The following is a 57,671-nucleotide window of genomic DNA, read 5'->3' on the forward strand; positions in this document are numbered from 1 at the left end:
GTTAGGTTTTGATGATACAGGAGTAGCTTTAATGCTAACAGTTTTTGCTCTTCAAGATAGTTTTGGTACTGCCTGTAATGTAACAGGAGATGGAGCTTTAACAATGATATTAAATGGGTTATATGCACATACAATTAAAGAATAAACAAAAAGAGCTGTTATTTACAGCTCTTTTTAATTTAATCATTGTATAAGCTAGTTAATGCTTCATTTATTTCGTTCCAATCAAATTCGTTACAGTAGAAAGTCATATCATCTGCATATGCTTTATAGATATCTTCAGGAGTAGTGTTTTCTAGTTCGAGAGCTTTTAATTCGTCTGAAGTTAAACTGTTTAAATCTTCCATTCCTTCATCGGCATCTATTTTAAATAATAGAAGACCTGTAGCTTTTTCACTGTGTATGAATTCTAAATTTCCATTTTCTAAATTTAATTGAGCTATTGTTGGTGTTCCGTAAGAATCATGTGCAGCAGTGTCCTTTATAATATCATAATAAGATAAAGATTTTACGATGTTTATTATCTTTTCTTTGTTTAAAAATGTCATAAATAAAACTCCTTTTAAATTGATATAAACTATAATTAGACTTTAATATAAAAACAAATAAAAGTCAATATGATTTTAAAAAGTACAGCATGCAAAAAACAAGGAATTTGTCAATAATAAAATATCCTGAAATATATTTTGAGTATTTATTAATCTAAATTTGATTTTTTTTTAATATTTTATTGCATTTTTCTCTAAATTGTCGTAGAATAAGTCTAGATAAAGAAAACTTGAGGGATGGTGAAAATGGAAAAGCTTAATATTCATATATTTTCAGATTCTTTTGGAGAATCTGGTGAACAAGTTGTAAGATGTGCTTTGAGTCAATTTGAACTAGAAAGTTCTAATTATAATTTAATAAAGCATAGACATGTTTCCGATTTAAAAGCTTTAAATAGAGAATTTGGGAAAATAAAAGAGTATTCTAATGTCTTTATGCTATTCACGTTGGTTAATTTAGAGGTTGTAGAAAAAGCTAAAGAATTTTGTGATTCTAAAGGAATTCAATATTCAGATTTATTAAATCCTCTTTTAAATTCTCTTAAAATACAAATAGGAAAAGATCCTAAAAGAGAGTCTGGTAAGTTTAGAGTTTTAGATGAAGAATATTTTAATCGTGTGGATGCTATTGAGTTTGCTGTTAAGTTTGATGATGGTAAAGATAGTAGAATGCTTCATGATGCAGATTTGATACTTATTGGAATATCAAGAACTTCAAAAACTCCTTTAAGTATTTATTTAGCGAATAAAGTTCATATAAAAGTTCTTAATATACCTTTGGTTCCAGAAGTGGAACCTCCAAAAGAATTATATGAAATTTCAAAAAAAAGGATAATAGGATTAACTAATTCTGTTGAAATGTTAAATAAAATAAGAAAAGAAAGAATAAAATGTATTGGAGTAAAAAATGGTTCTACTTATTCTTCTCTAGGTAGAATAATAGAAGAATTAGAATATGCTGAAAAGATTATGAAAAAGATAGGGTGTCCTATAATTGATGTTTCAGAAAAAGCTATAGAAGAGACAGCTCAAGTTATAGTTGAAATAATGAAGGAACAAGGTGTGCTTTAAAATTTAATTTTATAATAAGCTTTAGGAGGCTAATACAAATGAAAAAATTTATTTATTTTTTTAACGAAGGAAACAAGACAATGAGGGATTTGTTAGGTGGTAAAGGAGCTAATTTAGCAGAAATGACTAATATAGGTCTTCCAGTACCTGGAGGATTTACAATTTCAACAGATGCATGTTCTGAATTTTATAATCAAGATCAAAAAATTTGGACGGAGTTAAAAGAAGAAATATTGTTAAATATAAAAAAATTAGAAAATGAAACAGGAAAAACATTTGGTTATGGAGAAAATCCTTTATTAGTTTCAGTTCGTTCTGGAGCAGCAGTATCAATGCCAGGAATGATGGATACAGTTTTAAATTTAGGACTTAATGATAAAACAGTTGAAGCGCTTAGCGAAATGATAAATAATGAAAGAGCAGCTTGGGATTCTTATAGAAGATTTATTCAAATGTTTGGAGATGTTGTAAAAGAGGTTCCTAAATATAAGTTTGATATTATTATGGATAAAGTAAAAGAAGAAAAAAATATTATTACGGATTTGGAATTGACAACAGAAGATTTGAAAGACGTTGTAAAAAGATATAAAGATTTATATATTAGAGAAATAGGTGAAGAATTTCCTACAGAACCACTAGAACAATTATTAGATGCCGTTAGAGCAGTATTTAGTTCATGGAATAATTCAAGAGCAATAATTTATAGAGAGTTAAATGAAATAAAAGGAATAAAAGGGACTGCTGTAAATGTTCAAGCAATGGTATTTGGTAATATGGGAGATACTTCAGGAACAGGAGTCGCATTTACAAGAAATCCAGCTACGGGAACAAAAGAAATATTTGGAGAATACTTGATGAATGCTCAAGGAGAAGATGTAGTTGCAGGAATAAGAACTCCTCAAAAAATAGAAACATTGAAAGAAATAATGCCTGAAATATATGAGGAATTTTTAAATATTTGTAAAATATTAGAAAAGCACTATAAAGATATGCAAGATATGGAATTTACAATAGAAAGAGGAAAATTTTATATGTTGCAAACTAGAAATGGTAAAAGAACTTCAAAAGCGAGTATAAATATTGCAGTTGATATGGTTGAAGAAGGGTTGATAACTAAAGAAGAGGCTATTTTAAGAATTGATCCTAAGAATGTTGAACAATTATTACATAAAAATTTTTCTGAAGAAGGATTGAGAAATGCTAAATTAGTAGCTGAAGGTCTTGCTGCTTCTCCAGGAGCTGCATCAGGAAAAGTATGTTTTGATTGTGAATGTTTAAAAAAAGTTAAAAAGGGTATATTAGTAAGAATAGAAACCTCTCCAGAAGATATAGAAGGGATGAATATCGCAGAAGGAATTTTGACAATTCGTGGAGGGATGACATCTCATGCTGCTGTTGTTGCTAGAGGAATGGGGAAATGTTGCGTAAGTGGTTGTAGTGAAATTACTATAAATGAAGAAAAAAAAGAATTAGAGACAAGAGGATTAGTTATAAAAGAAGGAGATATTATTTCTATTGATGGTTCATCAGGAAAAGTTTATTTAGGAGATATTGAAAAAACAGATATAGAATTATCAGGTGCTTTTGAAAAATTTATTTCTTGGGTTGATGAAATAAGAAGACTACAAATTAGAATGAATGCAGATACTCCTAAAGATTGTGCTACAGGAATAAAATTTGGAGCAGAGGGAATAGGACTTTGTAGGACAGAACATATGTTTTTTGCTGAAGAAAAAATATGGTCAGTTAGAGAAATGATAGTTTCAAATACTTCTAAGGAAAGAAAGGTAGCTATTGATAAAATTTATCCTTTCCAAAAGAAAGATTTCTTTGAAATTTTTGAAATTATGGAAGGAAAACCAGTTACAGTTAGATTAATAGATCCTCCTTTACATGAATTTTTACCAAAAACAGAAGAAGAAATGAAAAAATTATCAAAATTGATGAATATAGAATTAGAAGAAATAAAAGAAAGATTAGAATCTCTTCATGAAGTAAACCCTATGTTAGGACATAGAGGATGTAGATTAGGAATAACTTATCCAGAATTGTATGAAATGCAGGCAAAAGCCATTATAGATTCAGCTTTAGAAGTTAAATCAAATGGAATAGAAGTAAATCCTGAGATAATGATACCTTTAGTAGGTTCAGATAAAGAATTAGGATATTTAAGAGAAAGAATAGAAAAGGTTATTGAGAATATTTTTAAAGAAAAGGGACAAAGATTAGATTATAAATTAGGAACCATGATAGAAGTTCCAAGAGCTTGTATTACAGCTGATGAGATAGCTAAAAAAGCAGATTTCTTTAGTTTTGGAACTAATGATTTAACTCAGATAACTTTCGGTTTTTCAAGAGATGATGCGGGTAAATTTATTAAAGAGTATGTTGAAAAAGGAATATTTGAGAAAGATCCATTTGTAAGTCTTGATCAAGAAGGTGTCGGAGAATTAATGAAATTGGCTATAAAAAAAGCCAGAACTATTAAAGAAAATATAAAACTTGGAATTTGTGGAGAACATGGTGGAGAGCCAAGTAGTGTAGAGTTTTGTAATAAAATAGGTCTTGATTATGTGTCTTGCTCTCCTTATAGAGTTTTAATTGCTAAAATAGCAGCAGCTCAAGGAGTTGTTAGAAAATAAAAAGGTTAGGTATATTGAATTAAAATAAATAAAGAATAGCGAGGAGGTGTCCTCGCTATTCTTTATTTATTTTAATCATATTTTATTTTAAATGTAGCACTACCTTTATAAATTCCTTGGTTGTTATTTTCACTAGTAATACTTCCTCTAACTATAATATCTCTAGAACCATTAGCGTTTATAAATTTAGCCATTTCTTCTGGAGAATTTAATTTAACTACCATTTTTTTATTTGTTTCTGTTTTTATTTCCGCTTCAGCAGGAAAAATAAATTGAATAGGAGCATTATATTTATCTGTTATAGTTATAATTTGGTCTTTTTCTACGGTCATATTAGATAAAAGTTGTTTAAATTCAAGAGGTTTAGTTTGCTTTATATTGAAAATAGGAACAATTTTAGCATGAACTTCTACTTGGGAAGTTATAACAGGTTTTGTGTTAATTATTTCAATAGTATTTCTTGCTAATAGGTTAGTAGAAATTGTTAATAAAATAAAAATATAAAATTTTTTCATAGTCCTCCCTTTAAAATATTAATCATATTTAACAGAAATATCAAAAGTTCCAGCATAATCTCCAATAACTGTAGTATCTGCAGCATGAAGGACACCTTTTATATTTATTTTAGCTTGACCATTTTCATCTAAAATTATTTTTTCAGTTTTTTCTGAAGAAAGGTTTAAAATCATAGTTTTTTCTCCATCTCTCATTGGAACTGTTTTAGGAATTTTAACAGTAACAGTATTTTGAGATCCAACGGAGCCATTAATATTTACATTTGTAAAAGCAACAGCATCTGATGCAAGAGGAATATCATTAAATTCCATTCCATTATTAACAATTGTTAAATTAGCAATAATATTTGCATTAATGTTTAAAGTATTAATAACGGAAGTTTTAGTATCTATATTTTTTGCAAAAATCAAGCTAGAAAATATAAAAAACATTATTTTTTTCATATTAAAATTCCTCCTTAAGTAATATAAATATATAATAACATAATTATATATTTATATAGAGAGTTTGTCAATATTAATGAAAATAAAAAGGGTACAAAATATGTACCCTTTTTATTTTCGTTAATATGATTAATTATATTTAACAGAAATAGTCACAGAACCAGTATGTTCCCCAGCTTTAGTAGTTTCTCCTTCAGCTATATTTCCAGAAATAGTTTGAGTCAAATTACCATCTGCATCTAAAGTTTGAGCCACATCATTATGTTCAGACGTTAAAGTAACAGTAGCAGTAGAACCACTAACTCCAACTCTTTCAATGGTAGTAGAGTCAGGAACAGTAACTATAACATTATTTCCTGGAGCTCCTTCAACAAGCATACTACCATCAGTTGTAGAATCAGCTTGTTTACCTATGATAATATCTCCAAATTCCATAGATTGTGATTCTTTAATTGACAAAGGAGCAAGAACGTTAGCATTTATTTTCAAATCTCCTTTTACCTCAGTACCTACTTCAACTTCATTTGCTGCTAGAGTAAGAGCTGACAAGCTTAAAAATATTAATAACAAAGTCTTTTTCATAATTAAACCTCCTGATTTTAAATAAATAGTGAGTAAAAACTATAAAAATATTGTTGTATAATTTTTTGTTTAAAGTAATTTTAACTTAATTCTTATATACTTAATTTTAGTATATAAAAAGATATTTGTCAAATCTCAAGAAAAGGAAGTTGTTTTTTTTAAAAAAGAAAGAGGTGTATATTATACACCTCTTTCAAGATAATCTTTTACTAGTTTCTAAATTTAAAATTTTAGTTATACATAACAGAAACAGTAACAGTACCAGTATGGACACCAGTTTTAGTGGTTTGACCTTTATCAATAACCCCATTGATAACTTCAGTTAAATGTCCCTCATCATCCAATGTTTGTGCGATACCATTTTTTAAAGAAGTTAAATTAACTGTAGCAGTGGAATTATCAACACCAACTCTTGAAATAGTCGTTGTATCAGGAAAAGAAATAGTAACACTGTTTCCAGCAGCTCCTGTAACTGTCATTTTACCAGGTGTAGTAGAAGTAGCTTTTTCTCCTAAAACAATGTCTCCAAAATCCATAGCCTGTTCTTCTGCAATTGATAAAGGTGCGATAACATTAGCATTAATATTTAAATCTCCACTAACATTTTCTCCTACTTTAACTTCTGCTGCCATCGACATAACTGATAATCCTAAAAATAGTCCTAATAATGTTTTTTTCATTTTACAATCCTCCTAATTTTTTATAAAAAATTCTTAATAGTTAGTAAGAATTGCAACTGGCTATCGTATTACACCAGGAACATTATAGCCAATAATTTAGGTATAAACCTAAAGCAACTGGCTGTCATATTACCTAAGTAACTTAGACCCTATAGCTTTGTGTCATCACTTTTCAATGATTTTACCGATTATCTTCTGTTCTCATTATATAATGTAATTTAATCTTTGTCAATCAAAGAATAGTAAGGTTTTAGAAGCCATTTCTACTATATTTTAAATATTTTTCATTTCTTTTTCTGATATAGTCATTTGATAGAGCATAATTAATTTCTTCTAAAAGTTCTTCCTTATCTTCAGGAAGATTTCCTCTAAGATTTAAGTAGTTAGAAGCATGGTTTGATCTAAAAATAATTTTTTCATTTTTAGGGATATTTATATTCTCAATAATCATCTTAATTTCTTCCATTATTTGATCTCCAGAAGCTTCTATAAATTCTCCTTTTTTACATCTAATATCGATATCTGTTTCAGGGTGGACAACTAAACAAAGGATCCCTAAATATTCTGGAATGATTTTACTTATAACTTTTCCAGTATTAATAGCATGGTTAGTACTATCCTGATTACCTAAAATTCCAGCAATTACAGTTACGGAAAGTTGGAATCCTAATTTTTTCATTTTTAAGGAAGCTTCTGTAATCTCTTCAGCAGTAGCTCCTTTTTTAATTTCTTTTAAAGTTTCATTATCTCCACTTTCAAGCCCTATATAAACGAGAGAAACGCCGAGTTCTCTAATTTGTTTTAATTCTTCTTCTGTTTTTAAAAGTATAGATCTAGGACTAGCATATAGAGAAATTCTTTTAACTTCTGGAAATTTTAAATTTATATATTTTAAAATTTTAACAAGACTTTCAGTTTTCATAATAAGAGCGTCTCCATCAGCTAAAAAGATTTTATCAATATAACTAATTTGTTTTCTAAAAAAATCAATTTCAGCTTTTATTTGATCAAAAGGTTTAATTATAAATTGTTTACCTTTGTACATGTTACAAAAAGTACATTTATTATGGGAACATCCTAAAGTAATTTGGATTATTAAACTATAAGCTTCACTAGGTGGTCTATAAAGTGGATAATTATACACGTCATCAATCATTTTAAATCTCCTTTTAAATTTATTTTATTTTAAAGATATCATAACATTTTTTTTTAAAAATTTAAAGAAAATAAAATAAAGTGTTATACTATAAAAAAAACAAAATAAGGAAGGTGTAAAATGTTTAGTACTAATTATAAAGTGAGAATAGATGATATAAATTATGGCGGTCATATGGGAAATGAAAGAGCTTTGGTAATATTTCAACAAACAAGAATGGAATGGCTAAATTATTTAGAGCTAGATGAAATTAATATTGGAGAAGGAAAAGGAACTATTCAATTAGAATCTCATGTTTACTATTTAAAAGAAGTAATTTTAGGAGAAGAGTTATTATGTTTTATTAAAGAAGTAAAATTAGGTAAAATTGATTTTGAAATATTTTACGAAATAAAAGATAAAAAAGAAGAAATAGTATTAAAAGGTTCTACTAAAATGATGGCATTTGATTATGAAAGAAAAAGAGTGAGTAGAATTCCTAAAAGTTTTAAAGAAAAAATCAACAAAAACTAGAAAGTAGTCGTCTAAAATCTTGGATTTTAAAATCATATAAATTAAATATATTTTAGGAGGCATAAAATTGGAGAATAAAGAAGCAATACTACTGTTAAGAAATGAAATAGGTAAAAAAGTTATAGGACAGAAAGGTATGATAGATAAAGTTTTAATTGGAATTTTAACAGAAAGTCATATTTTACTAGAGGGGTTACCAGGCCTAGCTAAGTCTTTGACGGTAAATACTATTTCTAAGACTTTAGGCTTGAAATTTTCAAGAATACAATTTACACCAGACTTATTGCCTAGTGATATTATTGGAACAGAAATCTACAATGAAAAGACAGGAGAATTTTATACTAAAAAAGGCCCATTGTTTGCTAATATAATTTTAGCTGATGAAATAAATAGAGCTCCTGCTAAGGTTCAAGCTGCTCTTTTAGAAGCGATGCAAGAAAAACAAGTAACAATTTCAAATGAAACTTTTAAATTAGAAAAACCTTTTGTTGTTTTAGCTACACAAAATCCAATAGAACAGGACGGGACATATCCTTTACCAGAAGCTCAACAAGATAGATTTTTAATGAAGGTTAAGGTGGAATATCCATCTAAAAATGAAGAGATGGCATTTTTAAATTTGATAACAGAAGATAAAGATTTTGATAATATAGAATTAAAAGAAATATTAACAAAAGAAAAATTAAAAGACTTGAAAGAACAAGTGAAAAAAATTCATATTGATGAAAAGTTAAAAGAATATATTTTAAATCTTGTTTTTAAAACAAGAGAAAAATCAGAATATATTTTATGTGGAGCATCTCCTAGAGCAAGTATAGCTCTTGTAAAGGCTGCTAAGGCTAATGCTTTTTTAGAAGGAAGAGATTTTGTAATGCCAGGAGATATTAAAAAAGTTATATATGATGTACTTCGTCATAGAATATTATTATCTTATGAAGCAGAAGCTGATGAGAAAACAGTTGAAGAAATAATTATGGGAATAATAGAATCAGTTGATCTTCCATAGAAAATTTAAGAACTAAAAATATTAGTTTAAAAGGAGGGGAAGATGACTAGAAAAGAACTTTTAAAAAAAATAAAAAAAATAGATGTAAAAACATCTGCTTTAGCAGAAGATTTATTTATAGGGAAATATCATTCTTGTTTTAAAGGTAACGGGATGGAATTTTCAGATATAAGAAAATATGAACTAGGGGATGATATAAAAAGAATAGATTGGAAAACAAGTGCAAGGCAAAGAAAAACTTATGTTAAGGAATATCAAGAAGAAAGAGAGCTTTCTATGTATTTATTAATAGATATATCTTTTTCAAATAGTTTCACTTCTAAGAAAGATTTGATAACGCAACTTATAGCAACTTTAGTTTTTAGTGCAGATAAAAATAATGATAGATTTGGAGCTATATTTTTTAGTGATAAAATTGAAAAAGTTATAAAGCTAGGAAAAGGGAAAAATCATGCTTTATCAATAATAGAGGAAATATTGAAAATAGAACCTAGTAGTAAGGGAACAAATATAATACAAGTTTTAAATTATTTTAATAAAATCCAAAAAAGAAGAGGAATAGTTTTTTTGATTTCTGATTTTTTAGATGATGATTATGAGAAAGTGATGAGAATAACTTCAAAAAAACATGATTTAATTTCAGTAAGGGTTTTAGATGAAAAATTAAAATTACTTCCTAAGGGAGTAGTATTTAATTTGAAAGATTCAGAAACAGATGAAATAATTACAGTAGGAAACTTTAAAAAAGATATTTTTCTTGAAGATAAGAAGATAAGAAATGTTTTAGATATTTATACAAACGAAGATTACATAAAGGCTTTAGTCAAATTTTTTAAAAAAAGAAATGGTAGGGGTAGACTATGATAAGTAGAAAGAAAAATATATTTATAATTTTTATATTTATTTTTAGTTTAGCTTTTTCAAAGGAAATATATGTAGGAGATAAAATAAGTTTAAATATAAAAAATAGTAATATAAATGAAATAAAAGAAGCGTTTAAAGATTATCATGTAGATAAAATAGAAAAAGATAAAGAAGGATATAATATATTTTTTAGAACATTTAAAGTAGGAGATAATATTATAAATATTGGAAATAATAAAATAATTTTAAAAATTAAAAGTTCATTAGGTAAGGAAGATAAAAATATTTATATGGATTTATCTGATAAAAGTAATAAAGAAGTAAAAAATCTTAAATTTCCAATTTTCACACTATTGAGTGGAATTATAGGGATTTTTCTTTTTATTTTCTCAATTTTAAAAATTATAAAGAGAAAAAAAATAATAAGAGAAATATCCTATGAAGAAATTTTTCAAAGAAAAATAAATAAACTAAGTTTAGATAAATTTCATTTTGAAATAAGCATAGCTTTGAGAGAATACATAGATAGTAAATATAATAGTAATTTTTTAGCAGGAAATTATAAAAAAATAGGAAATATAACAGAAGATGATATTTATTTTATAAAATCTTTAGACTATTATAAATTTTCAAAAAATAAATTAAAAGAAGTGACTTATTATAAACAAAAAGCTTTAGAAATATTTAATAAAATAAAAGAGAAAGGAGAGATGAAAAATGTTTAAATTTCAGAATCCTTATTTTTTTATTTTAATTCTTGTTATTATTTATTTGTTTTTTAAAAAGCGAAAAAAAATAGGAATAACAATACCCAGTGTAAAAAAAGTTAAAAAATATTCTTTATTTAATAAAAAATATTTAATTGGAAAGTATCTGATATTTATTTCAATGATTTTAATGATAGCAGCTTTAGCCAGGCCGCAAATAGTATCAAAAGAAACTAAAATAAAAAAAGATGGTGTTGACATAGTTATTTCTTTAGATTTATCTTTATCCATGCTTCAAGAAGATTTTAAACCAAATAGATTAGAAAAATCTAAAGAAATGTTAAAAAAATTTATACAAAAAAGACCGAATGATAGATTAGGGTTAGTTATTTTTGGTGGGGACGCCTATACCAAAATACCACTAACATTTGATAATCAAATGGTTAAAGAAACAGTTGATAAAATAACTATAGATGATATAACGAGTAATAAAAGGACAGCTATCGGAATGGGATTAGGAGTATCTTTAAATAGACTGAAGGATTCTAAGGCAAAATCCAAAGTTATTATTCTTATGACAGATGGAGAGAATAATGCGGGGAGTATTAGTCCTAAAGAAGCAACAAAACTTGCAAAGAAAATGGGGATAAAAATATATACAATAGGTATAGGTGCAAAAGAAATACAGGTTTCAACACTTTTAGGAAAAAGAACTTTAAGAAATACTCAATTAGATGAGAATTTACTTAAAAACATAGCTCAAGAAACTAATGGTAAATACTTTAGAGCAAGTGATGCTGATGAATTTAATAAAATTTTTAATGAAATAAATAAATTAGAAAAAAGTAAAATAGAAGCAAGAGAATTTTATTCAAAAGAGGAATATTATATTCCACTATTAAAAGGAGCATTAATTTTACTTGCTTTAGGGATATTATTTGAATTTTTGCTATTTATAAGATTACCTTAATTAAGGAGGAATAATGAAATTTGGAAATTTGGAAAATATATATTATTTTATTTTTCCTATTTTAATTTTATTTTTGATGATATTAGGAATGAAAAAAAGGAATAGTGTATTAAAAATATTAAGAATAGAAAGAGATAGAAAAATTTATTTTATAAAAATTATAAATATAATTTTTGGAAGTATTTTAATTTGTGTTGCATTATTATCTCCTCAAAAATTATTAAAAGAAAAAGAAATAGAAGTAGAAGGGAACAATATATATATATTGGTAGATACATCACGTTCTATGTTAGTGGAAGATGTATACCCTAATAGGATAGAACTAGGGAAAAGAGTTATTAAAAAAATATTAAGAGGGATAAAGGGAGATAAAATAGGAATTATTCCTTTTTCAGATAGTGCTTATATTCAAATGCCATTAACAGAAGATTATTCAATAGGAGAAAATTATGTAAATGCAATAGATACAAATTTGATTTCTGGTGGAGGAACAAAGATAATAGATGCTTTGAAAATTGCAAATAATTCTTTTAAAGAGATAAATACGGAAAAAAAAATAGTCTTGATAGTTTCAGATGGTGGAGAAGAAGAAAAAGATGTAGCTGATTTTGTTAAAACTAATAATATAATTGTATATTCAATAGGAATAGGGACTGCTAAAGGAGAAGTTATACCAGATTATAAGAATGGCAAAAGAAATGGTTTTATTAAAAATAAAAAAGGAGCAATTGTTGTAAGTAAATTAAACACTTCTTTTTTGAAAAAATTGTCTAATTTAAGTAAAGGAAAATATTATGAAGTTAATAATTTGAATGATAATAGTAAGGAATTTGTTTCAGATATTAAAAATATTGATAAAGATAAACTGAGCAATGAAAAAATAAGCATTTATCAAAAATATTATCAATATTTTACATTAATTGGAATAATTTTTATATTATTTGGATATTTTTTTAATAGGAGATTAAGTTATGAAGAATAAAAATATGTATTCGTTAATTTCTGGGATAATTTTAATTTTAAGTTGTGGATATTTTTTTGATAATGTAAAAACATATTATTTTATAAATAAAGGAAATAAATATTATTATACAAAAGAATATAAAAAAGCGAAAAAATATTATGAGAAGGCTTTTTTTATAAAAAAAAGTGAAGTAATAAAAAATAATTTAATAATAAATGATTATGAAGCAAAAAATTATTTAGAAGTTTTAAAAAGAAAAGGGAATAAAAATTTTTTAAATGGAAATTCTTTTGTTAAATTATCTCAAAATAGAAATAATAAAGAAAAATTGAAAGAAGCTTTAGAATCTTATAAAAAAGAAATGATAAAAAATTCTGATATGAATATAAAGAAAAATTATGAAATTATTTTGAAGGAAGTCAATAAAAATAAACAAAAAAAAGATCAACAAAAAGAGCAAAAGAATCAAGAACAAAAAAATCAAAATCAAGAGAATAAGGATAGAAAAAATAAACAAAATCAGAGTCAAAAAAATGAGCAGAAAAATGAAAAAAAACAAGATTCGGAAAACAATAAAAATGAGCAGAAAAATCAAAGACAGCAAAAGCTAGATAAAAAAGATGACTCAAATAATAATAAACAAAAGAAGATTAATCAAAGTCAAAATAACAAAGATGAAAATAGGGAAAAAGAAGAAATTAATATGGTTTTAAAAAGATTAGAAGGAAGTGAAAAACAAGCTTTTAAAAATAATGAAAGATTAATAAATTTAACAAATAATAGAGAAGAAAATAGATGGTAAAATTAAGTAGGAGATGAATTATGATTTTAAAAATAATAATGTTTTTATTAATAAGTACTTTAAGTTTTTCAGAAATATTATTGACAACAGATAATGATAGTCCAGGTTTAAATAATCCTATAAAAGTTATAGTGGAATTTAAAAATATGAAAAGAGAAAATTATTATTTAGATGGAATAAATAATTTTGAAGTTTTGTATAGGAGTAGTAGAAGTTCAACTTCTTGGATTAATGGTAAAAAGACATCAATAAAATCAGATATATATACAGTGATGCCTTCTAAATTAGGTAAATTTGATTTAAGTGTTTGGGTAAAAGGGCAATTAAAATCTAATAGATTAAGGATAGAAGTAAAAAAAGATTCTATAAATAATTCCAATAATAATTTAATAAGTAAGAAGGTATCTTTAAATATAAAAAAACTGAATAAGAATTATTATTTTGGAGAAAAAATACCTTATTTTGAGAAACTTAATATAAGAACTTCATTAAGAAGTTATGGGTATATAGTTCAACCTAGTTTTGAGGGATTTACGGTAAAAGATATAACAAAAAGAGATAACAATGGATATCCTTTAACTAAAAGAGTTGTAGAAAATGGGAAAGAAAAAGTAGAAATAAAATTAATAGAAAATATTTTAGAGGCAAATTCAACAGGAAAAAAAACAATAAAAGAGGGGAAAATAAAAGTTGAAGAATCAACAGATGATTTTTTTGGAATAGAACCTTCTAAGGCTATGTTTTTTGGTGGTAAAAAGATTAATGTCAATATTTTACCACTTCCAGAAAAAGGGAAACCTAAAAATTTTCAAATGGTTATTGGTGAACTAGAAGGAAAATATAAATGGAACAAAATTGATAAAGTTAAGTTAGGAGAAAGCTTTTCTTTAAAAATAAATTTTTCAGGAAATGTTAACTTAAATTATTTAGAAAAAATAATTAATGAACAAAATAATAATTTTAATATTTATACAAGTGTTTCAAATGAAAGTGAGAAAATAATAAAAAATAAATATTATGCAACAAAAGATTTTGAAATTGCATTTATTCCTAAAAAAACAGGAAAATTAAAAATATCTGAAATTAGAATTCCATATTTTGATACGAAAGAAAAGAAGTACAAGGTTTTTAAAATTCCATCTAAAGAGATAGTGGTAACAGGTACTTATAATGACAAAGATTATGAAAAAAATATGATGTCTTTAAAAGAAAATAATTCTTTAATAAATCATAAAGATTCTAATTTTGATAAAGAAATGAAAAAAGAAATTATAATTTCAAGTGTTTTAGAAAAAACTAAAAAGACTAAAGGTACTAAAAAAGATTTATTTTTAATTATACTTTTTTTCATAGCTTTAGGAGAAGGAGGATATATATTAAAATTATCAATGGATAAGAAAACTAATAAAAAAGAATATAAAGATTTATATAGAAAAATATTAAAAACAAATAACAATAAAGATTTTTATGAACAATATTGTTTATATATGAAAATCAGATATAATTTTAGTCCTAAAGCTCAATTTGAAGATATTTTAATAAAAAATGGTGGAAATGAAAATTTGATTAATTTAAATAGAAAAATAGATAAAAATATGTTTGAAAATATTGAAATAGATAAAAAAGAAGCTGTATCTATTTTGAAAAAAAATAAATAAGGAGGATTTTATGGAAATAACAGGAAAAGTTTTAGAGTTTATGAAAAAGAAAAAATTTCAAGGAATTATTTTAAGTAAAGTTGAAGTAAAATTTGGCTGAGTTGGATGTCAAGAAGAAATTCAAGGAGAATTTTTAAAAGAAGAAGAGTTAAAAAAATATTCAGGAGTAGAAAATTTGATAGTAGTTGAAAATAAAGGGATAAAAGTGTTTGTTCCTTTAAACATAAAATCAGTAGATAAACTAGTTGTTGATTCTCAATTTAGTTTTTTTGGTGTAATGAAATTAAAAATATTCATAAAATAATTGTAATTTTAAAAAAAATATGGTAGAATGCTTGAAATTTTATTAATTTAAAATTAAATATAAAAATAGGATAGAAACAAGGAGGAGCAAATGAGAAACTTAGAAAACTTATTAAAAAATGACAAAGAAGTTTACAATGCTATTGAAGCAGAAAGAAAGAGACAGAATGAAGGTATTGAGCTTATAGCTTCGGAGAACTTTGTTTCGGAATCCATTTTAGAAGCAGCAGGTTGTGTGATGACAAATAAGTATGCAGAGGGATATCCTGATAAAAGATATTATGGAGGGTGTGAATGTGTAGACATAGTAGAAAAATTAGCTATTGAAAGAGCTAAAAAATTATTTAATGTAAATTATGTGAATGTTCAACCACATTCAGGATCTCAAGCAAATGCAGCGGTATACATGGCACTATTAAATTTAGGTGATAGAATTTTAGGGATGAAGCTAGATCAAGGCGGACATTTAAGCCATGGAATGAAACTAAATTTTTCAGGAAAAAATTATGAAGTTTATTCTTATGGAGTAGATAAAAAGACTGAAACTATAGATTACGAAGAATTAGAAAGAATAGCTTTAGAAGTAAAACCTAAATTAATAGTTGCAGGAGCTAGTGCATATTCAAGAACTATAGATTTCAAGAAATTTAGAGAAGTGGCAGATAAAGTGGGAGCTTATTTAATGGTTGACATAGCTCATATTGCGGGACTTATAGCTACAGGAGAACATCCAACACCTATGCCTTATGCACATGTTGTTACAACAACAACTCATAAGACGTTGAGAGGAACTCGTGGAGGTCTTGTAATGACCAACGATGAAGAGATAGCTAAAAAAATAAATAAAGCTGTTTTTCCAGGGCTTCAAGGTGGGCCATTAATGCATATCATAGCAGCTAAAGCTGTTGCGTTTGGTGAAGCATTAAAACCAGAATTTAAAGAATATCAAACTCAAGTAGTAAAAAATGCAAAAATATTAGCAAAAGTTTTAAATGATGGTGGATTAAGAGTTGTAAGTGGAGGAACAGATAATCATCTTGTACTTATAGACGTTAAATGTGAAAAAGGACTTACAGGAAAGATTGTAGAAAAAGCATTAGGAATAGCAGGAATAACAGTTAATAAAAATGGAATTCCTTTTGATACAGAGAAACCAATGGTGACAAGTGGTATTAGAATAGGATCTCCAGCAATGACTTCTAGAGGAATGAAAGAAAAAGAAATGGAAAGAATAGCTAACTTTATAATAGATGTAGTGAATAATATAAATGATGAAGTTAGATTAAAAGAAATTAGAGAAGAAGTTAGAGAACTTTGTTTAAAATTTCCTCTATATGAATAAAAGTGATAAATAAAAATAGTTTTAGACTACAGACAATTGATTTTGTCTGTAGTTTTTTTATACAAAAAAGCAGAAGATATCATAAATTTAAAAAATTAAATTGGTATAATTTTATAGAAATATTTATAAAAAACTTTTTGGAGTATAAAAAATTTTATGGAGTTGAAAAGATAGAATAATTTATATAAAATATGTAAGTGAAAAAATAAAAAAAAGTTGACTTACGGGTCATTCTGTTGTATACTACCTTGAATAAAAAATGACTGAATGGTCAATTATGTTTTGAGGAGATTTTATGAAAAGAGAGATAAGAAAAAAGGAAATTATGGCAGCAGCTAGAAAAATAATAATTGAAAGAGGTTATAAAAAGACTAGTGTTCAAGAAATAACAAATGAAGTGGGGATAGCTAAAGGAAGTTTTTATACTTATTTTAAATCAAAAAGTGAATTAGTTATAGCTTTAGTATTAGATAAAATATCAAATATTAAAGAAAAAAATCAGTTGATTTTAAAAAATGAAATTTCATTAACTAATGCCTTTGAAAAATATTCTTACAATGTTACTAGAGTACCCATAGAAGATCCTGAATTTTTTATTATAATGATGAAATTATTTGAATGTAGAGAAGATTTAGAAAAAGAAGTTAGAGAAGAATTATTTTCTTTGCGTTTGAGACGAGGAAACTTTGTAAGATTAATTTTAAATAAATATAAAGAGCAAATAGATATAACTAAAGAAGAAGAAATAGAAAGATATGTAGGGATGATAAGTGGTTTAGTGGATACTTATTATGAAAATGTTGTTGTTCCAGCAGTTAGTAAGAGTGTAATTGTAAGTGTGGAAGAAACCGAAAAGTTAGTAAATAAAATAGATATAGATTATGAAGTTAACTTTATGAAAAAATGTATATTAAAATTAATATTAAAATAAAGGAGGGATTATGAAAAAATTAATGGGGATACTATTATTATTTAGCTCAACTATTTTTGCAAGAGAAATTGATTTACAAGAAGCTATCGATTTAGCTTTAAATAATAGCAAAACCTTAGAAAAAGCTTCAAGAAATACAAAAATAGGTGAATTGAATTTAGGAAGAGCTTTTAAGTTAGCATTACCGACAGTAGCTTATCAAGGAAATTATACTCAAGCTGAACATACAACAAGAGAAATGTATTTTGGTGGTGATACAGCTATAAATAATTCAGGTGTAAATAAATACGATTCTAAAGATGGCTATACAAGCAAAGTTGTTGTAACTTGTCCTATTTTCCAAGGGGGAGCTATATTAGGAGGAATAAAAGGTGCAAAAGCTCAATCAAATATTTTAGATTATAATTATTTAAAGGAAAAAGCTAATACTAGAGTAAATGTTATTGAAATTTATTCAAATATTTTAACAAAAGAAAAGAATTTAAAAGCTTTAGAGACTTCAAAATTACAACTTTCTTCAAAGTATAAAGAACAAGAAGAAAAATTAAAAATGGAACTAATAATTAAAGCAGATTTATTAAAAACTCAATATGCTCTTTTAAACGTTGAATCTGAGATAGTTAAAATAAAAAATGAAATAAATATTGGAAAGAAAAGATTAAAAATTGAAACAGGGATTAATTTTTTAGAAGAAATTGAGTTAGAAAAAATAAATATTCCAATAGAATTAAGTAAAAGTATGAATTTAAAGGAAGATATGGAAATCGCTAAAAATTCTAGTTTAAATGCGTTGATTTCAAAAAATAGTTTAGAATATAAGAAGGCTGAAAAAATGGTAGCTTTTAGTGATAATTTACCTAAAGTTAATGTTTTTGCTGAATATGGTGGTATTGAGAAAAAACATTTTTCAGATACGATGAATAATGAAGAATGGCGTGGTGGAGTACAAGTTAATTGGGAGTTCTTTAGTTTTGGTAGTGGAATAGATAAATATAGAGTAGCTAAAGAAAATTATAAAATTGAAGAATTAAACGATAGTATTGTTCAAGATAATATAGAAATAGATATAACTACGGCATATAGTGAAGTTATAAGACTTGAAAAGTTAAGAAAAGCAAATAAAAGTTCTTTAAGAGCTTCTAGAGAGAATTTTAATATAGATAAAGAAAGATATAGTGCTGGCTTAATATCAACTCAGGATTTTTTAGATTCAGAAGTACAATACAGAGAAGCAAAAATAAATTATAATAAAGCTGAAAGCGATTATCTAATTGCCTTTGAGAAGTATAGAACGTTACTTATATAGGAGGATAGAAAATGAAAAAAATAATATTAAGTTTATCTCTAATTTTAACATTTTTATTTGTAGGGTGTGGAGATAAAAAGAGTGAAAATAAACCAAAAGAGCAAATTAAATATGTTAAAACAGAAGAGGTTAAAGAAAGAGAAATAAGCAAAATATTTAAAAGTGATGCTGTTTTAGAAGCACACAAAATAGTAGATCATAAAATAGAAAAAGGTGGAACAGTAGTAGAAATATTAAAAAAGAATGGGGAAAAAGTAAAAAAAGGCGAAATTATAATGAAATTAAAAGATACTTCAACAGAGGAGGAATATTATTCTACAAAATCTTTATACAAAGTAGCAGAAAATAATTATAATAAATTTAAAAGATTATATAATAAAAAACTAATTTCTTATTTAGAATATGTAAATTATGAAAATAATTATGTGACAGCTAAAGCAAATTATGAAAAAGCTAAAGATAATTATGAAGATTTATTTAAAAAAGCAGAAATAAATGGAATAGTTGGGAACTTGTTTAGTAAAATTGGAGATGAATTAGATTCAAATTCTGTATTATTTACAATTGTAGATGATAGTATAATAGAAGCATATGTTGGATTCCCAGCGGAGTGGTTAAACCAAATAAAAGTAAATGGATCTGTTAACATAAATATTCCTTCTATAAATAAAAAATATAATGGAAATATAGTAGAAATTAATCCCATAGCAGATAAAACAACAAAAAAATATATGATAAAGGTAGCCATGAATAATGAAGATAATTTAATAAAAGATGGTATGTATTCTTATATTACTGTTCCAGTGGGTAAAAACAAAACAATGACTGTATCTGATGAAAGTATTTTTATCAAAGATTTATTACATTATGTTTATATAGTTAGAGATGGAGTTGCTAGATTAGTAGAAGTTGAAATTGGATCTCAAAATACTCCATATACAGAAATTTCTTCAGATAAAATTAAATTAGGAGATAAAGTTGTAGTTAAAGGAATATTTGGTTTAGAAGATGGAATGAAAGTTAAAGAGAATAAATAATAAGGGAGTGAGTAAATGACATTAGCAGGATTATCAATAAAAAGACCAGTTGCCACTACAATGCTGATGATATCGATGATATTTGTAGGAATAGTATCTATGATGACAATGAAGTCAGAGTTATTACCTAATATGAATATACCTGTTGTAACTATTTCAACAACATGGACAGGATCAGTTCCAGAAGATGTAGAGACTCAAATTACAAAAGAAATAGAAGAAATATTGCCAAATGTAGAGGGAATAGATAAAATAAGTTCAACTTCTTCATTTGGACAATCAATAATAGTAGCAGAATTTGATTATGGAGTAGATGCAGATGATAAGGTAACAGAAATTCAAAGAGAAATTTCTAAAATATCAAATGAATTTCCAAGTGATGCAGATAATCCTTCAGTTGATAAGGTTGAAGCTGGAGCAGGAAATTTAACAATGGTTATGATGTTTTCATCAGATAATAAGAAAGAATTAGCAACATTTGTAGAGCAGTATGCAAAGCCTAGATTTGAGAGAATTAGTGGTGTGGGTGAAATTAACGTATTTGGAAATCCAGACAAACAAGTTCAAATTCAAATAGATACCGATAAATTAGCAAGTTTTAACATGTCACCAATGGAGTTATATAATCAACTTTCTTATTCTAGTTCTACAATACCTTTAGGAACTATAGAAACAGGAAAGAAGAATATAACTTTAAGATTTATGGGAGAATTAAATTATATTGATTCTATAAAAGATACAATTATAAAAAGTAATGGAAATACCTTGAGGTTAAAAGATGTAGCAGATGTTGTTTTAACTTCTGAAGATGATGCAAATAAAGGATTTTTAAATGGAAGAGAATCAGTAGCTGTAGTTGTAGAAAAATCAGCTGATGGAAGTTCAATAGATATTAATAATGGAGTATTAGAAGGTTTAAAAGAATTAAAGCCTATAATGCCTCCTAATTCAAATGTTGAGGTATTGATGAATACTTCAGACGATATAAATTCTTCTATTGCAGGAATATCTCAAAGTGCAATACAAGCTTTAATATTAGCAACAATAGTTTTATTAATATTTTTAAAAAATATAAGAGCAACATTTTTAATCACATTAGCTTTACCAACGTCAATTTTATTTACATTTGCATTTCTATCTTTGAGTGGAACAACAATTAATTTGATTTCGTTGATGGGACTTTCTTTAGGAGTAGGAATGTTAACTGATAACTCAGTTGTTGTTATAGATAATATATATCGTCATATGACAGAAATGAAATCTCCAGTAAAAGAAGCTGCTGATGATGGAACAACAGAAGTAACGATGTCAGTTATAGCTTCTTCTTTGACAACAATGGTTGTTTTTATACCGATATTATTTATACCAGGGATTGCAAGAGAAATTTTTAAAGATATGTCATTTTCTATAATATTTTCAAATTTATCAGCATTAATAGTATCGTTAACACTTATGCCAATGGTTGCAAGTAAGTTTTTGAAATCTGATGTTAACATAACAAGTGAAGGAAAAGTTTTTGCAAAAATTAAAGAAAAATATTTGAAATTAATAACATACGCAGTTAATCATAGAATAAAAATTGTTTTAGTAACAATAGCAACTTTTGTTATAGTTTTAGCATTAGGAGGACCTAAGTTGAAAGTTCAATTTATGCCAAAACAAGATAAAGGAAGATATTCTATAGTAGCAGAATTAGGAAGTGGTATAGATATAGAAAAAGCAATAGAAGTAGGAAGAGAAATAGAATATATTGTAAAAAAAGAAGAAAATACTAAAATTTATAATACTTTACTTTCGGGCAACACTGTTGCAGTTAATGTTGATATTGGGAAAAAGAGCACAAGAAAAACATCAGTTTTCGATATAATGAATAAGGTGAGACCTGAAGTGGAAAGAATACCTGGTGTAAGACTAACTTTATCTGAAAATTTTGCAATGAGACCTCCTGAAAAAGATGTTCAATTTCAATTAGTAGGAACAGACTATAAAGCTATAAAATCATTTGGGAAACAAATATCAGATGAATTAAAAAAATTTCCAGGAGCGGTGGATATTGGTACAAACTTTGATGCAGGTGGACCAGAAGCGAGAATAGTTTTAAAAAGAGATAAAATAAAAGCTTATGGTATTAACCCATCAACTGTTGGTCAAACTATTTCTTATGCATTTTTAGGAGGAAATAGAGGAGATACAGTTACAGTTAAAACTGGAATTGAAGAATTAGATGTATTATTAAGATTACCGAAAGAACAAAGAAGAGATATAAATACTTTAAGAAATTTAAATATTAAAATAGCTGATAATAAGTTTGTAAAAGTTTCAGATGTTGCGGATATTGTTATGGCAGAGGGAACTTCAGAAATAAATAAAACAGATAGAATTTATAGTGTATCCATTTCAGCTAATGATGGTGGAGTAGGAGTAGGAGCAATACAACAACAGTTAATTAAAGAATTTAAAGAATTAAATCCTCCAAAATCTATAAGTTATAGATGGGGAGGAAATGCAGAAAATTTAAAAGATTCATCAAGTCAATTAGGTAAATCTTTAGCAATAGCAGTATTTTTAATTTATGCTTTATTAGCAGCTCAATTTGAAAATTTTGTATTACCATTTGTTATATTAGGATCAGTACCATTAGCTTTAATTGGAGTAGTAATAGGATTATTATTGACTGGTGAGTCAATAAGTGTTATGGTAATGGTTGGAATTATTATGCTAGCAGGGATAGTTGTTAATAATGCAATAGTTTTAATAGATTTTATAAAATTAACTAGAGAAAGAGGCTTAAAGAGAAGTGATGCTATAATAGAATCTTGTAAAACTAGACTTAGACCTATATTGATGACTACTATGACAACAGTATTAGGGATGTTACCTTTATCTTTAGGATTAGGAGAAGGAGCAGAAGTCTATAAAGGGATGGCTATAACAGTAATGTTTGGATTAGCTTTTTCTACATTATTAACATTAGTGGTTATTCCAATAACTTTAACATTAGTAGAAGATGCTACAGATTTTGTGTTGAAATATATTGTTAAATTATTTAGATTCATATCAAATGAAATTACAAAATTAATAACATCTAAAAATCCTAGATATAAAAAATAAGTTATAAAGAGGGGTGGAGTATGTCAAAAAATAAAAACTTATGTGACGGAAACAAGGAAAAGATTTTTTGTAAAATGCAATCAGAAGAAAATAATACTTATGCAGACTTATTTGATTTTAAAATGTTAATTGTTTATATTAATGGAGCTCAAAAAAGTAGACTAGAAAATTTTTTTGAAGATATTGGATTTTATTATTATGCTTGTACAAGTAAGGTTGAAACTGTTTGGAGTGAAAGATTAAAACATAAAAATACAAATGTTTGGCCAGGTTCAGATTGTATATTTATGTTAACAGTTCCAGGAAAACATTTAGATTTTATGCTTAAAATGCTTAAAACATTCAGAATGTCTCTTCCAGAAGGAATTGCAATGGGATTAGGAGTGATTCCAATGGATAGAGTGATTCCAAGAGTTTATGATGATGAAAGTATTCCAGTAGATGAAGAATTATTAAAGAGGTTAAAAGAAAAACATAGCAAATAATAAATTAATTTTAGAAATACACCTTAAAAAATTAAGGTGTATTTTTTAAATTTATGATATAATACTAGATAGTTAAATTAATGGAAGTTTTATCATTTTGGAAGGAAAGATTATGAATTTAAAAAATATTTTTGTTATAGGGTTATCTTATAATGAACTTGATATGGTTCAACGGGAAAGATTTGTTTTAAATAATCCAGAGCAAATAATAGAAAAATTAAAGAAAGAAAATAAAATAATTGGATATATTAAATTATTTACTTGCTTGAGAGTAGAATTTTATTTAGAGATTAAAAATATTGAAAGTATAGATGAAATTATAAAACAATGGGGATATGATGATAAAATTTATATTTATAAAGGAATTGAAGCTGTAGAATATATTTTTAAAATTTCATGTGGGTATTATTCAGTTATTAAAGGTGAAGATCAAATTTTATCTCAGATAAAAAAATCATATTTAAGTTTTTTAGAAAATAAAAAGACAAGTAAAATATTAAATGTTATCTTTAATAAAGCAATTGAAATTGGCAAAAGATTTAGAACAAAAACTAAAATTTCTCATAATGCTCTTTCTTTAGAAGCTTTAGCTTATAAAGTTATAAAAAAATATGTGAAAAATATTGAAAATAAAAATATTCTTATTCTAGGAATTGGTGATTTAGCTAAATCAATTCTTTATGTTTTGGTAAAACAAAACATAAAAGATATAACTATAACCAATAGAACTAAACATAAAGCTTTAGAAATGAAAGAAACTTTTAATGTTAATGTTATAGATTTTGAAGATAAAGATAAAGAAGTGGCAAAGGCAGATATTATTATAAGTGTTACTTCAGCTCCTCATTTGGTTTTAAAGAAAAAAAATATTGAAAAATATTTACAAAAAAATAAAGAATATATATTCTTAGACTTAGCAGTTCCAAGAGATATAGAGGAATCTATAGAAGAAATAGAGGGGATAACTTTAATAAATATAGATTATGTTTGGAGTATTTATAATATTAATGTTAAAAAAAGAAATGAAATTTTAGAAAATTATGAATATTTAATAAAAAAACAAATTAATAATTTTAAAAAATGGTATGATTTTTATACTAAAGGAGAAAACAATGTTTACGAGAACTAGAAGATTAAGAAGAACTAAATTATTAAGGGAAATGGTTAAAAATGTAACAGTTGATTTAAATGAACTAATTTATCCTATTTTCATAGAAGAAGGAGAAAATATAAAAGAAGAAATCAAATCTATGCCAGGGCAATATAGATTTTCTTTAGATAAATTATATGAGGAATTAAAAGAATTAAAAGAGTTAGGAATAAAATCTTTACTTATTTTTGGAATTCCAAAAAATAAAGATGAAAAGGGAAGTCAAGCATATTACGAAAAAGGTATAGTTCAAGAAGGGGTTAGATTAATAAAAGATAAATTTCCTGAATTTTTAGTTATAACTGATGTATGTATGTGTGAGTACACAAGTCATGGACATTGTGGAATATTAAATAATGAGAATGTAGATAATGATGAGACTTTAGAATATATATCAAAAATAGCTTTGTCACATGCTAAAGCAGGAGCAGATATAGTAGCACCTTCTGATATGATGGATGGTAGGGTGCTTGCTATTAGAGAAGAGCTAGATAAAAATGGATTTAAAGAACTTCCAATTATGTCATATAGTGTTAAATATGCTTCTAGTTTTTATGGTCCTTTTAGGGATGCAGCAGATTCAGCTCCTAGTTTTGGAGATAGAAAAACTTATCAAATGGATTTTAGAAATTCTAAAGATTTTTATAGGGAAGTTGAAGCTGATATTAAAGAAGGAGCTGATTTTATAATGGTTAAACCAGCTTTAGTTTATTTAGATGTAATAAAATCTATCTCTAATATTAATTTGCCAATTGTAGCGTATAATGTAAGTGCAGAGTATTCAATGATAAAAGCAGCATCTTCTAATGGATGGATAGATGAAAAAGGAATAGTAATGGAGACGATGTATTCTATAAAAAGATCTGGAGCAGATATAATAATTACTTATCATGCAAAAGATATTGCTACATGGATAAAAAATAAAGAGATTTCACTTTAAAATTTAAGGGGGAAAAATGAATAATAATAATTCAATTGAAATATTTAAAAAAGCTGAAAAATATATACCAGGTGGTGTAAACAGTCCTGTAAGGGCTTTTCAATCTGTAAAAAGGGAAGCACCTATTTTTATAAAAAAAGCTTTAGGATCAAAAATATGGGATGAAGATGATAATGAATATGTTGATTTCATATGTTCCTGGGGACCTATCATATTGGGGCATAATTTTAAAAATGTAATAAATGGAGTTAGAGAAGCTATAGAACTAGGAAGTTCTTATGGTTTACCAACAAAATTAGAAGTGAAACTTGCACAATTAATAGTAAAATGTTGTCCTTCTATGGATAAAGTTAGATTAACGACTTCTGGAACAGAAGCTACTATGTCAGCTGTTAGATTGGCTAGAGCTTATACAAATAGAAATAAAATTTTGAAATTTCAAGGATGTTATCATGGACATTCAGATTCTTTATTAGTTAAATCTGGTTCAGGACTTTTAACAGAAGGATATCAAGATAGTAATGGAATTACACAAGGAGTTTTAAAAGATACTTTGACTATTCCTTTTGGAGATATTGAAAATTTAAGAAAAATATTAGAAACAAAAGAAATAGCGTGTTTAATTATGGAAGTAATTCCAGCTAATATGGGAGTAATAAAAACAAAAGTAAAATTTTTAAAAGAAATTAGAAAAATTTGTAATGAGACAAAAACAGTTTTAATTTTTGATGAAGTTATTACAGGATTTAGAATTTCTCTAGGAGGAGCACAAGAATATTTTGAAGTAACTCCAGATATAACAACTATAGGAAAAATAATTGGTGGAGGTTACCCTGTGGGAGCTTTTGGAGGAAAAGAAGAGATAATGAATTTAGTTGCACCAGTGGGAAGAGTTTATCATGCTGGGACATTATCAGGGAATCCTATATCTGTTAGAGCTGGTTTTGAGACAATAAATTATTTGTATAAAAATAAAGATACTATTTATAAAAAATTAGAAGATAAAACTAAGTATATAACATCTGAATTAAAAAAATTAATAGACAAGTATAAAATTTCAGCTTGTGTAAATAGTATAGGTTCGTTATTTACAATTTTCTTTACAGAAAATAAAAAAGTAGAAAATTTAAATGATGCATTAACTTCAAATATAGATATTTATGCAAAGTATTTTAATGTTATGCTAGATGAAGGAATAGTAATTCCACCTTCACAATTTGAAGCTAATTTTATTTCATTAGCTCATGATAATGAGGATGTTTATAGGTATTTAAAAGCAGCTGAACAAGCATTTAAGATTATTTCAGAAAGTAAATAGAGAAGATGGTAAAGAATTAATTCTTTACCATTTTTAATATAAGTGTGTTAGTACAATTTCAATTGTAATAGTTTACAGCAAAAATTTCTCATGCTATACTTCTTTAAAAGAGGCAAGTGTAATATAAAATACATATTAGGGGGGATTTTATGAAAAGAAAATATATAAGTTTATGGGTACTAATATTCACAATGGTGACAATATTAGTAGGTTGTGGGCCAAAAAAAGAAAAAGATACTTTAGTTATGGGATTTGTTCCTCTTATTGATGGAGATAAGTTGGTTGATTCAGTAAAGCCACTTTCAGAAATATTAACAAAAGCAATTGGTAAAAAAGTAGAAGTATTTACAGCGACAAATTATGTAGGAGTAGTTGAAGCAATGGGATCATCGAAAGTAGATTTTGGAATTATTCCACCTTTTGCTTATATTCTTGCAAATAAAGAAAGCGGAGCTCAAGTTATACTTAAAGCTTTAAATAAGCATAATAAGTCATTTTATCGTTCTGAATTTGTAGTTAGAAAAGAAAGTAAAATAAATTCTTTAGAAGATTTAAAAGGGAAAATAGTGGCCTTTGTAGATCCTTCATCGTCTTCAGGGTATTTATATCCTGGTGCTTATTTAAAGAAAAATGGGATAGATATTGAAAAAGATATTCAGATTGTTTATAGTGGTGGGCATGACAAATCTATTCAACTTCTTTTAAATGGGGATGTAGATTTAATAGCAATATTTGAAGGAGCGAGAAAGAAGTATCAAAAAGAGTTTACTAATGTATTGGAAGATACAAAAATTTTTGGATATTCTGAAAATATTCCATATATAAGCGTTACTGTTCGTGGGGATATGGATGAAAAAACTAAAAAAGAAATAAAAGAAGGATTGTTGAAGGGATTGAATAGTAAAGAGGCAAAAGAAATAACATCTAAATTATTTAGTATTTATGGTTTTGAGGAAGCTACAGATTCAGATTTTGATAGTATAAGAACAACAGCAAAATTAATGAATATAAATCTTGAAAAATAGGAGAAAAATATGTTGAAAATTGAAAATTTAAAAGTTACCTATGATAAATTTGAGGCTATAGAAAATTTGAGCTTGAAAGTGGATGATGGAGAATTTGTTGCAATCATAGGATCTTCAGGTAGTGGAAAATCTTCACTAATAAAATCAATAAATTTATTAGTAAAACCTAAAGCAGGGCATATATTTATTGGAAAAGAAGATATAACTTTAGCAAATTCAAAAGAACTAAAAAAATTAAGAAGAGAAATAGGATTTATTTTTCAAGATTATAATTTAATAGATAGATTAAGTGTAATTGAAAATGTATTAATAGGAAGACTTGGATATAAGTCTTCCTTAGAGTCTTTATTAGGAATATTTAAAAAAGAAGAATATAAAAATGCTATGGATGCTTTAGAAAAAGTAGGATTAAAAGAGAAAGCTTTTGTTCGAGCTGATGAATTAAGCGGTGGACAAAAGCAAAGAGTATCCATAGCAAAAGTTTTTATACAAAATCCTAAATTAATTTTAGCAGATGAGCCAGTAGCTAGTCTAGATATAGCTACTTCTCAAAATATAATGAAATATTTTGAAAGGATTAACAAAAAATATAAAATTTCAATAATTATAAATTTACATGATGTTAACTTAGCTAAAAAATATGCTAAAAGGATAGTAGCTTTAAAGAATGGAAAAATTATATTTGATGGACATGGAGGTGAATTAACGAATGATGTCCTTAGAAAAATATATACATAAACAAAATAAAAATAAAATAAAGATTTGCATTTATTTTGTTTTTTTAACAGTAGCATTATTTTATTTTATAGGTTTTGATTTTTTTACTTTTTTTGAAGGTATTCCAGATATGATTTCTTTATTAAAAAGAATTTTAAAACCTAATATTTCATATAGTGATATTGTTTGGAAAGCTATTTTAGATACAATACAAATGAGTTTAGTAGGGTCTTTTTTAGGAGTTATATGTTCTATTCCTTGGATATTTTTAACAGCTTCAAATATATCATTTTCTAAGAAAATAGCATCAATATTAAATAGGATATTTGCTATATTAAGAACAATACCTAGTTTAATTTGGGCAGCTATTTTGGTAAGTGTTTTTAGTATTGGAAAATTTTCAGGTACAGTAGCTTTAATAATCATAGCTTTTTTGATATCTCAAAAATTATTAAGAGAAAGAGTAGAAGAAATAGGAGAAAATAAATTAAATTCTACGTTATCTATAGGAGCTTCAAAAATTCAATTAATGAAATATTCAGTTATGCCAGAAATAAAAAAACATATAATATCTGTTTTTTTTATAGTATTAGAAAGTAACATAAGAAGTGCTACAATATTAGGATTTGTAGGAGCTGGTGGGATAGGGCAAATAATGTGGAGAGATTTAAATCATTTGAGATTTGATAATTTAGCAACAATTATATTAATTTTATTTATAGTAATTTTAAGTATAGATTTTTTAAGTTTATTAATAAGAAGTGATAAAAAAATAATTAATTATAAAATAAAGACATATGGTGGTTTTAGAATTTATAAATTTTTAAAAAAAATATTAATTGTCTGTTTAATTTTAACAATAATAGTAATTTTAAAAAATTATTTTAATATTACTGTAGAAAGATTTATAAAAGGTCTTGTTCAAGGGAAATTAATTTTAATAAGGATGTGTCATTTAAATATTAAATATTTTCCTAAAATAATAAAAGGCATTTGGGATAGTTTTGTTATTGCTTTATTTTCTACTTTTTTTTCAGGGATATTAGGATTTATATTGAGCTTTTTAACAGCTTACAATAGTTCTCCTAATAAATTTATTTCAGTTATATTTAAAGGGTTAATAAATATAATGAGGACTATACCTCCAATGATAGTTGCAATTATATTTTTTAGAGGTGTTGGACCAGGAAAAGTTGCAGGAGCTTTAGCATTAACGGTTTATACTTCAGGAACTTTAACTAAAATGTATAGTGAAATAATTGAAAATGTAAATAAAAATATTGAAGATAGTATAAAATCAACAGGCGCTAAAAAGATAGCGGTTTATATTTCAGGTTTATTTAGGGAAACTTATCCATCTTTTATTGGGGTTCTATTATATAGGTTAGAATCTAATATAAGAAATTCTACAGTATTAGGAATAATTGGGGCGGGAGGAATAGGGACTCTATTAAATATGAATATTGTGTGGAGAAATTGGGAAAATGTAGGGTTAATTGTTTTAGCAATAGGAATAATGATAGGATCTATTGATGTGTTAAGTAGAAAAATAAGAATGTTTATAAAATAAAAATATACTTTTATCTTAAATAACTCAGATAAAAGTATATTTTAAAGTAAATATTTTTATTTTTTAATAATTTTCTTTTCTAACTTCAAAATAAGATTTAGGATGATCACAGACAGGACAAACGTCAGGAGCACTTTCTCCAATATGAAGATGACCACAATTACCACATTCCCAAACTACGGCAACTTTTTTAGTGAAAACAGAGTCATCCATAATATTTTTAAGAAGCTTTCTATATCTTTCTTCATGTTCTTTTTCTATTTTTCCAACTCCTTCTAGAAGTTTAGCAATATCTTCAAACCCTTCTTCTCTAGCAATATTAGCAAATTCATCATACATATCAGTCCATTCGTAATTTTCTCCATTAGCAGCATCTTTTAAATTCTCTATTGTAGAAGGAACAGAACCTTCGTGAAGAAGTTTAAACCAAAGTTTAGCATGCTCTTTTTCATTAGCAGCAGTTTTTTCAAAAATATTAGCAATTTGTACATAACCTTCTTTTTTTGCTTTAGAAGCATAATAAGAATATTTGTTTCTAGCTTGTGATTCTCCAGCAAAAGCGGTCATTAGATTTTGTTCAGTTTTACTTCCTTTTAAATTCATAAAAATCCTCCCTTAACTTTAAGTAAAATGTAATGATTTCAAATATGTTTTTATTGTACTATTCTTTTGTTTTAAAGTCAATAGTTAAAAATAAAATTAATATCTAATATTTATATAAATAAGACTTAATATAATAGATTGGATGACGATAATAATTCCCCATTTAAAAAATTCTTTGAAGCTGATTTCTATTCCTACTTTTTTAGAAACAGAAGTACCTACCATATTAGCGGCAGCCCCAACTATTGTCATATTTCCTCCTAGACAACATCCTAATGATAAAGCCCACCATAAAGATTCCGTATTTCCTGTATAATTAGGAAGAATTTCTAAAACTAATTTTCCAAAGGATAAGCTTAAAGGGATAGACCCAACAATTGGAGATAAGATTCCAGAAACTAAAACAAGAAGAGAAGAAGTTAACTTTAAATTTCCTTGAGTAAAAGTAACTACATAAGAACCAATAAATTCTATTATTCCTAGCTCTTCTAATCCTTGAATTAAAACAAATAAAGCTCCAAAGAAAAATAAAGTATCCCATTCTATTTTGCTAAATATCTCTTCTGGTTTTTTTTTAGAAATAAGTACAAGGATAGAAGAACCTAAAATAGAGATTATTGCAAGTCCTATTTGTGAAAAAGAATTGGTTAAAAACCCTAAAATAACTAAAATAAAGATTAGACTAGATTTGAATAATAAATTTTTATCTTTAATAATTCTGGAAGAATCAAGTTCCATTATACTAGCTTTTAATTCTCTAGAGACAATTAGTTTTTCTTTTAAAAATAAGCTGGCGGTAATTAAAAGAACAATAATATTAATAATAATAATGGGAGTTAAATTTATAATAAAATCATTAAAACCTCTGTTTGAAAGAGCTGCAATAATTAAATTAGGAGGATCTCCTATCATAGTAGCGGTACCTCCAATATTAGACATAAAAATTTGCATTAAGACAAAGGGTTTTGGATCTAATTGTAATTTTTGAGCTAAAAATATGGTAATAGGAACGATTAATAAAATAGTAGTAACGTTATCTAAAAGAGCTGAGAAAAAAGCAGTAACAAGTGATAATAAGATAAGGATTTTGATAGGATTTCCCTTTGATACTTGAGCTAATTTAATTGCAATCCATTGAAAAATACCAGTTTCTGACATAATTTCAACAATCATCATCATTCCCATCAATAAAATAAGAACTTCTAAATTATATCCAATTGTTTTTAAAGCAGTTTCCTCATTTAAAATATTAATAATAATCATTAAGGAAGCTCCAATAATAGTAACAAGTGATTTAGGGTATTTTTCTGTAATGATAAAATAAAAGGTTAATATAAATATTAAAAATCCGAGTATCATGTATAAATTTTCCATAGTAAGCCTCCTAAATGTAGTGTAAAAACAAAAAAACTCTATGAACCTTTTAAGGATGTTCATAGAGTTTTATATTAACTTCAAGCATTTAACAAGTTAGTTGAATGTTTGGAGAACTCTATCTCCAAGGTATTACTTATGTTAACATTATACTAAAAATTTATAAAATATTCAAATTATAAATTATTTGTTTCTATTATGGATAGCTTTTACAAATCCTACAAATAAAGGATGAGGATTATTAGGTCTAGTTTTAAATTCTGGATGGAATTGTCCAGCTATAAAGAAAGGGTGCTCTTTTTTAGGTAATTCAACAATTTCAGCTAAAATACCGCTTGGAGAAGTACCTGTTATTTTTAATCCAGATTTTTCAATTTCTTCCTTAAATATATTATTAAATTCATATCTATGTCTATGTCTTTCTGAAATTTCAGTTTGTCCATATAATTCTTTGGCAATACTATTATCTTTTAAAATACAAGGATATGCTCCAAGTCTCATAGTTCCACCCATATTTTCTATATTTTTTTGATTTTCTAATATATCGATAACTGGATAAGAAGTATTTGGATTAAATTCAGTTGAATCAGCATCTTTATAATTTAAAACATTTCTAGCATATTCGATAACAGCAAGTTGCATTCCAAGACAAATTCCTAAGAAAGGGATTTTGTTTATTCTAGCAAAATTAATAGCTTGTATTTTTCCTAAGATTCCTCTATCGCCGAATCCTCCAGGAACAAGAATACCGTCAAAATTTTCAAGAATTTTTGAGTCTAAATTTTCAGATTGAATATAACTAATATCAGCCTTAAGACCTTGAGCAAAAGCTGCGTGTTCAATTGATTCAGTAATACTAATATAAGCATCTTTTAATTCAACATATTTTCCAACTACAGCAACTTTAATTTTTTCTTTAGGATTTTTAATGTTATACACAACTTTTTCCCAATTGCTTAAATCAAAATCTTTTTCTTCTAAGTTTAATTTTTTACAAACAGTTTTAGCTAAACCTTCTTTTTCCATAACTAAAGGAACTTCATAAATAGTTTCAGCATCAGCAGCTTCAATAACAGCTTCCTTTTCAATATTGCAGAACATTGAAAGTTTTTCTTTGATACTATTATTTATAGGATGTTCAGTTCTACAAACAAGTATATCCGGTCTTATTCCTAGACTCATAAGAAGTTTCACAGAGTGTTGAGAAGGTTTTGATTTTAATTCTTTAGCAGCTTTTAAATATGGTAATAAAGTAACATGAATATAAATGGCATTGTTTTCTCCGATATCATATTTAAATTGTCTGATTGCTTCTAAAAAAGGTGTAGATTCAATATCTCCAACAGTACCTCCTATTTCAGTAATAACTATATCTGCTTCAACTTCTTTGGTAACAGCAATAATTTTTGATTTAATTTCATTTGTAATATGAGGAATAACTTGAACAGTTTTCCCAAGATACTTTCCTTCTCTTTCTTTATTAATAACAGATTGGTAAATTTTACCAGTGGTTATATTACTACTTTTAGAAAGGTTTCTATCGATAAATCTTTCGTAGTGACCTAAATCTAAATCTGTTTCAGCTCCATCTTCAGTTACAAAAACTTCTCCATGTTCATAAGGATTCATAGTTCCAGGATCGACATTTAAATAAGGATCAAATTTTTGCAAAACAACTTTATATCCTCTTTCTTTTAATAATCTTCCTAATGAAGCTGCAGTAATTCCTTTTCCAAGTGAAGACACAACTCCTCCAGTAACAAAAATAAATTTAGTTTCTTTGTTAACGCTTTCCATTTATTACCTCCAATAAAATTAACTTTTTTTATTTTACACAAAAAAATAAATCAGGTGAAAAAAAAAATACCTGATTTTTGTTTACGTTATTTAGTTTTGATGAGTAAAAATTTACTACGAGATATATTGTATCATAAAAAAAGAAAAAAGCAAATAAAAATTTGCTTTTTTCTTTTTTCATATTTATTTTTTATTTTTTTTATTTTTACCTTTAATTTTGTCTTTGAGTTTTCTTTTTTGAGTGATTACGATTCCGCCTATTTCTTCTAAAGTTTGTTTATCGATGTCATTTTCAATATCAATATATTTATCCATAAGAGTTTCAAATCTAGTGGTAGCTTTCTTAAATTCTTGTTTTTTATGAGCTTGTCGTAAACTTTCAATAAGGACAAAAGCTACAAGTAATAGAATAATTGCAAATGGTAATCCAGTAGTTATAACAGCAGTTTGTAAAGCTTTTAAAGCTTTTTCTCCTCCTATAAGAAGTAAAACTATAGCTGTTAATCCTTCCATAGCAGCCCAAAACACTCTTTGAGGTACAGGAGAATCTAATTTTCCACCAGAAGTAATTTGATCAACAACAAGAGAACCAGAATCACTAGATGTAACGAAAAAAGAAATGACTAAAATAGTACTAAATATAGACAAGAATGTTCTTATAATTCCTTGGAATAAAGGAATATTTAAATGTCTTATCATTTCAAATAAAGCAACAGAAACGTCATTTTGAACTACATTAAATAATTGTCCATTAGTTATTGCGTTTATATTAAAAGCAGTAACACCAAAGATACTTAACCATATAAATGAAAGTAAAGAAGGGACAATCATTACAGCTAAAACAAATTCTCTAATGGTTCTTCCTTTAGAAATTTTAGCAATAAACATTCCAACAAAAGGTGACCAAGAAATCCACCAAGCAAGGTAGAAAACAGTCCAAGATCCTTGCCAAGTACTATCGGTAACATTTATATAAAATGTAGTTGTAAGGAAATCATTTAAATAAAGACCAATAGAATTGCTAAAAGTTCTAACTATAAGACCTGTAGGACCTAAAAGGAATATAACCACCATTAAAAAGCCAGCAAAAATAATATTTAATTGAGAAAGAAATTTAACTCCTTTATCTACTCCAGAAACAACACTCATAGTTGCAATAGCAGTAATAATAGCAATTAAAATAACTTGAACAAAAACTGAAATTTCGATTCCAAATACATAATTAAGTCCACTATTTATTTGTTGGACACCTAATCCTAGAGAAGTTGCTAATCCGAAAAGACAAGAAACAACAGCTAATATATCAATTAAATCTCCCCAAAATCCGAATATTTTATTTTTTAAAAGAGGATAAAAAACTGATCTTAAAGATAGAGGTAATTTTTTGTTATATGCAAAAAATGCTAAAGCTAATGAAATTAATGCATATATTCCCCAAGGGTGGACTCCCCAATGAAAAAAAGTAGTAGCAAGAGCTTGTGTTAAAGAATTAGGATTTGAATAAATAGGAGGAACAATTTGTTGATGATAAAGGGGTTCTCCAACAGACCAAAACATAAGTCCAATTCCCATTCCTGCAGATATTAACATAGAATACCAAGCAAAATTGCTAAATTCAGGTTTAGCATTAACCCCTCCTATTCTAACTTTTCCTAATTTTGAAAAAGCAAAAATAAGACAAACTAATATAAAAATATTACTAGTTATAATAAATAACCAGTCTAAATTCTGAACAACATAATGATTTATAAAATTAAAAACTTGGTTAGCTCTATTTAAATCTAAAAAAGCAAATAGAGAAAATCCTAATATTATAAATCCAGTACCGATTGAAACAACTGGATTTAAATCCATTCCAAAGCCTGTGAAATTACGGCTAAACAGTTTATCTTCAGCTGTTTTTTTTAAAAGTTTACTCATAACACCTCCGTAAGTATTTCGTAGTAAATAATTTTGCAAAAAAATGCACCCTTCTAGTATATCACATGTAGCAAATTATTTCAAATCATCTACTTTTAGTGCAAAAATATAGTGCCTAAATTAGCTAAAAAAAATATTGAAAAAAAAGTTGAAAAATGTGCGTAAATAGAATATATTAAATGTATAAACATTGAATATAAAAAAGGGGAAAAAATGATTTTAATAACAGGAGCAAATGGACAATTAGGTAATGATTTTAAAAGGTTATTTAGTAGTAATGATATTAAATACATAGGAACTGATGTTAGAGAACTAGACATAACTAAAGAAGATGAAATTAGGGAATTTTTAAAAGGAAAAAATATAAATTTAATAATTAATTGTGCAGCATACAATAATGTAGACAAAGCAGAAGAGGAACAAGAATTATGTAAAAAATTAAATAGAGATTCTCCAGTTATGTTGGCTAAAATAGCAAAAGAAATTGATGCAGAACTAATTACTTATTCAACAGATTTTGTGTTTGATGGGAAAAAAAGTAAACCTTACACAGAAGAAGATGAACCAAATCCTCTGTCTGTTTATGGGAAGACTAAGTTACAAGGAGAAAAAGAAACTCTAAATTGCTATGACAAAGTTTTTGTAGTAAGGACATCTTGGGTTTTTGGAATGGGAAATAATAACTTTAATAAGCAGCTTATTAGTTGGAGTAAAGAAAAGAATAAATTATTTATAGTAGATGATCAAATTTCTTCACCTACTTATTCAAAAGATTTGGCAGAATTTACATGGGAGCTTATAAGAACTAAAAAGTATGGTTTGTATCATTTTTCAAACTCTGGAGAAGCTTCAAAGTTTGATCAAGCTAAATATTTATTAAATAAAATAGGCTGGAGGGGAGAGTTATTAAGAGCAAAAACTAAGGATTTTAATCTTAAAGCAAAAAGAGCAAATTATACAAAATTATCTAGTAATAAAATAGAAAAATTATTGGGTATATCAATTCCTAATTGGCAATCAGGGATTGATAGATTTTTAGAAGAATTGATATAAAAAAAGGATGTTAAACATCCTTTTTTTAATCTTCATATGAACTTGTAAATTTCATTTCTTTTCTATAACGATGATATTGTAGTAAATTATAAATGATATAATAAAAAGAAATTAAAAACATACTATATTTTAAAGTTAGAAAAATTAAAATAATGAAAACAGGCGTAAATTTTTTAGGTACAAATTTAAATGCTTTATCAGGTGTGACAAAAGGGATAGTAGAAACCATTAAAGCAGCTGAAATAACAGTTATTCCCATAAAAATTTCTACACTAAATAAATTATGTCCAAATTTATCAGCTTGTTGACAAATTAAAAGATAAGAGATAATAGTTGCGGCTCCATTTGGTATAGGCATACCACTAAAATCATCTTTTTCATCTGAAGCGATTGTAACGACGTTAAATTTAACTAATCTCATAACTCCACAAAGAGCATATATAAAGGCAACTGGAATTACAAAAGATACAAATTTAGGAAAATTAGAAAGAATAGAGTAAACTAGAATACTAGGTGCTATACCAAAAGATATTGCATCAGCAAAAGAATCAAATTCTTTACCAAATTCACTAAAAGCATCTAATTTTCGAGCTGTTTTTCCATCTAATCCATCACATACCATAGCTAAAAAAATAAACCAAATAGCATAACTAATATTTCCTTTTATAGATGATGTAATACTAAGATAACCAAGAAGCATATTAGCAGCAGTAATTGCATTAGGTGCTATATATTTCTTTTCAACCATTTTAATCACTTCCTTGTTTTTAATTAATGTACATAGAATTCTAACATAAAAAGCAATAAAATTCAATTTTATTTCTTTTTATGCGAGGACATAAAAAATATGGTATAATTAATCTAAAGAAGGAATGATAACATAATTTATTTTTTATTGGAGGTATTGTTATGAAAAAAATATTTAATATGATTGCAGTTTTTCTTTTGGTTTTTTTAGTTGCAATATTCGGATTAAAAGATACCATTATAAAAAATACAATAGAAAAAGAAATGACTAAAGGACTAGGTGCAAATGTTAAGGTTTATGGCGTTGATTATTCTGTTTTTAAAAATTTTTTAGAATTGAAAAAAATAGATATAGAGGATATAGCTACTATAGAAAAAGTAGACACTAAGTTAGATTTTTCTAAGGTCTTTAGTAAACAAATACAAATAAACAAAATAGATGTAAAAGAGTTAGAATTTTCTGAAAATAAGATGGAAATGCTTTTAAAATTAGGAAAATTATCTTCTGATAAAGTAAAGTCTAAGTTAGCAAAGAAAACTTCAGAAGAAAATATAAAGTCTGAAGTAAGCAATAAATCTAAAGATTGGTCTATAGAAGTTCAAGAAATAAATATACATTCTAAGCTATTTGGGAAAAATATTGATATTAAGATGAGAGCTCCTGGAGATTCTAAAATAGATTTCAAAAAGTTTATTAATTTTGTAAAAAATAATGTTATTGACGAAAAAAATTAGATATGTTATAATTATTAAGTCATGAGTAGAAATGGTGGAGGTTTGCGGCGTAGTCGTATTGAACCGTGTCAGATTCGAGAGGAAGCAGCACTAAGGTATAGTTGCGGGTGCAGATTCGAAATGTTTTTGCTCATGGCACTATTATTTTATAGATATATCTAAGGAGAGAGAGAACTCTCCTTTTTTTTGTAAATATTATAATTTAAAATCACAGAGGTGATAATTGAATGTATAAAATATTAGATTGTAGACAAATAGAAAAAGCATTAGAAAAATTTGTAAAATTAGATAAAGACATTCCAATAATAGAAAAAGCATTATACATAGTTTTAACAGATGAAAATCAGGAAATAGGTTATATTGTTGCAAGGGTATTACCTAAAAAATATATTTTAGAGAGAATATTTATAAAAGAAGATGAACGATATAAATCTTATGGAATGAAACTTTTAATATTCTTTATAGAACATGGAATAAAAAAGAAAAAAGAAACTATTGAATATGAAAAAGAAGATATTGATAATTTTTTAAAAAAAGCAAGATTCGAAAAAAGAAACGATAATAGATTAGTTTTGGATATAAGAGAAGAAAGAAAAAGAAAAAAAGAAGGAAGTTTAGTAGCTATAAAAGCAGTATTTTTAAATATATTTTTAGCAGTGATAAAGATATTTGGAGGGATATATGGTCATTCAAGAGCACTGGTTGCAGATGGTATAAATTCTCTCTCAGATGTTTTTACGTCTTTTGGGATTCTTTTAGGTATATATTTTAGTAACATTCCGAGTGACGAAGAGCATCCCTATGGGCATGAAAAAATAGAAAGTATTATAGGTACTATTATGGGAGTAATAATAATATTAACATCTTTTGAAATAGCAAGAAATGCTGTAGGAAATTTATTAAGAAAGCAAGTTGATTATGAAATAAACCTTAATATTATTTGGTTTGCAGGTATATCTGTAGTTGTAAAATATATGATGTATTTAAATAAAATGAAAGTAGGGAAGAAGACAAATAATATTGCTTTGATAGCAGCAGCAAGAGATAGTAAAAGTGATTCTATCTCATCTTTTAGTGTTATAATAGGTATTCTTTTATCCTATTATATTTCTAATATATTTGATGTTATTTTAACAATACTAGTTTCAATATTGATTTTTAAAGAAGGAGTTGTAACTGTATTAGAAACTTCAAATTCTCTTTTAGACAAACAAGAGGAGAGTTTTATAAAAAAAATAGAAGAATATGTTTATAAAAATACAAATATAAAGAATGTTCATGAAATATATATGAGAAGGTATGGAGATAAAATATATTTAAGTATGCATATAAGATTAGATAAAAATATGACTGTCTACGAGGCACATAGTTTAACAGATAGTTTGAGTGAATCTATTGTGATAGATTTTAAAGAAGTAAAAGATGTAATGATACATATAGATTGTTTGATAGATTAATGTAAGGAGAGTTAAATGGAAAGTATATTATCAAAATTAAATGAACAACAAAAAATAGCTGGGGAAAAAATAGAGGGTCCTTTGTTAATTTTAGCTGGTGCGGGATCAGGGAAAACGAGAACAATAACTTATAGGATAGCACATATGATAATGGAATTAGGAATTTCTCCTTATTCTATTTTAGCTGTAACTTTTACAAATAAAGCAGCAAAAGAAATGAAGGAAAGGGTGGAAAGTTTAGTTGGTGAAAATGGGAAAAGAGTAATGATTTCAACGTTCCATTCTTTTGGGTTAAAGTTATTAAGAATATATTCAAATGTAATAGGATATGATGCTAACTTTACTATTTATGATGTTGATGATCAAAAAAAAATAGTTAAGGCAATATTAAAAAAATTAGTAGTAAAAGATAGTGAATTAACAGAAGGAAAAATAGTTTCAAGAATATCAAAATTAAAAGAAGATGGAGTGGATCCTGAAGATTATGAAAAAAATCATAAATTTGAACCAAATGCAAATATAATTAGTGAAGTTTATAAAAGATATAATACGGAATTAAAAATAAATAATAGCATGGACTTTTCGGATATATTAGTTAATACTTATAAATTACTTGAAGGTGAGGAAATTTTAAAAAAAGTTCAAGAAAAATATAAATATATAATGGTTGATGAGTATCAAGATACAAATAATATTCAATATAATATTGTAAATAAAATAGCAGGAAAATATAAAAATATTTGTGTGGTTGGAGATGAAAATCAGAGCATTTATGGATTTAGAGGAGCGAATATAAGAAATATTTTAGACTTTGAAAAAGATTACCCAAATGCTACAATTATAAAATTAGAAGAAAATTATAGATCAACAAAGACAATATTACAAGCAGCAAATTCAGTTATAAAAAATAATAAGACTTCTAAAAATAAAAAATTATGGACTAGTAAGGCTAGTGGAGAAAAAATTTTTGTTAAACCTTGTATAACAGCAAGAGAAGAAGTGAATTATGTTATTGAAAAAATAGTAGAAATGAAATCTCAAGGGAAAAGATATAATGATTTTACTATTTTATATAGAACGAATGCACAATCTAGATTATTTGAGGAAGGATTTTTGAGATATGGTATTCCTTATAAAATTTTTGGAGGAATGCAATTTTATCAAAGAATGGAAGTAAAGGATATTTTAGCTTATTTATCTGTGATCAATAACCAAAAAGATGGAATAAATTTAAATAGAATAATTAATATCCCAAAAAGAAAAATAGGAAGTAAAACATTAGAGAAAATTAATTTATATGGTGAAGAGAATAATTTAACTTTTTACGAAACACTAGGAGAGATTGATAATGTTTTAGGCATTGGCAAATCTACTTTGATTAAATTGAAAGAGTTTTATTCAATAATGGAAGAATTAATTTCATTTTCCTTTGAATTACCAGTTTCAGAAATTTTTGATTTGTTAATTTCTAAAATTTCTTATAAAGAATATTTAAAAACGTTAAATGATAATGTTGAGTCAAGAATAGAAAATATAGATGAATTAAAAAATTCTATTGTTGAATTGGAAAAAATATTAGAGAATTTAACCTTAAGAGAATACTTAGAAAATGTCTCTCTAATTAGTGCAACAGATGATTTAGAAGAAGAAAAAGAATATATAAAATTAATGACAATACATAATGCTAAAGGACTTGAGTTTCCAGTTGTATTTTTAGTTGGGATGGAAGATGAATTGTTTCCAAATGCCGGAAAAGTATTAGTTGATGAAGATGCACTTGAAGAAGAAAGAAGAGTTTGCTATGTTGCAATAACAAGAGCAGAAGAGAAGTTGTTTATGAGTTATTCAGTAAGTAGATATGTTTATGGCCGTGAAGAATATAGAACAGCATCTAGATTTATAGAAGAAATTTCTCCAGAGCTTATAAAAAAAGAGAAAAATCCTCAGTTAGAATATAGAAAAAAACAAGCTGAAAAGGATATTGCTGAAAAAATATTAGAAAGACATTCTAAAAGAAAAATAAATACAAGAAACACTATAGATAATATAGAAGAACTTAAAGCAAATATAGAAATAATGAAAAATTTACCTTATAGAGTAGGGGAGAAGGTAAGTCATTCTAAGTTTGGATTAGGAAAAATTATAGGAGTAAATGAAAAGAAGGTAACTGTTCAATTTGTAACAGGAAAGAAAAATATAGCCATGGTATTAGCAGGAAAATTTTTAACAAAAGAATAGAATAGGAGAAAAGATGAATAGAAAAACTATAAAAACAGATATATTTTATGAAGGAATTGGACTTCATAAAGGAAATAAAATAAAATTACATTTAATACCAGCAAAAGAAGGTGGGATTGTTTTTAGAAGAGTTGATTTGGAAGAAGGAAAAAATGAAATAAGACTAAGCTTGGAAAACACTTTTGATTTAACAAGAGGAACAAATTTAAAAAATAAATTTGGAGCTTCAGTTTATACAATAGAACATTTTTTATCAGCTTTGTATATTTTAGGTATAACAGATTTGATTGTAGAATTAGAAGACAACGAATTGCCAATTTGTGATGGGAGTGCAAGAGTTTTCATAGAAAAAATAGAAGAAGTGGGAATAGAAGATTTACAAACTGAAATAGAAGAATTAGAAATAAGCAATCCGGTTTATTTAACTAAAGGAGATAAACATATAATAGCTTTACCTTATGATGGTTACAAGATAACATATACGATAAAATTTGATCATACTTTTTTAAAGAGTCAAATGTTAGAATTAGATATAACTTTAGATAATTATAAAAAAAATATAGCTAATGCAAGAACTTTTGGATTTGATTATGAAATTGAATATTTGAAAAAAAATAATTTAGCATTAGGAGGAACTTTAGACAATGCTATTGTTATAGAAAAAGATGGAGTAATGAATCCTGGAGGTCTTAGATATGAAGACGAATTTGTAAGACATAAAATATTAGATTTAATAGGAGATTTAAAGGTTTTAAATAAGCCTATAAGAGGTCATATTATAGCTATAAAAGCTGGGCATGCTCTTGATATTGAGTTTGCAAATTTAATCAAAAATATAAAAAAATAAAAAAATATACAAAAAATATAAAAATTTGGTATAATATATTGATACAATATTAAGGAGGAAATATAAAATTATGTTAGATACTTTAGAAATAATGAAGAGAATACCACATAGATATCCATTTTTATTAGTGGATAGAATATTAGAAGTTAACTTAGAGGAAAAAACAGTAGTAGGATTAAAAAATGTAACAATAAATGAAGAATTTTTTAATGGTCATTTTCCAGGACATCCAATAGTTCCAGGGGTAATGATTGTTGAAGGATTAGCTCAAGCTCTAGGAGTTTTAGTGTTTGAACAATATGGAGAAGAAGGGAAAGGAAAAGTACCTTATTTTGCAGCATTTGAGTCAGTTAAATTTAAAGCTCCAGTAAGACCTGGAGATCAAATGATATATGAGGCTAAAATTTTAAAACAAAGAAGAAATATTATAAAAGCAGAAGGTGTTGCTAAAGTAGATGGAAAGGTTGTAACAGAAGCAAAATTTACATTTTCAATTATGGAAAAATAATGTGTTAGGGGGAATAAAGTGGTTGAAATACATAGTACTTCTATAGTTGAAGAGGGCGCTTTAATTGGAGATAATGTAAAAATAGGACCTTTTTGCATTATTGGAAAAGATGTTAAAATTGGAGAAGGGACAACAATTCAGTCTCATACTGTTATAGAGGGAATTACTGAAATAGGAAAAAATAATACAATTTATTCTTTTGCTTCAATAGGAAAAGCATCTCAAGATTTAAAATATAAAGGAGAACCTACCAAAACTATAATAGGAGATAATAATACTATTAGAGAGTTTGTGACTATACACAGAGGAACAGATGATAGATGGGAAACAAGAATAGGAGATAACAATTTACTAATGTCTTATGTTCATGTAGCTCATGATGTTATTGTCGGTAATAATTGTATATTTTCTAATAATGCAACCCTAGCAGGTCATGTTGTAATAGGAAATTTTGTTATTGTAGGTGGATTAACTCCTGTTCATCAATTTTGTAAAATTGGTGATCATGCAATGGTTGGAGGAGCGTCTGCAGTGACCCAAGATATTTGTCCATTTATATTGGCTGATGGAAACAAAGCTGTTCCAGTAGGATTAAATAGTGTTGGTCTTAGAAGAAGAGGATTTACAGATGACGATTTAAGAACTTTAAAAAGAGCTTATAGAATTATTTTTAGAAAAAAACTTCCTTTAAAAGGAGCTTTAGCTGAATTAGAAGAAAATTATAAGGGAAATAAATCTGTTGAAAAGTTAGTTGATTTTATAAGAAATAGTAATCGGGGGATAGCTAAATAATGGAAAAAATAGGTGTAATAGTCGGAAATGGAAAATTACCTATTTGCTTTATGAAAGAAATAAAAGATATAAATAAAGATATAGAATTTTTTCCAATAGGCTTATTTGAAAGCATAGAGGAAGAGATAAAACAGCATAAAAATTTTATTAAATTTAATATAGGCCAAGTTGGTGAGATTACTAAATATTTTATAAAAAATAATATATCTAAAATTATATTTTTAGGTAAAGTAGAAAAAGAAATAATGTTCAAAGAGATACAATTAGATCAATATGGTAAAGCTATAATAGAGAGTCTTCCAGATAGGAAAGATGAGACTCTCCTTTTTGGCGTTATAAGCTTTTTTAGATTAAATAAAATAAAGGTATTGCCCCAAAATTATCTTTTGAAAGAAATATTATTTCAAGAAAAATTATACACAAAAAGTTCACCGGATAAGAATGATTTAAAAACGATTAGAGTAGGAATAGAGGCAGCTAAAAAATTAAGTGAAGTAGATGCAGGGCAAACTGTAGTATGTAAAGATTATTCAGTAATTGCATTAGAGGGAATAGAAGGAACAGATAAAGCTATTTTAAGAGGCGGAGAGTTAGGTGGTGATAATTGTATTGTTGTAAAAATGGCAAGACCTCAACAAGATATGAGAGTAGATATTCCAACAGTAGGAATAGATACAATAAAAACGCTTATAAAAATAAAAGCTAAAGGAATAGTTGGAGAAGCTGGGAAAATGATATTTATAGATAAAAATGAATCTATAAAATTAGCAAATGAAAATAATATATTTATTATGGGAATTAAACCTTAAGAGGAGAATTATGAAAATATTTGTATCTACTGGTGAGGTATCTGGAGATTTGCACCTTTCTTATTTAATAAAGAATATGTTAAAAATAGATAAAACTATTAAGTTTTATGGAGTGGCAGGGGAACATAGTAGAAAACTAGGGGTTAATATTATATATGATATTAAAGATCTAGCTGTTATGGGATTTGTAGAAGCTTTAAAAAAATATAGATTTTTAAAAGCAAAAGCAAAAGAATATTTAGAATTTATAATTGTTAATAAAGTTGATAAAGTAATCTTAGTTGATTATGGAGGATTTAACTTAGCTTTTTTAAAATTATTAAAAAGATATGCTCCTGATGTAGAAGTTTTTTATTATATTCCTCCTAAAATTTGGATTTGGGGAGAAAAAAGGATAAAGAAATTAAAGTTAGCAGATCATATTTTAGTGATTTTTCCATGGGAAGTTGAATTTTATAGATCTCATGGAGTGGAAGTTATTTATTATGGAAATCCTTTTTTTGAAAAATATTCTTACATAGAAGAAAAAGGAAAAAATATTTTATTACTTCCAGGAAGCAGGAAGCAAGAAATAGAATCTCTTTTACCAATTATGTTAGAAATAGTTGAAGAAAAAAAAGAAAGTAATTTTATTTTAAAATTACCAAACAAGAAAATTTTAGAATGGATTCATGAGGATTTGAGAAAGTATGTTAATTTAGTAATAGAATATGGTAGCTTAGAAGATAATGTGAAAAAATCTAAATTAGCAATAGCTGCTTCAGGAACAGTAACTTTAGAACTTTCTATTATGGGAATTCCTACAATAGTTTTATATAAAGTTGGAGCTATAAATGCATTTATTGCAAAGAAAATCTTAAAAGTCGGGCTAGTATCTCTTCCTAATATAGCTTTAAATGAAGAGGTGTATCCAGAATTACTTCAAGAAAGATGTGAAAAAAATGAAATTTTAAAATATATGAATATTCTTGAAAAAAATAAAGAAGAATATTATAGAAAAATAAAAAAGGTAAGAAAAAAGTTATCAGGAAGAGATATAGTTAAAAATTATGGTGACTACATATTGAGAGGGAAAATTAATGATTAAAGAAAAAATAGGACAAGTCTATAAAAGTGACTCTTTAGCAGGGTTCTTAAAATATAGTTTAAAATATAAAAAATGGTTAATGATAACGGTTTTATTATCTATTGTATCATCAGGATTAGGAACAGCTCCAGCTTGGCTTTCTAAATATTTAATAGATGATGTTTTAATTTCAAAAAATGGAAGAATGATGATGATTGTTGGTGCAGCAATTTTTATAACAACGATTTTAAAATTAATTTCAGCTTACTATGCTGAAATAACTTCTACTTATTTAACAGAAAAGATAAGAAGAGATATTAAAATAGATATATTTCAGTATTTAGAACATTTACCAATATCTTACTTTAATAAAAATAAATTAGGAGATATTATGGCAAGACTTTCAGGAGATTCATCGAGTCTTGGAAGAATAGGGTTCTTGATGTTTGATATGCTAAGAGAAGGAATAACGGTTTTAGCTTTTTTAGTCAGAATGTTTCAAGTTGATTTTTTATTAGCAACAATATCAATTACAGTTGTACCAGCTATGATAGGTATTATTAAAAAATATACTAAAAAGTTAAGAAAGTCTGGAAGAAGAAGACAGGATACCATTGGAGATGCAACAGCTTTTATGCAAGAATCTTTAGCAGGGATACAAGTTATAAAAGGATTTAATAAAATAGATGAGATAGTGGAAAAGTATAAAGGAGTAACTCAGGGTGAGATGGATAGGATATATCGTGCTAAAAAAATAAAGGCGAAGATATCACCATTAAATGAATTGTTAGCAACAATAATGATATTACTTGTTGCAGCTTACGGAGGCTACTCAATAGTTTATACTAAAAGTTTTACAGCTGGAGAGTTAGTCTCATTTATAACTGCAATAGGACTTATGCAGCAACCTTTAAAGAGGCTAGTTAAAAGAAATAGTGAATTATATGAAATATTGCCGTCAGGAGACAGGGTAATGGAAATATTTAATGAAAGTAAAGAAGTAGATACTTATTCTGATAAACCAGCAGTATTTACAGGAGAAGTAGATAAAATTTCTTTTGAGAATGTTAATTTTACATATCCAGAAAGTGAAACAAAAGTATTAAAAGATATATCTTTTGAAGTTGGCAAGGGGGAAGTAGTTGCTTTTGTAGGAAGTAGTGGCAGTGGGAAAACTACTTTAGTGAATATGATTCCTAGATTTTATGATGTTGATTCAGGAAAGATAAAAATTAATGAAGTAAATGTTAAAGATTATTCATTAAAACAGTATAGATCTCATATAGGAATGGTTCCTCAAGATACATTTTTATTTAGTGGAACAATAGCTGAAAATATTGCTTTTGGAAAAGAAAATATAGGGATGGAAAAAATTATGGAAGCTGCAAAAATGGCAAATGCTTATGAATTTATTTGTAGTTTAGAGAAAGGCTTTGAAACTGAAGTAGGAGAGCGTGGAGTATTACTTTCAGGAGGTCAAAAGCAGAGGATAGCTATAGCAAGAGCCTTAATTCAAAATCCATCTATAATGATATTGGACGAAGCAACTTCAGCATTAGATACTGAATCTGAAAAATTGGTCCAAGAAGCATTGGATAAGTTAATGATAGGAAGAACTACTTTTGTTATAGCTCATAGACTTTCTACAATTATTTCTTCAGATAAAATAATTGTTATGAATAAAGGAAAAATAGTTGAGATTGGGAAACATGAGGAATTATTATCTAAAAATGGAGTATACACAAATTTATACAATATACAATTTAAAGGGAGAAAAGTAAATGGAAAGAATAGTTAGAGAAGATGGAAGAGAAGTTGATAATACTAGAAAAGTTAATGTAATAAGAAATTATACAATGCATGCAGAAGGATCAGTTTTAATTTCATTTGGAAATACAAAAGTAATATGTACAGCTTCTATTTCTGATAGAGTTCCACCTTTTTTAAGAAATCAAGGAAAAGGATGGATAACTGCAGAGTATTCTATGCTGCCTAGAGCAACAGGAGAAAGAAATAATAGAGAGTCAGCTAGAGGAAAACTTACTGGAAGAACAATGGAAATACAAAGATTAATAGGAAGAGCTTTAAGAGCATGTATAGATTTAGATAAAATTGGAGAAAGAACAATAACTATCGATTGTGATGTTATTCAAGCTGATGGAGGAACAAGAACAGCATCAATTACTGGGGGATATATTGCTTTAGCTATGGCTATAGAAAGAATGCTCAAAGCTGGGAAATTAAAACAAAATCCTTTGAAGTCTAAGATAGCAGCAATTAGTGTAGGAGTTGTAAGTGGGATACCTATGCTAGATTTGAAATATACTGAAGATTCAGCAGCAGAAGTAGATATGAATGTTGTTATGAATGACAAAGGTGAATTTATAGAAGTTCAAGGAACAGGAGAAGAAGCAACTTATTCTAGAAAAGAATTAAATCAACTTTTAGATTTAGCAGAAATAGGTTTAAAAGAGTTATTTGAAGTTCAAACTCAAACATTACATGATGAATTTTCTATATTTGAGTAGGAGGAAAATATGAGAATATTTTTAGCTACAGGAAATAAAAATAAAATAAAAGAAATTGAAAAAATATTTAATGTTGAAGGAATTGAGATTTTATCTATAAATGATGGTATTAATATTCCTGATGTTAAAGAAGATGGAGATACTTTTGAAAAAAATTCCCAGAAAAAAGCTTTAGAAATTGCTAAATTTACTAATATGATTACAATTGCTGATGATTCAGGGCTTTGTGTGGAGGCTTTAAATGGAGAACCAGGAGTTTTTTCAGCTAGATATGCTGGAGAAAAAGCTACAGATGAAGAGAATAATAAAAAATTAATCTATGTACTTAAGGGAATAAAAAATAGAAAGGCTAAATTTGTTTGCGTTATAACATTAGCTAAACCTACAGGAGAGACTTATAGTTTTAAAGGAGAAGTTTGTGGGGAAATCATAGATGAACCTAGAGGAGAATATGGATTTGGTTATGACCCGTATTTTTATATAAAAGAATATGGAAAAACAACTGCAGAGATGCCAGATAAAAAAAATGAAATAAGTCATAGATCAATTGCATTAAAATTATTAAAAGAAAATTTATTTGAAATTTTAAAATAAAGAGTAATTAAAACTGGTCTACTAAAATTAGAAATAATTTTAGTAGACCAGTTTTTTATTTTTGAATACACTAAAATACATTGTAATATCTTATAATACAAGGGTAAAAGAGCATATAAAAAATAAATGAGTAAAAATAAAATATAGAAAATAAAAGGAGAATAGGCTTAGAAAAAAAGATTAATATACCAAAAAAATAGACACATATAAATTATATATATGTATTATCATTTGTTGAAAAAAAGCTGACTTTACAAAATAAAGAAAAGATACTATCCTTATATCAAATGAAAGCAAACCTTATATAAATATAATTAATTAAAAATTTTATATAAATAAAAGGGGGGATTTATGAAAGCAAAAAGCAAAAAAAAATCGTTTATGGGAAAATTTATTGATCTCATTGAAAAAGGAGGGAATAAATTACCACATCCATTTATTCTTTTTACTTGGTTAATTTTGATCACAATGGTAGCATCTTTTTTGTTAAGTAAAATGGGATTTGAAGTTACTTATTTTGGTGTTTCTAAAAAATTAGGGGAGGCAAGTAAAGAAACAACAATTAAAGTTGTTAATTTATTGTCTAGAGAAAATTTACAGTATTTAGTTAGAGAAATTCCAACAATATTTGTTTCATATGCGCCTTTAAAATTAGTTATGATTATGATGGTGGCGAGTGCATTTATCGAAAAAACAGGTTTTTTCGAAACTTTTATGAAAAAATATTTATTAAAGGCACCTAAATCTCTAATAACTTTTGCATTAGTATTCATAGCTATAAACGCTAATTTAATGTCTGATGCAGGAACTATTTTTGCTATATCAATAGGAGGGGTAGTATTTGTTGCTTTAGGTAGAAATCCATTAATTGGAATAATATTGGGGTATGTAGGTGCTAGTGGAGGATTTACAGCTAATTTATTTTTGGCAGGAACAGATGCCTTGTTGGCAGGAATAACAGAAAATGCAGTAAGAAGTATGGGCCTAGATGTAGCAATAAATCCAGTTGTAAATTATTTTTTTATGGCAAGTGCAACTTTCATAATGGCAATAACTGTGACTTTGTTTACTGAGAAAGTTATAGTTCCTATGGTTGGAGATGGTGATGGAGTTATCGATAATGAACTTTTATCAAAGCATAAATTGACTTTAGAGCAAGAAAAAGGTTTAAAATATGCATTGTATGGATTTATATTTTTTATAGTAGTTATGTTAATGTTGACAGTTCCTCAAGGAGCTTTTTTTAGAAATTCTTCAGGTAATTTTTTACCTAAGTCACCTTTATTTAAATCAATTATCGTTATAATAGCTTTTTTATTTATGTCAACAGGGATTCCTTATGGAATAGCTACTAAATATATAAAAACTTCTAGAGATATTCCTAGAATAATTAGTTTAGGAATAACTCAGTCAGTACCATTTTTAACAACAACATTAGCAGCAGCAATATTTATAGATTTAGTAAATAAATCTAATATATTTAAAATTATAGCAATAAAAGGAGCTGAGATATTAAAAGAAGGAGATGTAGGATTAATTGCTCTATGTCTGACAGTAATACTAATCACAACTTTTGTTAATCCATTTATGACTAGTGGATCTTCAAAATGGTTATTGATAGCTCCTATGGTAGTTCCTATGTTTACAGTATTGAATGTTCACCCTGCTTATGCACAATTAGCTTATAGAATAGGAGATTCTTGTACAAATATAATTTCTCCTTTACATTCAGCTCTACCTATTTTACTTGGTTTGTTAGCTGAATATCAGATGCAAGGAAAGATACCTTTAAGACCAGGAGAAACAGAACAAAGAGAAATGGGAATGGGAACTATATTTTCATTAACGATACCTTATTCTATGGTTTTGTTATTAACAATGACAGTTATGTTTATAGTTTGGATTATATTTAAACTTCCAATTGGACCAGGAGTAACAATGAATTTATTATAATATTTATTTTGGAGGAGAATTATGCTTATAAAGAATGCGAAAATATTAAGTTATGGAGTGAAAGAAGATATATATGATATTTTTATAGAAAAAGGAAAAATAAAAAGTATTAAAAAGAATATTTTAGGTTTAGAAAATGAAAAAATAATTGATGCTAAAGGAATGTATGTAACCCCTGGTTTAATAGATGCACATACTCATTTAGGTTTAAAGGGAGATTCGTTAGGAGAATTTTATTCAGAACATAATGAAAAAAATAGCAAAATATCTCCACATTTAAGAGCAATAGATGCTATAAATCCTCAGGATAGAACTTTTAAAGAGGCTGTAAATGCAGGGATAACTACTTGTGCTAGTGGACCAGGATCGGCAAATATTATAGGTGGACAATTTGCATGTATAAAGACTTATGGCGGTGTGATAGATAGTATGGTTATAAATCCTTATATTGGTATGAAAGCAGCTTTAGGAGAAAATCCTAAAAAAAGATATGAAACAACAAGAATGGGAATTGCGTCAGAGTTAAGAGAATTTTTATTAAAGTGCCAAAAATATTTAACTACAGATGGAGAATATGATAAAAAATGTGAGGCAATGATTCCTATAATGAAAAGAGAAAAGCCTTTAAAAATTCATGTTCATAGAGCAGACGATATAGCTACTGCTATAAGAATTTCAGAAGAGTTTAATATTAAATATACATTGGATCATGTTACAGGAGGAGTAGAAATCTTAGAATATATACAAAGTAAAAAGGAAGTTCCCCTTTTACTTGGACCAAGTTTAGGAGGAAGAGGGAAAGTAGAATTGCTAGGAAAAAGTTTTGAAAATGTTGTTAAATTATCTGTGGGAAGGGATGTTTGCTTGATTACAGATGCCCCGGTAATTCCTTTACAATATCTTCCAGTTTGTGCAGGATTAGCAATTTCTAAGGGAATGGATTATAAAAAAGCTTTTGAAGCAGTTACGATTAATCCTGCTAAAGTAATGGGAATAGAAAATAGGTTAGGAAGTTTAGAAGAAGGAAAGGATGGGGATGTTGTTATTTGGAAAGATAAACCACTAGTAACTATACAGGATCCAATTTATGTTATAGTCGATGGAAAAATAATTAAAGGTGATTAAATGGAAAAAATAGAAAGACTAAGAGAATTAGATAATTATTTACATTCAATACCAGAATTAGGACTTCAAGAGTATGAAACTGCAAATTTTATAAGAAAAACTTTAGAAAATAAAAAAATTTTATACGAGAAGATTGCAAATACAGGAACGTTAGTATATTTTGAAGGGGAGGAGAAAAGTATTATTGCTTTTAGAGCGGATATTGACGCATTGCCTTTAGGAGATAATTCTAATCACGGTTCTCCTTCTAAAAAAGAAGGATATTCTCATGCTTGTGGACACTCAGGACATACTTCGGCTTTATTAGAAACTATTTTAGAGGTTAAAGAACTTATAAATTCAGGGATAAAATTAAAAAAATCATTATTATTTATCTTTCAACCAGGAGAAGAGGGATTTGCAGGAGCTAAAGTTGTGATAAGTGATAAAAATTTTAAAAAATATTCTAACGATATAGTAGGCTTTTATGCGACACATTTAAGACCTGAACTAAAAGAAGGGGTAATAGGTGTTAATACAGGATTTATGACAGCCCAAAATATTAATATAAAATGGGATATAGAAGGAAAGGGTGGTCATGGAGCATATCCTCATAAAGGAATAGACATTGTTGTTATAACTTCTGAATTGATAGGAGCCTATCAAACTATTCGTTCAAGAAATATTCATCCAGGAGATATGTATTTATTTACTATAGGGAAATTTTTTACAGGTTCTAAAATAAATGGTAAATTTAAACCTGGTGGAGCAAGAAATATAATTCCAAATAATATTCAATTAGAGGGAACAATAAGAATGTATGATAAAAAATATATTGAAGTTTCCAGAGAAAGAATAGAAAAAATTAATAAAGGTTTTGAAGAAGCATATGATATAAAGATAAATATGTATTTTGAACCAAAATATCCTCCAATGTTAAATGATGAAAAATTATCAAAAAATATTAAAAAGGCAGCACAGAATTTAAAGATTCAGGTAATAGAAGAAAACAAAAGTACAGGATCTGAAGATTTTTCGTTTTTTGGAGATATAGCACCTATTTTTATGTTTGCCACAGGGATTAGGAATGAAAAAAAAGGTCATATTTTTGGTTTACATAATCCAAAATTTGGTTATGATGTGAATGCTTTGCAAAGTATAGTTAAAATTTATTTGAAAGTAATAGAAAATTGTTGTATATAAAATTTTTATAAGAATTAATAAAAAAGGATTGATTTATTTTTATAATCAATCCTTTTTTATTTTTTATTTAGTCATATATTTGTAAATATATTCAAAATGTTTATTTAGAGCTTTTCTTGATTTTTCAAGATTTTTTTCATATAATCCCTCAACTATTTCTTCGTGTGATTTAAATAATTTTTCTTTATTTTCTTCATCTGTAAAAATTTTAGCTCTTATGTTTTCAATAAAAGTATTTAGTAATGTATCAAAGGCTTTTAAATTATCAATAATATATCTATTTTCTGAAAGTTCAGCTATATAAAAGTGCAATTTTTTATCATAAAAAGATTTCATTTCTTCTGTTTGACAATTTTTAAGCATATTTAAGAAAATAGAAATTTCTTTTAATTGACTAGGAGTTATTTTATTAATTGTAAGGGTTAATGCCTCTAATTCTAGAGCGTATCTAAAATCTATTATTTCCTTTAAACTAGAATGCCCTTCCAGAGAAGCCATTAAAATTATAAGTTCTTCCAAAGGTTTTAAAAAATTATTATGTATATAATTTCCAGAACCTTGTATTACTTTTAAAGCTCCCATTCTATTTAAAATACGAATCCCTTCTCTTACAGAATTTCTACTGATATTTAAACTTTCAGCAAGTTGTCTTTCTGGAGGAAGTTTATCTCCGAGCTTATAATGACCACTTTTAATATTATCTTTTACAAAATTAATTAAAATTTCGTAAGACTTTTCATTTTTTTCCATTTGAATCAAACTCCTTTTAATCTATTAGAACTAATTATATCATTAAATAGCTATTTTATAAAGAAAAAACAATGTTTTCTAATGAAAAAATAATTTTATCTTTTTTTATATAAAAAACCAGATTAAATTTTAATCAAAAAAGAATAAAAAATAAATCTAAAAGAACATTGAAAATAAATAATTCAAATGTAAAAAAAGCTCGCTTGCTAAGCGTCTCTGTAAAAAAATAGTTCAAAAAATTCTAAAATAATAGAAAAAGAGTTATAATTGCTCGAATTTAAGCCGACTTTAAATTTGACAAAAAATAATAAAAAGGATAGAATTACCCTATAACTTGGTAGGACCAATTAAAGAAAATAAAAGAGCTTAAATATATAAAATAAAAAAATAGTTACTAATGATTCTTTACTTAACAATAAATTACAGGGGTTTAATTTTTTAGGGAGGTGCATTTGATGTTTTTTAAATTTATTTTAGCGGTTCTACCAATTATCTGGCTTATAATTGGTTTAAGTTGGTTTAAAATGTCTGGACATAAAGCTTGTCCGATAGCGTTATTAATTACAACTATTTTATCACTTATTTTTTGGAAGATGCCTTTTATAGGAGCATTAACAGCAGCATTAGAAGGAGTGGCTTTAGCTATTTGGCCAATCTGTTTAACCATAGTATCAGCAGTTTTTGTTTATAATATTATAGTTCATACAAAAAATATGGAGATAATAAAGGCGATGTTAACAAAAGTTTCTGTAGATAAGAGAGTTCTTGTGCTTATTATTGCATGGGGATTTGGAGGATTTATGGAAGGAATGGCAGGGTTTGGTACTGCAGTAGCTATTCCAGCAAGTATTTTATACGGATTAGGAGTTAATCCAGTATATGCAGCAGCAGTTTGTATGTTATCTAATACTACACCGACTATTTGTGGATCAATTGGAATTCCAGCAATAACAGCAGGTTCTATAATTGGAGTTCCAGCAGGAAAAGTTGCTTTAACAGCAATAATGCAATCTTCTCCAATAGTTATATTAACTCCATTTATTTTGGTAATAACAATAGGAAGATCATTTAAAGCTTTGAAAGGAATGTTTTGGGTAACATTAATATCTGGAGTAGCATTTTTAATACCAGAATATTTTGTAGCTAAATTTATAGGTCCAGAATTACCAGTAGTAATAGGAGCATTAGTTTCTATGGCAGCAACAATATTAGCGGGAAGAATTTTTGTTAAAGAAACAGAAGAAAATAAACAATATCACGTAATTAGAGATATAAATAAGATAGAAAAGAAAGAGATTTCTTTTTCTAGAGGTATTCTAGCGTGGTTACCTTTTATATTGATTCTTTGCTTATTATTATTAACTTCAACTTTATTTCCTATGATTCATAATCCATTAGCAAAAATAAAAACAGCAGTACAGATATATAAGGGTGTTGGAGCAAGTAAATATGTATTTACGTGGATAGCAACTCCAGGAATAATAATATTAATTGCAGGTTTTATAGGTGGAAGTATTCAAAAAGCTTCTTTTGGAGAAATGTTTGAAGTTTTAATAAAAACTTTAATAGAAATGAAAAAAACAATTATAACAATAGTATCTGTAATAGCAACAGCTAAGATTATGGGATATAGTGGAATGATTGGAGATATAGCTACTTTAGCAGTAGCAGTAACAGGAAGTTTTTATCCTTTGATTGCTCCATTTGTAGGATCTATAGTTACATTTGTAGCAGGAAGTGCAACTCCTTCAGTAGTATTATTTACAGGTCTTCAAGCTCAAACTGCAAAAACTTTAGGAATACCAGAAGTGTGGTTGGCGGCTATAAATATTTGTGGGGCTGTTTCTGCTAAGGCGGTTTCTCCTCAAAGTATTGCAATAGGAGTTGCGGCAGTTGGAATAGCAGGAGAAGAAAGTAGAATATTCAATATAGTCATAAAGTACTATTTCTTCTTTATGATTATATTAGGAGTAATAGCTTATGTTTTTAAAGGAATAGCAATTTAAGAAAATAAAAATTTAAAGATAATAAATTTAAGGAGGAATTATGAAAACTTATAATAAAATTACACCAGAAATAATTGAAAAATTTAAGGGGATAGCTCCTAAAAGAGTTTATTTTGGAAAAGAAGTCAATGAAGATTATTCTCATGATGAAATGTCCATTTATGGTAAAGCTATACCAGAAGCTGTTATAGAGGTATTATCGACAGAGGAAGTTTCAGAAATCATGAAGATCTGCAATGAAAATTCAATACCAGTAACTCCAAGAGGTGCAGGAACAGGACTTGCAGGAGGAGCTGTTTGTATACATGGTGGAATAGTTATTTCTACAGTTAAAATGAATAAAGTTTTAGAGTGGGATTTAGAAAATTTTATAGTTAAAGTTGAGCCAGGAGTTTTACTTAACGATTTAGCTGAGGCTGCAAACAAAAAACATTTATTATATCCGCCAGATCCCGGTGAAAAATTTGCTACATTAGGTGGAAATGTTTCAACTAATGCAGGGGGAATGAGAGCAGTAAAGTATGGAACAACTAGAGATTATGTAAAGGCAATGACAGTTGTTTTACCTACAGGTGAAATTGTAAAATTTGGAGCAAATGTTTCTAAAACAAGTTCAGGTTATAGTTTACTAAATTTAATGATAGGATCAGAAGGAACTTTAGGAATAATAACAGAGCTTACTTTAAAACTAATTCCTCAACCAAAAGAAGTTGTTAGTTTAATAATTCCATATGTTGATTTAGATGAATGTATTTCAACTGTTCCTAAATTTAAAATGAATCATTTAGCACCGCAAGCTTTAGAATTTATGGAAAGAGAGATAGTATTATCTTCAGAAAATTATTTGGGGAAATCAGTATTCCCAAAAGAAGTTGAAGGAGAAAAAGTAGGAGCTTATTTATTAGTTACTTTTGATGGTAATTCTGAAGAAGAGTTAGAAGATATTATAGAAAAAGCTTCAGAAGTTGTTCTAGAAGCTGGTGCTCTAGATGTTTTAGTTGCAGATACTCCAGCACTTAAAAGAGATGCTTGGGCAGCAAGAGGATCATTTCTTGAAGCAATAATTGCAGATACAAAATTATTAGATGAATGTGATGTAGTAGTGCCAATTACTAAAATACCTGAATATTTAAAATATATTAATTCATTAGAAGGAGAAGTTGGATTAAAAATTAAAAGTTTTGGACATGCAGGTGATGGTAATTTACATATTTATGCTTGCAGTAATGA

53 protein-coding genes and 1 riboswitch (1 of these 54 running past the window's edge) are annotated in these 57,671 nt (G+C 26.7%); of the genes, 41 read left to right on the plus strand and 12 right to left on the minus strand.

Going from position 1 to position 57,671, the window contains the following annotated elements:
* On the plus strand, positions 1 to 145 hold a 145-nt coding region (locus Q7K47_07400), incomplete at its 5' end, for a cation:dicarboxylase symporter family transporter (protein ID MDP0507025.1).
* Between the two features lie 34 nt (positions 146 to 179).
* On the opposite strand, the gene Q7K47_07405 is transcribed toward Q7K47_07400, so the two are convergent.
* Complete coding sequence (locus Q7K47_07405) at positions 180 to 548, minus strand: hypothetical protein (GenBank protein ID MDP0507026.1); 369 nt, start codon at positions 546 to 548, stop codon at positions 180 to 182.
* Between the two features lie 246 nt (positions 549 to 794).
* On the opposite strand from Q7K47_07405, the gene Q7K47_07410 reads away from it, so the two are divergent.
* Together Q7K47_07410 and ppdK are read left to right on the plus strand one after the other, a co-directional pair.
* Complete coding sequence (locus tag Q7K47_07410; protein MDP0507027.1) at positions 795 to 1,619, plus strand: pyruvate, water dikinase regulatory protein; 825 nt, start codon at positions 795 to 797, stop codon at positions 1,617 to 1,619.
* A 38-nt stretch (positions 1,620 to 1,657) separates the two neighbouring features.
* Positions 1,658 to 4,261: a pyruvate, phosphate dikinase gene (gene ppdK, locus Q7K47_07415; protein ID MDP0507028.1), complete on the plus strand. Its 2,604-nt coding sequence runs from the start codon at positions 1,658 to 1,660 to the stop codon at positions 4,259 to 4,261.
* Between the two features lie 71 nt (positions 4,262 to 4,332).
* Here ppdK and Q7K47_07420 read toward each other — a convergent pair whose 3' ends face one another.
* The 5 genes from Q7K47_07420 to Q7K47_07440 all read right to left on the minus strand — a co-directional run bounded on the left by Q7K47_07420 (position 4,333) and on the right by Q7K47_07440 (position 7,638).
* Positions 4,333 to 4,776 (minus strand): hypothetical protein, encoded by a 444-nt coding sequence (locus tag Q7K47_07420; GenBank protein ID MDP0507029.1) that lies wholly within the window; start codon positions 4,774 to 4,776, stop codon positions 4,333 to 4,335.
* Positions 4,777 to 4,794: 18 nt separating this feature from the next.
* Positions 4,795 to 5,220 (minus strand): DUF4402 domain-containing protein, encoded by a 426-nt coding sequence (locus Q7K47_07425; GenBank protein ID MDP0507030.1) that lies wholly within the window; start codon positions 5,218 to 5,220, stop codon positions 4,795 to 4,797.
* 129 nt (positions 5,221 to 5,349) lie between these two features.
* Positions 5,350 to 5,802 carry a DUF4402 domain-containing protein gene (locus tag Q7K47_07430; GenBank protein ID MDP0507031.1) on the minus strand — a complete coding sequence of 151 codons (453 nt, stop codon included), beginning with the start codon at positions 5,800 to 5,802 and terminating at the stop codon, positions 5,350 to 5,352.
* Between the two features lie 230 nt (positions 5,803 to 6,032).
* Entirely contained in the window at positions 6,033 to 6,482 is a 450-nt protein-coding gene (locus tag Q7K47_07435; protein MDP0507032.1) for a DUF4402 domain-containing protein, read from the minus strand.
* Between the two features lie 109 nt (positions 6,483 to 6,591).
* A riboswitch (cyclic di-GMP riboswitch) is annotated at positions 6,592 to 6,678 on the minus strand.
* Between the two features lie 54 nt (positions 6,679 to 6,732).
* Entirely contained in the window at positions 6,733 to 7,638 is a 906-nt protein-coding gene (locus Q7K47_07440) for a radical SAM protein (protein MDP0507033.1), read from the minus strand.
* A 120-nt stretch (positions 7,639 to 7,758) separates the two neighbouring features.
* Here Q7K47_07440 and Q7K47_07445 point away from each other — a divergent pair, with 120 nt between their 5' ends.
* The 21 genes from Q7K47_07445 to phnE all read left to right on the plus strand — a co-directional run bounded on the left by Q7K47_07445 (position 7,759) and on the right by phnE (position 30,357).
* Positions 7,759 to 8,151, plus strand: coding sequence for a thioesterase family protein (locus Q7K47_07445; GenBank protein ID MDP0507034.1), 393 nt, complete (start codon positions 7,759 to 7,761; stop codon positions 8,149 to 8,151).
* Positions 8,152 to 8,218: 67 nt separating this feature from the next.
* Entirely contained in the window at positions 8,219 to 9,157 is a 939-nt protein-coding gene (locus Q7K47_07450) for a MoxR family ATPase (GenBank protein ID MDP0507035.1), read from the plus strand.
* A 42-nt stretch (positions 9,158 to 9,199) separates the two neighbouring features.
* On the plus strand, positions 9,200 to 10,021 hold the full coding sequence (locus Q7K47_07455; GenBank protein MDP0507036.1) for a DUF58 domain-containing protein: 822 nt from the start codon (positions 9,200 to 9,202) through the stop codon (positions 10,019 to 10,021).
* A complete protein-coding gene (locus Q7K47_07460; GenBank protein ID MDP0507037.1) occupies positions 10,018 to 10,746 on the plus strand; it encodes a hypothetical protein in 729 nt (242 codons plus the stop codon). Before Q7K47_07455 ends, Q7K47_07460 begins: the two co-directional genes overlap by 4 nt.
* The gene (locus Q7K47_07465) at positions 10,739 to 11,698 is read left to right on the plus strand and encodes a VWA domain-containing protein (GenBank protein ID MDP0507038.1); all 960 of its coding nucleotides are present in this window, start codon (positions 10,739 to 10,741) and stop codon (positions 11,696 to 11,698) included. Before Q7K47_07460 ends, Q7K47_07465 begins: the two co-directional genes overlap by 8 nt.
* 13 nt (positions 11,699 to 11,711) lie before the next feature.
* Positions 11,712 to 12,680 carry a VWA domain-containing protein gene (locus Q7K47_07470; protein ID MDP0507039.1) on the plus strand — a complete coding sequence of 323 codons (969 nt, stop codon included), beginning with the start codon at positions 11,712 to 11,714 and terminating at the stop codon, positions 12,678 to 12,680.
* Positions 12,670 to 13,464 (plus strand): hypothetical protein, encoded by a 795-nt coding sequence (locus tag Q7K47_07475; protein MDP0507040.1) that lies wholly within the window; start codon positions 12,670 to 12,672, stop codon positions 13,462 to 13,464. Before Q7K47_07470 ends, Q7K47_07475 begins: the two co-directional genes overlap by 11 nt.
* A 20-nt stretch (positions 13,465 to 13,484) precedes the next feature.
* Positions 13,485 to 15,122, plus strand: coding sequence for a BatD family protein (locus Q7K47_07480; protein ID MDP0507041.1), 1,638 nt, complete (start codon positions 13,485 to 13,487; stop codon positions 15,120 to 15,122).
* A gap of 175 nt (positions 15,123 to 15,297) precedes the next feature.
* A complete protein-coding gene (locus Q7K47_07485) occupies positions 15,298 to 15,426 on the plus strand; it encodes a hypothetical protein (protein ID MDP0507042.1) in 129 nt (42 codons plus the stop codon).
* A gap of 90 nt (positions 15,427 to 15,516) precedes the next feature.
* Positions 15,517 to 16,767: a serine hydroxymethyltransferase gene (gene glyA / locus Q7K47_07490; protein MDP0507043.1), complete on the plus strand. Its 1,251-nt coding sequence runs from the start codon at positions 15,517 to 15,519 to the stop codon at positions 16,765 to 16,767.
* Between the two features lie 295 nt (positions 16,768 to 17,062).
* The gene (locus Q7K47_07495) at positions 17,063 to 17,698 is read left to right on the plus strand and encodes a helix-turn-helix domain-containing protein (protein MDP0507044.1); all 636 of its coding nucleotides are present in this window, start codon (positions 17,063 to 17,065) and stop codon (positions 17,696 to 17,698) included.
* Between the two features lie 10 nt (positions 17,699 to 17,708).
* Entirely contained in the window at positions 17,709 to 19,004 is a 1,296-nt protein-coding gene (locus Q7K47_07500; protein MDP0507045.1) for a TolC family protein, read from the plus strand.
* An 11-nt stretch (positions 19,005 to 19,015) separates the two neighbouring features.
* Entirely contained in the window at positions 19,016 to 20,041 is a 1,026-nt protein-coding gene (locus Q7K47_07505) for an efflux RND transporter periplasmic adaptor subunit (protein MDP0507046.1), read from the plus strand.
* A gap of 15 nt (positions 20,042 to 20,056) precedes the next feature.
* Entirely contained in the window at positions 20,057 to 23,152 is a 3,096-nt protein-coding gene (locus tag Q7K47_07510; protein MDP0507047.1) for an efflux RND transporter permease subunit, read from the plus strand.
* Positions 23,153 to 23,172: 20 nt separating this feature from the next.
* The gene (locus Q7K47_07515) at positions 23,173 to 23,637 is read left to right on the plus strand and encodes a hypothetical protein (protein MDP0507048.1); all 465 of its coding nucleotides are present in this window, start codon (positions 23,173 to 23,175) and stop codon (positions 23,635 to 23,637) included.
* A gap of 109 nt (positions 23,638 to 23,746) precedes the next feature.
* A complete protein-coding gene (gene hemA / locus Q7K47_07520; GenBank protein MDP0507049.1) occupies positions 23,747 to 24,766 on the plus strand; it encodes a glutamyl-tRNA reductase in 1,020 nt (339 codons plus the stop codon).
* A complete protein-coding gene (gene hemB, locus Q7K47_07525; GenBank protein ID MDP0507050.1) occupies positions 24,750 to 25,727 on the plus strand; it encodes a porphobilinogen synthase in 978 nt (325 codons plus the stop codon). The genes hemA and hemB overlap by 17 nt, the downstream gene beginning before the upstream one ends.
* Positions 25,728 to 25,743: 16 nt before the next feature.
* On the plus strand, positions 25,744 to 27,045 hold the full coding sequence (gene hemL, locus Q7K47_07530; protein ID MDP0507051.1) for a glutamate-1-semialdehyde 2,1-aminomutase: 1,302 nt from the start codon (positions 25,744 to 25,746) through the stop codon (positions 27,043 to 27,045).
* 149 nt (positions 27,046 to 27,194) lie between these two features.
* A complete protein-coding gene (locus tag Q7K47_07535; protein MDP0507052.1) occupies positions 27,195 to 28,070 on the plus strand; it encodes a phosphate/phosphite/phosphonate ABC transporter substrate-binding protein in 876 nt (291 codons plus the stop codon).
* A 9-nt stretch (positions 28,071 to 28,079) separates the two neighbouring features.
* Positions 28,080 to 28,808 (plus strand): phosphonate ABC transporter ATP-binding protein, encoded by a 729-nt coding sequence (gene phnC / locus Q7K47_07540; protein MDP0507053.1) that lies wholly within the window; start codon positions 28,080 to 28,082, stop codon positions 28,806 to 28,808.
* The gene (gene phnE / locus Q7K47_07545) at positions 28,780 to 30,357 is read left to right on the plus strand and encodes a phosphonate ABC transporter, permease protein PhnE (GenBank protein MDP0507054.1); all 1,578 of its coding nucleotides are present in this window, start codon (positions 28,780 to 28,782) and stop codon (positions 30,355 to 30,357) included. The genes phnC and phnE overlap by 29 nt, the downstream gene beginning before the upstream one ends.
* A gap of 63 nt (positions 30,358 to 30,420) precedes the next feature.
* On the opposite strand, the gene Q7K47_07550 is transcribed toward phnE, so the two are convergent.
* From Q7K47_07550 to Q7K47_07565, 4 genes are all read right to left on the minus strand, one after another.
* The gene (locus tag Q7K47_07550) at positions 30,421 to 30,960 is read right to left on the minus strand and encodes a rubrerythrin family protein (GenBank protein ID MDP0507055.1); all 540 of its coding nucleotides are present in this window, start codon (positions 30,958 to 30,960) and stop codon (positions 30,421 to 30,423) included.
* Between the two features lie 96 nt (positions 30,961 to 31,056).
* Positions 31,057 to 32,334 carry an ArsB/NhaD family transporter gene (locus Q7K47_07555; protein ID MDP0507056.1) on the minus strand — a complete coding sequence of 426 codons (1,278 nt, stop codon included), beginning with the start codon at positions 32,332 to 32,334 and terminating at the stop codon, positions 31,057 to 31,059.
* A gap of 183 nt (positions 32,335 to 32,517) precedes the next feature.
* Entirely contained in the window at positions 32,518 to 34,131 is a 1,614-nt protein-coding gene (locus Q7K47_07560) for a CTP synthase (protein MDP0507057.1), read from the minus strand.
* A gap of 183 nt (positions 34,132 to 34,314) precedes the next feature.
* Entirely contained in the window at positions 34,315 to 36,051 is a 1,737-nt protein-coding gene (locus Q7K47_07565) for a BCCT family transporter (GenBank protein MDP0507058.1), read from the minus strand.
* A 213-nt stretch (positions 36,052 to 36,264) separates the two neighbouring features.
* Between Q7K47_07565 and rfbD the strand changes: the two genes are divergently transcribed.
* Positions 36,265 to 37,104 carry a dTDP-4-dehydrorhamnose reductase gene (gene rfbD, locus Q7K47_07570; protein MDP0507059.1) on the plus strand — a complete coding sequence of 280 codons (840 nt, stop codon included), beginning with the start codon at positions 36,265 to 36,267 and terminating at the stop codon, positions 37,102 to 37,104.
* 25 nt (positions 37,105 to 37,129) lie between these two features.
* Here rfbD and pssA read toward each other — a convergent pair whose 3' ends face one another.
* Entirely contained in the window at positions 37,130 to 37,852 is a 723-nt protein-coding gene (gene pssA, locus Q7K47_07575; GenBank protein MDP0507060.1) for a CDP-diacylglycerol--serine O-phosphatidyltransferase, read from the minus strand.
* Positions 37,853 to 38,013: 161 nt separating this feature from the next.
* On the opposite strand from pssA, the gene Q7K47_07580 reads away from it, so the two are divergent.
* From Q7K47_07580 to Q7K47_07645, 14 genes are all read left to right on the plus strand, one after another.
* Positions 38,014 to 38,586, plus strand: coding sequence for a hypothetical protein (locus Q7K47_07580; GenBank protein ID MDP0507061.1), 573 nt, complete (start codon positions 38,014 to 38,016; stop codon positions 38,584 to 38,586).
* 227 nt (positions 38,587 to 38,813) lie between these two features.
* Positions 38,814 to 40,043, plus strand: a complete 1,230-nt coding sequence (locus Q7K47_07585) for a cation diffusion facilitator family transporter (protein ID MDP0507062.1) — start codon at positions 38,814 to 38,816, stop codon at positions 40,041 to 40,043.
* A 15-nt stretch (positions 40,044 to 40,058) separates the two neighbouring features.
* Positions 40,059 to 42,281, plus strand: coding sequence for a UvrD-helicase domain-containing protein (locus Q7K47_07590; GenBank protein MDP0507063.1), 2,223 nt, complete (start codon positions 40,059 to 40,061; stop codon positions 42,279 to 42,281).
* A gap of 13 nt (positions 42,282 to 42,294) precedes the next feature.
* Positions 42,295 to 43,128: a UDP-3-O-acyl-N-acetylglucosamine deacetylase gene (gene lpxC, locus Q7K47_07595; protein MDP0507064.1), complete on the plus strand. Its 834-nt coding sequence runs from the start codon at positions 42,295 to 42,297 to the stop codon at positions 43,126 to 43,128.
* A 70-nt stretch (positions 43,129 to 43,198) separates the two neighbouring features.
* Complete coding sequence (gene fabZ, locus Q7K47_07600) at positions 43,199 to 43,636, plus strand: 3-hydroxyacyl-ACP dehydratase FabZ (protein MDP0507065.1); 438 nt, start codon at positions 43,199 to 43,201, stop codon at positions 43,634 to 43,636.
* An 18-nt stretch (positions 43,637 to 43,654) separates the two neighbouring features.
* Positions 43,655 to 44,428 carry an acyl-ACP--UDP-N-acetylglucosamine O-acyltransferase gene (gene lpxA / locus Q7K47_07605; protein MDP0507066.1) on the plus strand — a complete coding sequence of 258 codons (774 nt, stop codon included), beginning with the start codon at positions 43,655 to 43,657 and terminating at the stop codon, positions 44,426 to 44,428.
* Positions 44,428 to 45,237, plus strand: coding sequence for a UDP-2,3-diacylglucosamine diphosphatase LpxI (gene lpxI, locus Q7K47_07610; GenBank protein ID MDP0507067.1), 810 nt, complete (start codon positions 44,428 to 44,430; stop codon positions 45,235 to 45,237). Before lpxA ends, lpxI begins: the two co-directional genes overlap by 1 nt.
* Positions 45,238 to 45,247: 10 nt before the next feature.
* Complete coding sequence (gene lpxB, locus Q7K47_07615) at positions 45,248 to 46,324, plus strand: lipid-A-disaccharide synthase (GenBank protein MDP0507068.1); 1,077 nt, start codon at positions 45,248 to 45,250, stop codon at positions 46,322 to 46,324.
* Positions 46,317 to 48,101, plus strand: a complete 1,785-nt coding sequence (locus Q7K47_07620; protein ID MDP0507069.1) for an ABC transporter ATP-binding protein — start codon at positions 46,317 to 46,319, stop codon at positions 48,099 to 48,101. Before lpxB ends, Q7K47_07620 begins: the two co-directional genes overlap by 8 nt.
* Entirely contained in the window at positions 48,085 to 48,831 is a 747-nt protein-coding gene (gene rph / locus Q7K47_07625) for a ribonuclease PH (protein ID MDP0507070.1), read from the plus strand. Before Q7K47_07620 ends, rph begins: the two co-directional genes overlap by 17 nt.
* A 9-nt stretch (positions 48,832 to 48,840) precedes the next feature.
* Positions 48,841 to 49,425 carry an XTP/dITP diphosphatase gene (locus tag Q7K47_07630; GenBank protein MDP0507071.1) on the plus strand — a complete coding sequence of 195 codons (585 nt, stop codon included), beginning with the start codon at positions 48,841 to 48,843 and terminating at the stop codon, positions 49,423 to 49,425.
* Between the two features lie 351 nt (positions 49,426 to 49,776).
* A complete protein-coding gene (locus Q7K47_07635) occupies positions 49,777 to 51,378 on the plus strand; it encodes an AbgT family transporter (protein MDP0507072.1) in 1,602 nt (533 codons plus the stop codon).
* 21 nt (positions 51,379 to 51,399) lie between these two features.
* Positions 51,400 to 52,503 carry an amidohydrolase gene (locus tag Q7K47_07640; GenBank protein MDP0507073.1) on the plus strand — a complete coding sequence of 368 codons (1,104 nt, stop codon included), beginning with the start codon at positions 51,400 to 51,402 and terminating at the stop codon, positions 52,501 to 52,503.
* The gene (locus Q7K47_07645; GenBank protein MDP0507074.1) at positions 52,504 to 53,685 is read left to right on the plus strand and encodes a M20 family metallopeptidase; all 1,182 of its coding nucleotides are present in this window, start codon (positions 52,504 to 52,506) and stop codon (positions 53,683 to 53,685) included.
* A 63-nt stretch (positions 53,686 to 53,748) separates the two neighbouring features.
* On the opposite strand, the gene Q7K47_07650 is transcribed toward Q7K47_07645, so the two are convergent.
* Positions 53,749 to 54,435, minus strand: coding sequence for a GntR family transcriptional regulator (locus Q7K47_07650; GenBank protein MDP0507075.1), 687 nt, complete (start codon positions 54,433 to 54,435; stop codon positions 53,749 to 53,751).
* 455 nt (positions 54,436 to 54,890) lie between these two features.
* On the opposite strand from Q7K47_07650, the gene Q7K47_07655 reads away from it, so the two are divergent.
* Both Q7K47_07655 and Q7K47_07660 read left to right on the plus strand, forming a co-directional pair.
* Positions 54,891 to 56,441, plus strand: a complete 1,551-nt coding sequence (locus Q7K47_07655) for a lactate permease LctP family transporter (protein MDP0507076.1) — start codon at positions 54,891 to 54,893, stop codon at positions 56,439 to 56,441.
* Between the two features lie 40 nt (positions 56,442 to 56,481).
* A protein-coding gene (locus Q7K47_07660; protein MDP0507077.1) for an FAD-binding oxidoreductase crosses the window boundary here: on the plus strand, positions 56,482 to 57,671 show its 5' portion. It continues 232 nt past the right edge of the window; 1,190 of the gene's 1,422 nt are visible here — the first part of the coding sequence; its start codon is at positions 56,482 to 56,484; the stop codon falls past the right edge of the window.

Source organism: Fusobacterium sp. JB019 (assembly GCA_030673965.1).
Taxonomy (GTDB): Bacteria; Fusobacteriota; Fusobacteriia; order Fusobacteriales; family Fusobacteriaceae; genus Fusobacterium_B.

Bases quoted from the DNA above. Each gene is read 5' to 3' on its own strand.
- Q7K47_07405 (MDP0507026.1), bottom strand. From the start codon at position 548: ATGACATTTTTAAACAAAGAAAAGATAATAAACATCGTAAAATCTTTA.
- Q7K47_07410 (MDP0507027.1), top strand. From the start codon at position 795: ATGGAAAAGCTTAATATTCATATATTTTCAGATTCTTTTGGAGAATCT.
- ppdK (MDP0507028.1), top strand. From the start codon at position 1,658: ATGAAAAAATTTATTTATTTTTTTAACGAAGGAAACAAGACAATGAGG.
- Q7K47_07420 (MDP0507029.1), bottom strand. From the start codon at position 4,776: ATGAAAAAATTTTATATTTTTATTTTATTAACAATTTCTACTAACCTA.
- Q7K47_07425 (MDP0507030.1), bottom strand. From the start codon at position 5,220: ATGAAAAAAATAATGTTTTTTATATTTTCTAGCTTGATTTTTGCAAAA.
- Q7K47_07430 (MDP0507031.1), bottom strand. From the start codon at position 5,802: ATGAAAAAGACTTTGTTATTAATATTTTTAAGCTTGTCAGCTCTTACT.
- Q7K47_07435 (MDP0507032.1), bottom strand. From the start codon at position 6,482: ATGAAAAAAACATTATTAGGACTATTTTTAGGATTATCAGTTATGTCG.
- Q7K47_07440 (MDP0507033.1), bottom strand. From the start codon at position 7,638: ATGATTGATGACGTGTATAATTATCCACTTTATAGACCACCTAGTGAA.
- Q7K47_07445 (MDP0507034.1), top strand. From the start codon at position 7,759: ATGTTTAGTACTAATTATAAAGTGAGAATAGATGATATAAATTATGGC.
- Q7K47_07455 (MDP0507036.1), top strand. From the start codon at position 9,200: ATGACTAGAAAAGAACTTTTAAAAAAAATAAAAAAAATAGATGTAAAA.
- Q7K47_07460 (MDP0507037.1), top strand. From the start codon at position 10,018: ATGATAAGTAGAAAGAAAAATATATTTATAATTTTTATATTTATTTTT.
- Q7K47_07465 (MDP0507038.1), top strand. From the start codon at position 10,739: ATGTTTAAATTTCAGAATCCTTATTTTTTTATTTTAATTCTTGTTATT.
- Q7K47_07470 (MDP0507039.1), top strand. From the start codon at position 11,712: ATGAAATTTGGAAATTTGGAAAATATATATTATTTTATTTTTCCTATT.
- Q7K47_07475 (MDP0507040.1), top strand. From the start codon at position 12,670: ATGAAGAATAAAAATATGTATTCGTTAATTTCTGGGATAATTTTAATT.
- Q7K47_07480 (MDP0507041.1), top strand. From the start codon at position 13,485: ATGATTTTAAAAATAATAATGTTTTTATTAATAAGTACTTTAAGTTTT.
- glyA (MDP0507043.1), top strand. From the start codon at position 15,517: ATGAGAAACTTAGAAAACTTATTAAAAAATGACAAAGAAGTTTACAAT.
- Q7K47_07495 (MDP0507044.1), top strand. From the start codon at position 17,063: ATGAAAAGAGAGATAAGAAAAAAGGAAATTATGGCAGCAGCTAGAAAA.
- Q7K47_07500 (MDP0507045.1), top strand. From the start codon at position 17,709: ATGAAAAAATTAATGGGGATACTATTATTATTTAGCTCAACTATTTTT.
- Q7K47_07505 (MDP0507046.1), top strand. From the start codon at position 19,016: ATGAAAAAAATAATATTAAGTTTATCTCTAATTTTAACATTTTTATTT.
- Q7K47_07510 (MDP0507047.1), top strand. From the start codon at position 20,057: ATGACATTAGCAGGATTATCAATAAAAAGACCAGTTGCCACTACAATG.
- Q7K47_07515 (MDP0507048.1), top strand. From the start codon at position 23,173: ATGTCAAAAAATAAAAACTTATGTGACGGAAACAAGGAAAAGATTTTT.
- hemB (MDP0507050.1), top strand. From the start codon at position 24,750: ATGTTTACGAGAACTAGAAGATTAAGAAGAACTAAATTATTAAGGGAA.
- hemL (MDP0507051.1), top strand. From the start codon at position 25,744: ATGAATAATAATAATTCAATTGAAATATTTAAAAAAGCTGAAAAATAT.
- Q7K47_07535 (MDP0507052.1), top strand. From the start codon at position 27,195: ATGAAAAGAAAATATATAAGTTTATGGGTACTAATATTCACAATGGTG.
- phnC (MDP0507053.1), top strand. From the start codon at position 28,080: ATGTTGAAAATTGAAAATTTAAAAGTTACCTATGATAAATTTGAGGCT.
- phnE (MDP0507054.1), top strand. From the start codon at position 28,780: ATGATGTCCTTAGAAAAATATATACATAAACAAAATAAAAATAAAATA.
- Q7K47_07550 (MDP0507055.1), bottom strand. From the start codon at position 30,960: ATGAATTTAAAAGGAAGTAAAACTGAACAAAATCTAATGACCGCTTTT.
- Q7K47_07555 (MDP0507056.1), bottom strand. From the start codon at position 32,334: ATGGAAAATTTATACATGATACTCGGATTTTTAATATTTATATTAACC.
- Q7K47_07560 (MDP0507057.1), bottom strand. From the start codon at position 34,131: ATGGAAAGCGTTAACAAAGAAACTAAATTTATTTTTGTTACTGGAGGA.
- Q7K47_07565 (MDP0507058.1), bottom strand. From the start codon at position 36,051: ATGAGTAAACTTTTAAAAAAAACAGCTGAAGATAAACTGTTTAGCCGT.
- rfbD (MDP0507059.1), top strand. From the start codon at position 36,265: ATGATTTTAATAACAGGAGCAAATGGACAATTAGGTAATGATTTTAAA.
- pssA (MDP0507060.1), bottom strand. From the start codon at position 37,852: ATGGTTGAAAAGAAATATATAGCACCTAATGCAATTACTGCTGCTAAT.
- Q7K47_07580 (MDP0507061.1), top strand. From the start codon at position 38,014: ATGAAAAAAATATTTAATATGATTGCAGTTTTTCTTTTGGTTTTTTTA.
- Q7K47_07585 (MDP0507062.1), top strand. From the start codon at position 38,814: ATGTATAAAATATTAGATTGTAGACAAATAGAAAAAGCATTAGAAAAA.
- Q7K47_07590 (MDP0507063.1), top strand. From the start codon at position 40,059: ATGGAAAGTATATTATCAAAATTAAATGAACAACAAAAAATAGCTGGG.
- lpxC (MDP0507064.1), top strand. From the start codon at position 42,295: ATGAATAGAAAAACTATAAAAACAGATATATTTTATGAAGGAATTGGA.
- fabZ (MDP0507065.1), top strand. From the start codon at position 43,199: ATGTTAGATACTTTAGAAATAATGAAGAGAATACCACATAGATATCCA.
- lpxI (MDP0507067.1), top strand. From the start codon at position 44,428: ATGGAAAAAATAGGTGTAATAGTCGGAAATGGAAAATTACCTATTTGC.
- lpxB (MDP0507068.1), top strand. From the start codon at position 45,248: ATGAAAATATTTGTATCTACTGGTGAGGTATCTGGAGATTTGCACCTT.
- Q7K47_07620 (MDP0507069.1), top strand. From the start codon at position 46,317: ATGATTAAAGAAAAAATAGGACAAGTCTATAAAAGTGACTCTTTAGCA.
- rph (MDP0507070.1), top strand. From the start codon at position 48,085: ATGGAAAGAATAGTTAGAGAAGATGGAAGAGAAGTTGATAATACTAGA.
- Q7K47_07630 (MDP0507071.1), top strand. From the start codon at position 48,841: ATGAGAATATTTTTAGCTACAGGAAATAAAAATAAAATAAAAGAAATT.
- Q7K47_07635 (MDP0507072.1), top strand. From the start codon at position 49,777: ATGAAAGCAAAAAGCAAAAAAAAATCGTTTATGGGAAAATTTATTGAT.
- Q7K47_07640 (MDP0507073.1), top strand. From the start codon at position 51,400: ATGCTTATAAAGAATGCGAAAATATTAAGTTATGGAGTGAAAGAAGAT.
- Q7K47_07645 (MDP0507074.1), top strand. From the start codon at position 52,504: ATGGAAAAAATAGAAAGACTAAGAGAATTAGATAATTATTTACATTCA.
- Q7K47_07650 (MDP0507075.1), bottom strand. From the start codon at position 54,435: ATGGAAAAAAATGAAAAGTCTTACGAAATTTTAATTAATTTTGTAAAA.
- Q7K47_07655 (MDP0507076.1), top strand. From the start codon at position 54,891: ATGTTTTTTAAATTTATTTTAGCGGTTCTACCAATTATCTGGCTTATA.